Source organism: Cryobacterium sp. W22_MBD10_FK3 (genome assembly GCF_052113745.1).
Classification (GTDB): Bacteria; Actinomycetota; Actinomycetes; order Actinomycetales; family Microbacteriaceae; genus Cryobacterium.
Genome location: NZ_JBGQOH010000001.1, coordinates 453,792 through 510,578 on the forward strand (window position 1 = coordinate 453,792; position 56,787 = coordinate 510,578).

55 protein-coding genes and 1 riboswitch (1 of these 56 cut by a window edge) are annotated in these 56,787 nt (G+C 68.9%); of the genes, 10 read left to right on the forward strand and 45 right to left on the reverse strand.

Annotated features, from left to right (window positions below; all coding sequences use genetic code 11):
- The 5 genes from ACEN2M_RS02145 to ACEN2M_RS02165 all read right to left on the reverse strand — a co-directional run.
- Positions 1-406 carry the 5' portion of an ECF transporter S component gene (locus tag ACEN2M_RS02145; protein ID WP_441646459.1) on the reverse strand. It extends 248 nt beyond the left edge of the window, so only the first 406 of its 654 coding nucleotides appear in the window; its start codon is at positions 404-406; its stop codon lies off the left edge, out of view.
- A 32-nt stretch (positions 407-438) separates the two neighbouring features.
- A riboswitch (TPP riboswitch) is annotated at positions 439-547 on the reverse strand.
- 97 nt (positions 548-644) lie between these two features.
- Complete coding sequence (locus ACEN2M_RS02150) at positions 645-971, reverse strand: spore germination protein GerW family protein (RefSeq protein ID WP_441646460.1); 327 nt, start codon at positions 969-971, stop codon at positions 645-647.
- Positions 972-980: 9 nt separating this feature from the next.
- Positions 981-2,249, reverse strand: a complete 1,269-nt coding sequence (gene dinB, locus ACEN2M_RS02155) for a DNA polymerase IV (RefSeq protein ID WP_441646461.1) — start codon at positions 2,247-2,249, stop codon at positions 981-983.
- 72 nt (positions 2,250-2,321) lie between these two features.
- Complete coding sequence (locus tag ACEN2M_RS02160) at positions 2,322-2,951, reverse strand: hypothetical protein (RefSeq protein WP_441646462.1); 630 nt, start codon at positions 2,949-2,951, stop codon at positions 2,322-2,324.
- A gap of 28 nt (positions 2,952-2,979) precedes the next feature.
- Positions 2,980-3,999 carry an LLM class flavin-dependent oxidoreductase gene (locus ACEN2M_RS02165; RefSeq protein ID WP_441646463.1) on the reverse strand — a complete coding sequence of 340 codons (1,020 nt, stop codon included), beginning with the start codon at positions 3,997-3,999 and terminating at the stop codon, positions 2,980-2,982.
- Between the two features lie 174 nt (positions 4,000-4,173).
- On the opposite strand from ACEN2M_RS02165, the gene ACEN2M_RS02170 reads away from it, so the two are divergent.
- Positions 4,174-4,800, forward strand: a complete 627-nt coding sequence (locus ACEN2M_RS02170) for a TIGR03086 family metal-binding protein (protein WP_441646464.1) — start codon at positions 4,174-4,176, stop codon at positions 4,798-4,800.
- A gap of 132 nt (positions 4,801-4,932) precedes the next feature.
- Here the strand turns inward: ACEN2M_RS02170 and ACEN2M_RS02175 are convergent, their stop codons facing one another.
- The 11 genes from ACEN2M_RS02175 to ACEN2M_RS02225 all read right to left on the reverse strand — a co-directional run bounded on the left by ACEN2M_RS02175 (position 4,933) and on the right by ACEN2M_RS02225 (position 17,619).
- Positions 4,933-6,042 carry a VIT1/CCC1 transporter family protein gene (locus tag ACEN2M_RS02175; RefSeq protein ID WP_441646465.1) on the reverse strand — a complete coding sequence of 370 codons (1,110 nt, stop codon included), beginning with the start codon at positions 6,040-6,042 and terminating at the stop codon, positions 4,933-4,935.
- Complete coding sequence (locus ACEN2M_RS02180) at positions 6,039-6,320, reverse strand: hypothetical protein (protein WP_441646466.1); 282 nt, start codon at positions 6,318-6,320, stop codon at positions 6,039-6,041. Before ACEN2M_RS02180 ends, ACEN2M_RS02175 begins: the two co-directional genes overlap by 4 nt.
- 47 nt (positions 6,321-6,367) lie before the next feature.
- On the reverse strand, positions 6,368-7,891 hold the full coding sequence (gene gatB, locus ACEN2M_RS02185; RefSeq protein WP_441646467.1) for an Asp-tRNA(Asn)/Glu-tRNA(Gln) amidotransferase subunit GatB: 1,524 nt from the start codon (positions 7,889-7,891) through the stop codon (positions 6,368-6,370).
- Positions 7,891-9,438, reverse strand: a complete 1,548-nt coding sequence (gatA, locus tag ACEN2M_RS02190) for an Asp-tRNA(Asn)/Glu-tRNA(Gln) amidotransferase subunit GatA (protein WP_441646468.1) — start codon at positions 9,436-9,438, stop codon at positions 7,891-7,893. Before gatA ends, gatB begins: the two co-directional genes overlap by 1 nt.
- A gap of 5 nt (positions 9,439-9,443) precedes the next feature.
- Positions 9,444-9,740 (reverse strand): Asp-tRNA(Asn)/Glu-tRNA(Gln) amidotransferase subunit GatC, encoded by a 297-nt coding sequence (gene gatC, locus ACEN2M_RS02195; RefSeq protein WP_130178782.1) that lies wholly within the window; start codon positions 9,738-9,740, stop codon positions 9,444-9,446.
- A gap of 36 nt (positions 9,741-9,776) precedes the next feature.
- On the reverse strand, positions 9,777-11,129 hold the full coding sequence (locus ACEN2M_RS02200; protein WP_441646469.1) for an alpha/beta hydrolase: 1,353 nt from the start codon (positions 11,127-11,129) through the stop codon (positions 9,777-9,779).
- Between the two features lie 211 nt (positions 11,130-11,340).
- The gene (locus tag ACEN2M_RS02205; protein WP_441646470.1) at positions 11,341-11,571 is read right to left on the reverse strand and encodes a hypothetical protein; all 231 of its coding nucleotides are present in this window, start codon (positions 11,569-11,571) and stop codon (positions 11,341-11,343) included.
- A 215-nt stretch (positions 11,572-11,786) separates the two neighbouring features.
- Entirely contained in the window at positions 11,787-12,791 is a 1,005-nt protein-coding gene (locus ACEN2M_RS02210) for an NAD-dependent epimerase/dehydratase family protein (RefSeq protein ID WP_441646471.1), read from the reverse strand.
- 117 nt (positions 12,792-12,908) lie between these two features.
- Positions 12,909-15,230: an NAD-dependent DNA ligase LigA gene (ligA, locus tag ACEN2M_RS02215; RefSeq protein ID WP_441646472.1), complete on the reverse strand. Its 2,322-nt coding sequence runs from the start codon at positions 15,228-15,230 to the stop codon at positions 12,909-12,911.
- Positions 15,223-16,422 (reverse strand): tRNA 2-thiouridine(34) synthase MnmA, encoded by a 1,200-nt coding sequence (gene mnmA / locus ACEN2M_RS02220; RefSeq protein WP_441646473.1) that lies wholly within the window; start codon positions 16,420-16,422, stop codon positions 15,223-15,225. The genes ligA and mnmA overlap by 8 nt, the downstream gene beginning before the upstream one ends.
- Before the next feature lie 3 nt (positions 16,423-16,425).
- Complete coding sequence (locus ACEN2M_RS02225) at positions 16,426-17,619, reverse strand: cysteine desulfurase family protein (RefSeq protein ID WP_441646474.1); 1,194 nt, start codon at positions 17,617-17,619, stop codon at positions 16,426-16,428.
- A gap of 88 nt (positions 17,620-17,707) precedes the next feature.
- Between ACEN2M_RS02225 and glgX the strand changes: the two genes are divergently transcribed.
- Both glgX and ybaK read left to right on the forward strand, forming a co-directional pair.
- Positions 17,708-19,765, forward strand: coding sequence for a glycogen debranching protein GlgX (gene glgX, locus ACEN2M_RS02230; protein ID WP_441646475.1), 2,058 nt, complete (start codon positions 17,708-17,710; stop codon positions 19,763-19,765).
- Entirely contained in the window at positions 19,762-20,253 is a 492-nt protein-coding gene (gene ybaK, locus ACEN2M_RS02235; protein ID WP_441646476.1) for a Cys-tRNA(Pro) deacylase, read from the forward strand. The genes glgX and ybaK overlap by 4 nt, the downstream gene beginning before the upstream one ends.
- A 13-nt stretch (positions 20,254-20,266) precedes the next feature.
- Here the strand turns inward: ybaK and glgP are convergent, their stop codons facing one another.
- Positions 20,267-22,855, reverse strand: a complete 2,589-nt coding sequence (gene glgP / locus ACEN2M_RS02240; RefSeq protein WP_441646477.1) for an alpha-glucan family phosphorylase — start codon at positions 22,853-22,855, stop codon at positions 20,267-20,269.
- Positions 22,856-22,949: 94 nt separating this feature from the next.
- Between glgP and ACEN2M_RS02245 the strand changes: the two genes are divergently transcribed.
- A complete protein-coding gene (locus ACEN2M_RS02245; protein ID WP_441646478.1) occupies positions 22,950-25,028 on the forward strand; it encodes a maltotransferase domain-containing protein in 2,079 nt (692 codons plus the stop codon).
- Positions 25,025-27,241 carry a 1,4-alpha-glucan branching protein GlgB gene (gene glgB / locus ACEN2M_RS02250; RefSeq protein ID WP_441646479.1) on the forward strand — a complete coding sequence of 739 codons (2,217 nt, stop codon included), beginning with the start codon at positions 25,025-25,027 and terminating at the stop codon, positions 27,239-27,241. Before ACEN2M_RS02245 ends, glgB begins: the two co-directional genes overlap by 4 nt.
- A gap of 140 nt (positions 27,242-27,381) precedes the next feature.
- Here the strand turns inward: glgB and ACEN2M_RS02255 are convergent, their stop codons facing one another.
- Together ACEN2M_RS02255 and ACEN2M_RS02260 are read right to left on the reverse strand one after the other, a co-directional pair.
- Positions 27,382-28,347 (reverse strand): tetratricopeptide repeat protein, encoded by a 966-nt coding sequence (locus ACEN2M_RS02255; RefSeq protein WP_441646480.1) that lies wholly within the window; start codon positions 28,345-28,347, stop codon positions 27,382-27,384.
- Positions 28,344-30,152 (reverse strand): hypothetical protein, encoded by a 1,809-nt coding sequence (locus ACEN2M_RS02260; RefSeq protein WP_441646481.1) that lies wholly within the window; start codon positions 30,150-30,152, stop codon positions 28,344-28,346. The genes ACEN2M_RS02255 and ACEN2M_RS02260 overlap by 4 nt, the downstream gene beginning before the upstream one ends.
- 268 nt (positions 30,153-30,420) lie before the next feature.
- On the opposite strand from ACEN2M_RS02260, the gene ACEN2M_RS02265 reads away from it, so the two are divergent.
- On the forward strand, positions 30,421-32,034 hold the full coding sequence (locus ACEN2M_RS02265) for a hypothetical protein (protein ID WP_441646482.1): 1,614 nt from the start codon (positions 30,421-30,423) through the stop codon (positions 32,032-32,034).
- 36 nt (positions 32,035-32,070) lie between these two features.
- Positions 32,071-33,120: an AI-2E family transporter gene (locus ACEN2M_RS02270; protein WP_441646483.1), complete on the forward strand. Its 1,050-nt coding sequence runs from the start codon at positions 32,071-32,073 to the stop codon at positions 33,118-33,120.
- Between the two features lie 74 nt (positions 33,121-33,194).
- On the opposite strand, the gene ACEN2M_RS02275 is transcribed toward ACEN2M_RS02270, so the two are convergent.
- The 9 genes from ACEN2M_RS02275 to rpsB form a co-directional block, all read right to left on the reverse strand.
- Positions 33,195-33,923 carry an alpha/beta hydrolase gene (locus ACEN2M_RS02275; protein ID WP_441646484.1) on the reverse strand — a complete coding sequence of 243 codons (729 nt, stop codon included), beginning with the start codon at positions 33,921-33,923 and terminating at the stop codon, positions 33,195-33,197.
- 44 nt (positions 33,924-33,967) lie between these two features.
- On the reverse strand, positions 33,968-34,267 hold the full coding sequence (locus tag ACEN2M_RS02280) for a hypothetical protein (protein ID WP_441646485.1): 300 nt from the start codon (positions 34,265-34,267) through the stop codon (positions 33,968-33,970).
- A 54-nt stretch (positions 34,268-34,321) separates the two neighbouring features.
- Entirely contained in the window at positions 34,322-35,029 is a 708-nt protein-coding gene (locus tag ACEN2M_RS02285; RefSeq protein ID WP_441646486.1) for a lytic transglycosylase domain-containing protein, read from the reverse strand.
- 104 nt (positions 35,030-35,133) lie between these two features.
- Positions 35,134-35,682, reverse strand: a complete 549-nt coding sequence (locus tag ACEN2M_RS02290; RefSeq protein WP_441646487.1) for a DivIVA domain-containing protein — start codon at positions 35,680-35,682, stop codon at positions 35,134-35,136.
- Between the two features lie 46 nt (positions 35,683-35,728).
- Positions 35,729-36,709 carry a phosphatidate cytidylyltransferase gene (locus ACEN2M_RS02295; protein WP_441646488.1) on the reverse strand — a complete coding sequence of 327 codons (981 nt, stop codon included), beginning with the start codon at positions 36,707-36,709 and terminating at the stop codon, positions 35,729-35,731.
- A 13-nt stretch (positions 36,710-36,722) separates the two neighbouring features.
- Positions 36,723-37,277 carry a ribosome recycling factor gene (gene frr, locus ACEN2M_RS02300; protein WP_441646489.1) on the reverse strand — a complete coding sequence of 185 codons (555 nt, stop codon included), beginning with the start codon at positions 37,275-37,277 and terminating at the stop codon, positions 36,723-36,725.
- Positions 37,278-37,308: 31 nt separating this feature from the next.
- The gene (pyrH, locus tag ACEN2M_RS02305; RefSeq protein ID WP_088456458.1) at positions 37,309-38,025 is read right to left on the reverse strand and encodes a UMP kinase; all 717 of its coding nucleotides are present in this window, start codon (positions 38,023-38,025) and stop codon (positions 37,309-37,311) included.
- Between the two features lie 175 nt (positions 38,026-38,200).
- Positions 38,201-39,028, reverse strand: coding sequence for a translation elongation factor Ts (gene tsf, locus ACEN2M_RS02310; RefSeq protein ID WP_441646490.1), 828 nt, complete (start codon positions 39,026-39,028; stop codon positions 38,201-38,203).
- An 11-nt stretch (positions 39,029-39,039) separates the two neighbouring features.
- Complete coding sequence (rpsB, locus tag ACEN2M_RS02315; protein ID WP_441646491.1) at positions 39,040-39,972, reverse strand: 30S ribosomal protein S2; 933 nt, start codon at positions 39,970-39,972, stop codon at positions 39,040-39,042.
- A gap of 666 nt (positions 39,973-40,638) precedes the next feature.
- Here rpsB and ACEN2M_RS02320 point away from each other — a divergent pair.
- Complete coding sequence (locus ACEN2M_RS02320) at positions 40,639-41,106, forward strand: M23 family metallopeptidase (protein ID WP_441646492.1); 468 nt, start codon at positions 40,639-40,641, stop codon at positions 41,104-41,106.
- 118 nt (positions 41,107-41,224) lie between these two features.
- Here ACEN2M_RS02320 and ACEN2M_RS02325 read toward each other — a convergent pair whose 3' ends face one another.
- The 6 genes from ACEN2M_RS02325 to ACEN2M_RS02350 form a co-directional block, all read right to left on the reverse strand.
- The gene (locus ACEN2M_RS02325; RefSeq protein WP_441646493.1) at positions 41,225-42,160 is read right to left on the reverse strand and encodes a tyrosine recombinase XerC; all 936 of its coding nucleotides are present in this window, start codon (positions 42,158-42,160) and stop codon (positions 41,225-41,227) included.
- Positions 42,161-42,271: 111 nt separating this feature from the next.
- The gene (locus ACEN2M_RS02330; RefSeq protein WP_441646494.1) at positions 42,272-43,381 is read right to left on the reverse strand and encodes a phosphodiesterase; all 1,110 of its coding nucleotides are present in this window, start codon (positions 43,379-43,381) and stop codon (positions 42,272-42,274) included.
- Between the two features lie 184 nt (positions 43,382-43,565).
- The gene (locus ACEN2M_RS02335; RefSeq protein ID WP_441646495.1) at positions 43,566-44,900 is read right to left on the reverse strand and encodes a DNA-processing protein DprA; all 1,335 of its coding nucleotides are present in this window, start codon (positions 44,898-44,900) and stop codon (positions 43,566-43,568) included.
- On the reverse strand, positions 44,897-46,432 hold the full coding sequence (locus tag ACEN2M_RS02340; RefSeq protein ID WP_441646496.1) for a YifB family Mg chelatase-like AAA ATPase: 1,536 nt from the start codon (positions 46,430-46,432) through the stop codon (positions 44,897-44,899). The genes ACEN2M_RS02335 and ACEN2M_RS02340 overlap by 4 nt, the downstream gene beginning before the upstream one ends.
- Entirely contained in the window at positions 46,432-46,788 is a 357-nt protein-coding gene (locus ACEN2M_RS02345) for a YraN family protein (protein WP_441646497.1), read from the reverse strand. The genes ACEN2M_RS02340 and ACEN2M_RS02345 overlap by 1 nt, the downstream gene beginning before the upstream one ends.
- A 117-nt stretch (positions 46,789-46,905) precedes the next feature.
- Positions 46,906-47,430 (reverse strand): DUF1269 domain-containing protein, encoded by a 525-nt coding sequence (locus ACEN2M_RS02350; RefSeq protein WP_441646498.1) that lies wholly within the window; start codon positions 47,428-47,430, stop codon positions 46,906-46,908.
- Positions 47,431-47,557: 127 nt separating this feature from the next.
- Here ACEN2M_RS02350 and ACEN2M_RS02355 point away from each other — a divergent pair, with 127 nt between their 5' ends.
- Positions 47,558-48,001: a nitroreductase/quinone reductase family protein gene (locus ACEN2M_RS02355; RefSeq protein WP_441646499.1), complete on the forward strand. Its 444-nt coding sequence runs from the start codon at positions 47,558-47,560 to the stop codon at positions 47,999-48,001.
- 4 nt (positions 48,002-48,005) lie between these two features.
- On the opposite strand, the gene ACEN2M_RS02360 is transcribed toward ACEN2M_RS02355, so the two are convergent.
- The 11 genes from ACEN2M_RS02360 to rpsP form a co-directional block, all read right to left on the reverse strand.
- Positions 48,006-49,193, reverse strand: coding sequence for a dipeptidase (locus tag ACEN2M_RS02360; protein ID WP_441646500.1), 1,188 nt, complete (start codon positions 49,191-49,193; stop codon positions 48,006-48,008).
- Positions 49,194-49,230: 37 nt separating this feature from the next.
- Positions 49,231-49,554: a DUF2469 family protein gene (locus ACEN2M_RS02365; RefSeq protein ID WP_130176401.1), complete on the reverse strand. Its 324-nt coding sequence runs from the start codon at positions 49,552-49,554 to the stop codon at positions 49,231-49,233.
- A 25-nt stretch (positions 49,555-49,579) separates the two neighbouring features.
- The gene (locus ACEN2M_RS02370; protein ID WP_441646501.1) at positions 49,580-50,224 is read right to left on the reverse strand and encodes a ribonuclease HII; all 645 of its coding nucleotides are present in this window, start codon (positions 50,222-50,224) and stop codon (positions 49,580-49,582) included.
- A 31-nt stretch (positions 50,225-50,255) separates the two neighbouring features.
- Entirely contained in the window at positions 50,256-51,002 is a 747-nt protein-coding gene (gene lepB, locus ACEN2M_RS02375) for a signal peptidase I (RefSeq protein ID WP_441646502.1), read from the reverse strand.
- 110 nt (positions 51,003-51,112) lie between these two features.
- A complete protein-coding gene (gene rplS / locus ACEN2M_RS02380) occupies positions 51,113-51,457 on the reverse strand; it encodes a 50S ribosomal protein L19 (protein WP_441646503.1) in 345 nt (114 codons plus the stop codon).
- Between the two features lie 203 nt (positions 51,458-51,660).
- Entirely contained in the window at positions 51,661-52,218 is a 558-nt protein-coding gene (locus ACEN2M_RS02385; protein ID WP_441646504.1) for an MFS transporter, read from the reverse strand.
- A gap of 10 nt (positions 52,219-52,228) precedes the next feature.
- Entirely contained in the window at positions 52,229-53,008 is a 780-nt protein-coding gene (trmD, locus tag ACEN2M_RS02390; protein ID WP_441646505.1) for a tRNA (guanosine(37)-N1)-methyltransferase TrmD, read from the reverse strand.
- A 10-nt stretch (positions 53,009-53,018) separates the two neighbouring features.
- A complete protein-coding gene (locus ACEN2M_RS02395) occupies positions 53,019-53,885 on the reverse strand; it encodes a formate/nitrite transporter family protein (protein WP_441646506.1) in 867 nt (288 codons plus the stop codon).
- Positions 53,886-53,978: 93 nt separating this feature from the next.
- Positions 53,979-54,659: a ribosome maturation factor RimM gene (gene rimM / locus ACEN2M_RS02400; RefSeq protein WP_441646507.1), complete on the reverse strand. Its 681-nt coding sequence runs from the start codon at positions 54,657-54,659 to the stop codon at positions 53,979-53,981.
- Between the two features lie 21 nt (positions 54,660-54,680).
- A complete protein-coding gene (locus ACEN2M_RS02405; protein ID WP_066596208.1) occupies positions 54,681-54,917 on the reverse strand; it encodes an RNA-binding protein in 237 nt (78 codons plus the stop codon).
- Positions 54,918-54,919: 2 nt separating this feature from the next.
- Positions 54,920-55,336, reverse strand: a complete 417-nt coding sequence (gene rpsP / locus ACEN2M_RS02410; protein ID WP_441646508.1) for a 30S ribosomal protein S16 — start codon at positions 55,334-55,336, stop codon at positions 54,920-54,922.
- Between the two features lie 301 nt (positions 55,337-55,637).
- Here rpsP and ACEN2M_RS02415 point away from each other — a divergent pair, with 301 nt between their 5' ends.
- Positions 55,638-56,780, forward strand: coding sequence for a glutamate--cysteine ligase (locus ACEN2M_RS02415; protein ID WP_441646622.1), 1,143 nt, complete (start codon positions 55,638-55,640; stop codon positions 56,778-56,780).
- Positions 56,781-56,787 lie beyond the last annotated feature (7 nt).

Sequence of the window (56,787 nt, forward strand, 5' to 3'; positions counted from 1 at the left end):
GGGCGACGCCGAGGCGCCAATTGGCGTAGAAGAACAGCGCCAGCACGATCTCGGCGCCCAGGCCTTCGACCACACCCCAGATCAGCGTGGAGAAGCCCCACTGCGTGCCGATGAGCATCGACACCACCGCGGCGACGACCTCGGTGTAGACCGCGGCGCCGGGTTTGCGGATGATGAGCCCGCCGAGCACACCGGCGAACAGCCAGCCGCCGGCCAAGAGGCCCTCGAGCCCGGGGGTGAAGGCCAGCAGGGCGCTGAGCGGCGACCAGGCCAGGCCCCAGGCCCAGAAGATCACGCCGCTGGCGACGCCGATGACGCTGGCCACGACAATGTCGACGACCCGCCATTTCAACACCCGCGGTGTTCGCGACGTGGACGGAGCCAGAAGATGAGTTGATGCGTGCACTGATCGTGCCCTTTCCGTAGATGAATACAGGGCACGGGATTGAGAAGCCTCCCTGCGCTGGCATGATCCAGATCAGGTTCGACGGTCGAAGCTGAAGTAGCTTCCTCTCAGCCCGGTTCACCGGACTCCCGTGTTCAGCTTCGAGTATAGACCGCGGCTGGGCATGCCGGTGGGACGGGCGGCGTCACACCATCGCCCGTCACCCTCGGAGGTCGGCTGGGGCTACGGCCCCGCTCCGCTAGCGCTTGAGCGCGCGGATGATTCGGGCCACGGCCTTGCCGGCTACCCAGACGAAGGGGATGCCGACGGCCAGCAGCGAGATCACGTTCGGCTCGAAGCGGGCCGCTCCGCCGGACTTGACGTAGGCGCCGATCGGGATGGCCATGCCGCCCCCGCCGCCGCCGGCCGCCGCGGAGTCGTCGCCTTCGCCGCCGCCGCCGAAGCCGTACTGCACCAGGGCAACCGGAACGATGGTGACGCCCTCGATCTCTACGGGGTCTCCGTAGGCGGACCTGACGCCGATGGACCGAGCGTTTTCTGCAAGCTTCAAGGCGAGATTAGTCATGCTGCGAGGTTACTCCCCCACCTGCTTCGGTGTGCCGAACGGGTGCACATCCCGCTTCGGAGCGCTCCCTCCGCCCAGCTGCGACGCCGGCCGCACGATGCCGCGGCCGAACCTGGCGGTGACGGTGTCCACGGCGAGTTCGGCCTCCCGCCAGTCGTCGTCGTCGTCCCACAGCCCCATCCCGGCGCCGTCGCCGGTGCCCAGCTGCTCGGCCCGCACGCCGATCAGACGCACCCGGATCCCCCGGGCCGAGAGCACGTCGAAGCTGGCGGCGACCTCCTCGTAGATCCGCCGGCCCACATTGGTGGGCTCGGTCAGGGTGCGCGACCTGGTCACCGTGCTGAAGTCGGCGTAGCGCAGCTTGAGCACCACGGTGCGGGCCACCAGTCCGTTGCCGCGCAACTTGGCCGCCACCGCATCGGACTGGCGGAGCAGTTCGCTGCGCAACCGGGCGACATCCGTCACGTCGTGTTCGAAGGTCACCTCGTGCCCGATGCTCTTCTCCTCGCGCTCGAGGTTGATGCTGCGCGGATCGATGCCCCACGACAGATCGTGCAGCTTCTGCGCGGTGGCGCCCCCCACGGCGCGCTGCAGCAGCTCCAGGGGTGCGTGGGCGATGTCGCTCACCCGGCGCAGTCCCAGAGCGAGCAATGCCCCTTCGGTGGTGGCGCCCACTCCCCAGAGGGCGCCGACGGGCAGCGGATGCAGGAAGCCGATGGTGTCCTCCGCCGGAATCACGAGCAGTCCGTCTGGCTTGGCCCTGCCCGAGGCCAGTTTGGCCACGAACTTGGTCGACGCGGCCCCGACCGAGCAGGTGAGCCCGGTCTCGGCGAACACCCGCGCCCGGATCTTCTGGGCGATCTCCGCGGGCGAACCGTGCACCCTGCGGGCGCCGGTGACATCCAGGAACGCCTCGTCGATGCTCAACGGTTCGACCATCGGCGTCATGTCGGCGAAGATGCCCATCACCTGGCGGGAGACCTCCGCGTAGCGGCTCATGTGCGGTTCGAGAACGATGGCGGCCGGGCACCGGCGCAACGCGACGGCCATTGGCATGGCCGAGTTGACCCCGTATTTGCGCGCCACGTAGTTCGCCGCCGTCACCACCGAGCGCCCGGACCTGTGGCCGATGACGACGGGCAGGTGCACCAGTTCGGGGTGGTCGAGCAGCTCGACGGAGGCGAAGAACGCATCCATGTCGATGTGGAGCATGGTGGCGGTGGTGTCGTCGACGTCGGCGCCGGTGGTCTGCCGATCGCTGCCGTCTTGCCTACTCATGCCCAACCGCACCCTTCTGCTTCAACTCGAAGCTACCTTCGAGAGTACAGGGTGGATGCGGTCACTGGCCGGTTAGAAACCGAAGTCGCCGCCGAAATCGCCGCCGCCGCCGAAGTCGCCGAACCCGCCGGAATCGCCGCCGAAGTCTCCCCCGGAGTCTGCGCCGGACTCGGCGTTGGTTTCGGTGCCGGAATCGGTGCCGGAATCGGTGGCGGAGTCTCCGCCGGCGTCACCGGACGCATCCGCCCCACCGCCGAGGTCGGGCAGGAAGGCGCTCACCAACGCCGACCCGACCACGTAGCCGGCCACGGTGCCCAAGAGCGATGCGCCGAGCATGCTGCCGAAGCCGGGGCCCTGCCGTCCGCCGGCCTGATCGCCCCCGAACGCCCGGTCCAGCGTGCCCGGCTGGCGCAGCTCGGCCCGGGTGGCCGACTTCGCGAGAGTGGCCGGTTCGGCGTTGGCGGGACGTTCGCCCTCCATGGCGTTCTCGGTGAGCTGCTGGAACAACACGTCGCGTTGCTGGTCGGTGAGCTTGCTGAACGCTTCGGTGTGCACCTGCTCGATGGTCTCCGGCGGCGCCGTGCGCAACAGATACCGGTAGCGCTCCACGGCGATCTCGTCATCGGTGCGCTGCGGTCCGGCCGCGGGCCGCGGCTGCTCCGGCTGTTCTGGGCGGCCCAGCAGTCGATCGAGGAATCCCATGGCGCTCTCCTTCGGTTGGCTTTCCAGCCTAAACGGCACCAGCCCGCTCCGACAGGACCGCGGCCAGGGACTCCAGAGCATTCACAGGGTCAGCTCCGACCGGCATCAGGACGACACTCGTGGCGCCGGCGGCGTGCAGCTCGTCGATCCGCCGGCGGGCGTCGCCGCCGGTGCCCACCACGGCGAGCTGGTCGACCCACTGGTCGGGCAGCGCCTGGGCGAAGTCCGCCCGGCTGGCGCTGGCGGCGCGCAGGGCGGCGAAGTCCTCGGCGAACGAAAGCACCCTGATGTGCGGGGCCCAGTCCGGCTCGCCGATCCACTCCAGCGCCGGCCGCACGAGGGCGCGGGCGCTGGCGGGGTTCTCGTCGACGGCGGCCACGGCGTACGCGACCACGTGGCGGCTCCCGAGCTGCGGGCGGAGGTCTGGGAACCCGAACGTGTCGGCCGGTGCGTCACGTCCGGCGTCGAGCGCAGCGATGGCGACGGCGAGGTACTCGGGCGTAACGGGTTCGGCCAGCACCACCCCGTCGGCGCAAGCGCCGGCCAGGGCGAGGGACTTCGGTCCGCGCACGCCGGCCAGGACCGGCGGCACCGTGGCCGGGGCGCCGGCGAGGCTGACGGCATCCGCGTGGGCGTACCGGCCGGAGACGGTGGCGGTGTGCCCGCGCAGAAGGGCGCGCATCAGGTCGACGGTCTCGGCGAGCATGGCCAGCGGGCTGGCCGGCCAGCTCTGGGTCTGCCGCAGCCAACCGGGCATGCCGTGCCCGACCCCCACCCGCAGACGGCCGGGAAAGAGCTCGGCCAGAGTGCCGACCTCGAGCGTCGCGAAGGTGGGGTTCCTCGCTGCGGCCGGCAGGATGCCGATTCCCACAATGATGGTGGTGGTGGCCGCGAGCAGCACCGCGGCCTGCGCGATTCCGCCCCGGAAGAAGCAGTCCTCCACCACCCAGATCTCGTCGAAGCCGAGCTCCTCGGCGCGGCGGGCGTAGGGCAGTACGTGCGCGGCCGGGAGGTCTCGCGGGAGCATCACGGCGATCGAACCTGACATTGGAGCCTCGTTTCGGTATGGCCGGCGACACTGACCGGCCGGGTTCTACGTCGAACCTAGCGGCTCGGCGCAACGAGGAATGCGAACGGGCCCGGTGTGGTTGCATCCAGCATTGGCCCTTCCCTTCTGGGTGGATGCCGCACGACCCATCAACGAAGTGAGCCCACTGTGACTGTGAACACCACCGATACCGATACCGCCCCCACCGCCACCGCCGACGCCACAGCGGCCTCCGAGACCCCGGCGTTCGACTGGTACACCCTGCAGAAGCAGGCCCACCGCGAATTCGGCCGGCGCGTTGCCGCCGTCGGCGACTGGAACGCCCCGACCCCGGACAAGGAATGGACCGTGGGCGATCTGGTGCGTCACGTCGTGACGGAGCAGCAGTGGATCCCGCCGCTCTTGGCCGGCCTGACCCTGGACCAGGCCCGACGACGCGTCGAGCCGCTCGGGGACGACCTCGCTGCCGAGTGGAACACCTACTCGTCGATGGCCACCGCGGCCTGGCAGGCTGCCCCGTCGGATGCGTCGGTGCAGCTCTCCTACGACACCGTCACGGTCCTGGACTACCTGCGCGAGCAGGTCTCCGACGTGACGATTCACTCTTGGGACCTCGCCAGGGCGACCGCGGCAGACGAGGACCTCGACCAGGCGCTGGTCGAGGCGGTCTGGACGGTCTTCGAGCCGCAGCGGGACGCGCTGGAGGCAAGCGGCCTGTTCGATTCACCGGTTCCGATGCCCGACGACGCCCCGCTGCAGTCCCGGCTGCTCGCGCTCACCGGCCGCGACGACCGCCGCTGACCGGCGCCCGTCAGGCTCCAGCCCGGCTAACTGTTGCTCGTTCGGACAAATGTGCCCGGCACACCGGGCGCACTTGTCCGCAGCGGCACCAGTTGCGGCCGGGCGCGGCCGGGCAGGGCCGGGGCGCGGCCGCTACGCGACGGTGGTGCCGAAGAGCAGGCCGAGCAGGTAGGTGATCCCCGCGGCGCCGAACCCGATCACGAGCTGGCGCAGGGCCCGCTTCAGCGGCGGTCCGCCCGAGAGCAGCCCCACGACGGCGCCGGTGGCCAGCAGGGCCAGGCCCACGAGCACGGCGGCCACGACGATGGCCGCGACTCCCTGCATGCCGAACAGGTACGGCAACACGGGCAGCAGGGCCCCGGAGGCAAAGAAGCAGAAACTGGAGACCGCGGCCCCCATGCCGGTGCCGATGGCCTCGTGCTCGTCGATCTCGGGAGCGGCCGACGCCGTCAGCCGGCTCACGTCGAGCGCACCGGTGGCGACGGCAACGGTGCGCAGCACCTCGCGGGCGTGCACCTCCGCCTCCTCGACCGACATGCCCTGGGCCCGGTACACGAGGGTGAGCTCGTTGGCAGCCTCATCCAGGTGCGAGAGCACGCTGCGCGTCGCCGGGTTCGGCGTGGAGGCGTCGAGGAGTTCACGCTGGGAGCGCACCGACACGTACTCCCCCGCGCCCATCGACAGGGCGCCGGCCAGCAGTCCGGCCAGGCCGGTGAAGAGGATGGTGGCGGCGGGTACCCCGGTCGCCCCGATGCCGAGTACGAGCGCCAGGTTGCTCACCAGGCCGTCGTTGACCCCGAAGACCGCGGCCCTGAAGGTGCCGGACAGCCGTTGGCGGCCTCGCGCGGCCAGTCCGCGGACGACCTCCTCGTGGATGCGCTCGTCGGCGGCCATGGCGCTGGTCGCGTCGGCATCCCCGTCGTACGGCGACCGGGCCTCGGCGCGCTGAGCGAGCGCGAGCACAAAGACCGACCCGAATCGGCGGGCCAGCAGGCCGAGCACCCGGGTGCGCAGCGCACCCTTCCGGGGCGCTCCGACCCTGTCACCGAGCAGGGCACGCCAGTGCTCCTCGTGCCGGCCCTCGGCCTCGGCCAGGGCGAGCAGGATGTCGCGTTCCTCACCGCTGCGCCGTCCGGCCAGGTCACGGTAGACGGCGGCTTCCGCCTGCTCGTCGGCCAGATACCGCCGCCACCGACGGATGTCGGCTTCGGGCGGTCCGTTCTGGTCGGCCACGGCGATCATGACTCCGGTGCCGCCTCGAGCGAGCGCTGGGACACGCGGGCGGATTCGTGCGGGCCGCTGCCGTCCAGGCCGTAGAACGGTTCCTCGAAGTGCACCACCCAGATGGCTTCCTTGCCCACGACGGGCGCGTAGAGCGCCGAGCCGACGAGTTCGCCCGGAGCGGTGATCACCCCGATCGGGTCTTCCACCACCGAGTCGGGGTACCCGGTGCGGTCCAGCCGCACCACCACCTGCATCCCGACGCCGAGGGCGCCGGACGCGCCCGCTGATGCGGGCACGTCCGTCGAACCGGGAACGTCAGTCGGCCGGCGCTTCCACAGGGCCACTAGTCCGCCGACCCGGGCTCTGCGGTTCCGGCGCGTTCGAGTACCAGCTCGCGCACCCTGGCGGCATCCGCCTGGCCGCGCATGGCCTTCATGACAGCGCCGATGACAGCGCCGGCGGCCTGCACCTTGCCGTCGCGGATCTTGGCGAGCACGTCGGGCTGGCTGGCGAGAGCGTCGTCGATGGCCGCGATGAGCGCGCCATCGTCGCTGACGACGGCGAGTCCGCGGCTGGCGACGACCTCGCTGGGCGTGCCCTCGCCGGCGATGACGCCCTCGAGCACCTGGCGGGCCAGGCGGTCGGTGAGGGTGCCGTCGGTGATCAGCTCGATCAGCGCGGCGACCTGCGCCGGCGTCACGAGGGTGTCGGCCGAGATGCCGGCCGCGTTGGCGAGCCTGGCGACCTCGCCGGTCCACCACTTGCGGGCGGCCTGGGCGGGCGCGCCGGCGGCGATGGTGGCCTCCATGACATCGAGCAGGTCGGAGTTCACGACATCCTGGAACTCGAGGTTCACAAAGCCCCAGTCGGCCTGCAACCGCTTGCGGCGGGCCGCGGGCGGCTCGGGCAGCGTGGCACGCAGCTCTTCGACCCAGGCGCGGGACGGGGCGACGGGCACCAGGTCGGGCTCGGGGAAGTACCTGTAGTCGTCGGCGTCGCTCTTGGGCCGGCCGGCGGAGGTGACGCCGGTGTCTTCGTGCCAGTGCCGGGTCTCCTGGGTGATGGTGCCGCCGGCGGTCAGCAGCGCGGCCTGGCGCTGGATCTCATAGCGCACGGCGCGTTCGACGCTGCGCAGTGAGTTGACGTTCTTGGTCTCGGTGCGGGTGCCCAGGATGTTGGAGCCGCGCGGGCGAAGCGACACGTTCGCGTCGCAGCGCACGTTGCCCTCTTCCATCCGGGCGTTGGAGACGCCGAGCGCCTTGACGATCTCACGGATGGCGGCGACGTAGGTCTTGCCGATCTCGGGGGCGTCGGCCTCGGCGCCCTCGATCATCTGGGTGACGATCTCGACCAGCGGCACGCCGCCGCGGTTGTAGTCCACCAGCGAGTAGTCGGCGCCCTGGATGCGTCCGGCAGCGCCGCCCATGTGGGTGAGCTTGCCGGCGTCGTCCTCCATGTGCGCGCGCTCGATGTCGACCGTGACCTGACGGCCGCTCTCCAGCTCGATGGTGAGCTGACCGTTGAACGCGATCGGCTCGTCGTACTGCGAGGTCTGGAAGTTCTTCGCGGTGTCGGGGTAGAAGTAGTTCTTGCGGGCGAACCGGCTGGTCTCGGCGATCTCGCAGCCGAGCGCCAGGCCTAAGCGGATGGACGACTCGATGGCCTGGCGGTTCACCTGAGGCAGCCCGCCGGGCAGGCCCAGGCAGGTGGGGCAGGTGTTGGTGTTGGCGCCGGAGCCGAACTCGTTGGCGCAGCCGCAGAACATCTTGGTCTTGGTGTTGAGTTCGACGTGCACCTCGAAGCCGAGCACCGGCTCGAACAGTTCGAGGGCCTTGTCGTAGTCCATCAATTCGGCTTTCGCGGCCATCAGACGGCTCCCCCTTCGGTTGCGAACATTTCGGTGTGGGCCAGCGCGGGCGCCCGGCTGAGCAGGGTGTGCCCCCAGTGCGCCTCGAGCAGCTGTTCGACGGCGGCGCCGAAGGTGTACAGGCGGGCATCCATGCGGGCGGGCGCCATCACCTGCAGGCCGACCGGCAGGCCGTCCTCGGGCGCGAGGCCCATCGGCAGGCTCATGCCGGGGATGCCGGCGAGGTTGGCCGGGATGGTGGTGATGTCGTTGAGGTACATCGCCATCGGGTCGTGCATCTTCTCGCCGAACTTGAACGCCGTGGTGGGCGCGGTGGGCGAGACGAGCAGGTCGACCTTGTCGAACGCGGCGGCGAAGTCGCGCTGGATGAGAGTGCGCACCTTCTGCGCGCTGCCGTAGTACGCGTCGTAGTAGCCGGCGCTGAGGGCGTAGGTGCCCAGGATGATGCGGCGCTTGACCTCGTCGCCGAAGCCGGCGTCACGGGTGGCCGCCATGACGCGCTCGCTGGTGAGCGGGCCGTCTTCGGGGTTCACCCGGATGCCGAAGCGCACGGAGTCGAAGCGGGCCAGGTTGCTGGAGGCCTCGGCGGGCAGGATCAGGTAGTAGGCGGAGACCGCGTACTCGAAGTTCGGGGCGCTCACCTCGCTGACGATGGCGCCGGCCTGGCTGAGCAGGGCCAGGGTCTCTTCGAAGCGCTGCTTGACGCCGGGCTGGAAGCCCGCGCCGTTGAGCTCCTTGATCACGCCGACACGCACGCCCTTGAGGGCGCCGTCGTTCAGGCCGGCCTGAGCCGCGGCGGTCATCGACGGCCAGGCATCCGTGAGCGACGTGGAGTCGAGGGGGTCGTGCCCGCCGATCACGTCGTGCAGCAGCGCGGCGTCGAGCACCGTGCGGGTGACCGGGCCGACCTGGTCGAGCGAGGAGGCCAGCGCGATGGCGCCGTACCTGGAGACTCCGCCGTAGGTGGGCTTGACGCCGACCGAGCCGGTGACGGCGGCGGGCTGGCGGATGGATCCGCCGGTGTCGCTGCCGAGGGCCAACGGCGCCTCGAAGGCGGCGACGGCGGCCGCGGAGCCACCGCCGGAGCCACCGGGGATGCGGTCCAGGTCCCACGGGTTGTGGGTGGGGCCGTAGGCGGAGTGTTCGGTGGATGAACCCATCGCGAACTCGTCCATGTTGGTCTTGCCGAGCGGGATCAGGTCGGCGTCGCGGATGCGCCTGACGACGGTGGCGTCGTACGGCGGGATCCAGCCTTCGAGGATCTTCGATCCGGAGGTGGTGGGCATGTCGTGGGTGGCGAGCACGTCCTTGATGGCGATCGGCACGCCGGCCAGGGCCCCGAGCTTCTCGCCGGCGGCGCGGCGGGCATCCACCCGGGCGGCGGTGGCGAGGGCGGCGTCGCGGGCCACGTGCAGGAAGGCGTGCACGTCGGGGTCGACGGCGTCGATGTGGTCGAGGTGCGCGCGGGTGACGTCGACGGAGCTGACCGAGCCGTCGGCGAGGAGGCCGGCCAGGGCGGCGGCGGTCTGATTGATCAGGTTGGTCATTTCGGCTACTCCTCGTCCAGGATGGCGGGCACGCGGAATTTGTCGCCGGCACGGTCGGGGGCGCCGGAGAGGGCCTGGTCGACGGTGAGCGACGGCACGACCACGTCGTCGCGGAACACGTTGGTCAGCGGCATCGGGTGGCTGGTCGCCGGAACGTCGGGCGTGGCCACCTCGGCGACCTTGGCGACTGAGTCGACGATCTGGCCGAGCTCGACCGTGAGGCGATCGATTTCTGCCGAGCTGAGGTCGATCCGGGCGAGGTTGGCCAGATGGGCAACCTGCTCGGCCGTGATTTCAGACATGAAACTCCCAAGAAAATCGAAGTGGAAGCTCCAATTCTATTCGTCGCCGTCGGTTGCCAGATCCGCCTTGTCGGTGCCGATCAGCGCCATGTTGTGCAGGGACTCGCTTCCGGGGGTGAAATAGTCGTTGTGGCCGACGGATCCGTGCAGCCGGACACCGGTGACGGCGTCGGTCCCGCCGTGCACGCCGAGTTCCCTGGCGCCGTAGGAGGACGCACCGGGATCGCTGCCGAAGAACGCCGAGTTCACGGCAGGATCCCAGTCGGCTTTGCCGACGAAGATGTTTCCGCCGGCGACCTTGAGTTTGTCGGCAGACTGGATCTCGCTGCCCGGGGAGCCGACGACGACGAGGGCATCCACCTCCACCGACCCGTTGGCCAGGGCGATGAGAGCGACCGTCGAGCCGTAGGAATGCGCGAACGTGGTGATGAAGGGTTGGTCGCCTCCCCGGCTGGCGCGGATGCCCGCCCAGGAGGTTTCGAGGAAGGCGGCGCCGGCCTGGGCCCGGTCGCGGCCGCCGACGGAGAACAGGTCGGGCGCTTCGTAGCCGATCCAGGCGATGGTGGCGAGGGTCGGGGTTGAGCCGGCGGCGGCGTGGGCGGACAGGATGGCGCGCTGTTCGCGGTAGAGGTCGTCGGCCACCGTGGTCCAGTTCACCATCTGCGGCTCGACCTGGTAGTTCATCCCCGGCACGAGGTAGCCGATGAAATCAGCGGTGTCCGGGTTGCCCAGGGCGATGGCCGCCCGTCCGGATCCGGTGGTGTCGAGCAGGATCAGGCGACGTTTGGGCCCGTCCGCACTGCTCTGCAACGCCAGTGACACCTGGGCGAGCATGGCCACCTGGCGGGTGGCCAGGGCGCGTTCGGCATCCGAGAGGCGGCCGTCGAGCGCGCGGTCGGCCGCGGCGCGGGCATCCCGCAGGTAGCTCTCGTTGGCGCGGCTGCGCTCGGCCAACGGCACGCCGTCGAGGTTTCCGACCAGCCGCGGCGTCGCGGCGGCGAGGGAGGCCCGTTGGGTGGAGTCGAGCATGGTCCACCACGCCGACACCACGGTTGCTTCGGGCGGGGCAGCCAGCAGGGCGTCGATGTGAGTGGGGTATTCCGCTGCGAAGGCGGCCAAGTCCGCCGCGGCGAGATGGGACATGCCCACGAGCAGGCTCGATCCGGTCCTGGTGCGCAGGGCGGACCGGTCGATGTCGACGGCGCCGGCGGATTGAACCTCGGGCTGCGACCAGACCGGGGCTGCACCCACGTCGCCCTGGCGGTCCGAGACCCGGGCAGGCACGGTCTGGGTCTCGCTGACCAGCGAGTATTGGGGCACCGAAACGGGCCCGCCCACCCCGATCAGGGCGAGCGAGGCAGTAACCAGTGCAGCGGCCCCGAATAGCACGACGCGTCCAGTCCCCTCACGAACGAATTAATAGCTTGAAGACTCAGCGTCACTGGCAAGCCATACGCTCACAGCTTATCGAGCGCGACGGCTCCGGATGCCCCTCGTTCAGGGCTATCCGGGGGCATTTCGGTGTCATTTGTGCCTGGTGTTTCAGGCACGTTTCGGTTTCGGGTCGCTCGGTGGATCGCGGTTCGCAAAGTGTTGCGGCTCAGAGGATGACGCTGACGCCGATCAGGGCGGCGATGATCACGGCCACGCCGATCAGGAGGCCCGTGGCCCGGCCGATGCGGCGTCGGCTGACGGTGCCGGCACGGAATGCGGACCTGGACACCCGGTCCAGGTTGGGAAACAGGGCCTGGAAGGGCGGTTCGCGGGGCGCCAACGGCTCCGGGGCAGCGGGTTCCTCGGTGGGTCGGTCATCATCCTTGATGGGTGCCATGGCCCCATCGTAGTCACGGGGGCTCGGTCCCCCACGGGTGCGGTCGCGTCCCCGCGTCCTCGCGGGTGCAACTGTTCCCCGTTCGGACAATTGCACCCGGTGTGCCGGCACCATTTGTCCGCACCGGGAACAGTGAGGCGGCGGGTAGGCGCGGGGCGGATGCCGGGCAGGCGCGGGCAGGCGGCAGGCGGCAGGCGGCAGGCGCAGGCCAGGGGTCAGCGGCCGGCGAGCTCGGTCAGCAGGGCCAGCTCGTCGACGTCGGTGAGCCCGGCCCGGCGGGGGCCCTGCTGCACCCTGAGCCGCTCCCAGTACAGGGTGTCGGCGAGGGTGTCGGCCAGGGGTCGGGTGACCAGGCCCGCCGCGCGGGCGGCGCTGCTGTCGCGGGCGGTGAAGCCGGCGTAGTCAGGCACAGGTAACCAGAGCGGCAGCGACCGCGGTCCCGACCACGGCTCCACCCCGTGATCCAGCAGCCAGTTCGGGTCTGCGCCCACGATCGGCCCGGTGTGCCCGGCGACGCCGCGGGCCACGGCGAGGTGCTCGGCCAGCGACACGGTTTCCCCCGTCGTGTTGAACACCCCGGTGGTGCGGTCCTCGGCGGCGTCGACGATCCACTCGGCCAGGTCACGCACGTCGATCAGCTGGCTGAACAGCCCAGGAACCTCGGGCACCAGCACGCTTCCGTCGGCCGCGGCGGGCTCGCTGAAGCGCATCGGCCAGTAGCCGCTGCGGTCCGAGACGTCGCCGGGCCCGCCGATCAGTCCCGCCCGGGCGATCAGCGACCGCTCCGCGCCGAACCCGCCCTGCACCAAGTGTTCGCAGGCCACCTTCGCCTCGCCGTAGTTCTCCATCGAGCCGAGCACACCGTCGGCGAGGGCACCCAGCAGCGCGGCGTTCTCGTCCTGCCCCAAAGTGGCGGCGTCGGAGTACACGTTGCCGGACGACACGAAGGTGTACGAGCCGGCCCGCTCCCGCAGCGCGGCGACGGCCGAGGCCACCTGCCCGGGCTGCCGCGACACATCCACGACCACGTCCCAGTCTTCGACGGCCACCGCCGCATAGGCCCCGGGCCGGTCGCGGTCGCCACGCACCAACCGGATGCCGTCGGGCACGTCCCCGGATTCCCCGCGAGCCAGGCAGGTCACCTTATGGCCGTGGTGCATCGCCGCGGTCGCGATGGTGCTGCCGAGCCAGGCCGTGCCGCCGAGAATCAGGAATCGCATGGGGCCAGCTAACCCAACCCGCGGCGTCCTCGGCAAGCCAGTTCGCTCTGGGCACACCCGGCCGGCGAACGCGATCCGTCCCGCCGATCCCCGCCGTGATCGATGGTGGGTAGGCAGCTACTCGGTGTCGAGGCCGGGCGCGACTTCGGCCGCGGCATCGGCCGGCGCATCCGCGGTCGGCGCATCCGCCACCGGCGCGGCATCGGGCAGGCCGGCGGGCCCGTGCTCGAGCAGCAGCCGGAACTGGTCTGCGTCGATGATCCGCAGCCCGAGCGCCTCGGCCTTGGCCAGCTTGGAGCCGGCGCCGGGCCCGGCGGCCACGAAGTCGGTCTTCTTCGACACGCTGGAGGCGTTCTTGCCGCCGGCGGCGATGATCGCCTCGGAGGCGCCCTCGCGGGTGAAACCCTCGAGCGAGCCCGTGGCGACGACGGTGAGGCCGGTCAGCACTCCCCCGGCGGCCGCGGCGGCGCCTGGCCCGGGATGCCCGGGGGTGGCGAACTGCACGCCGGCGGCGGCCCAGCGCTCGACGATCTCACGGTGCCAGTCCACCTCGAACCAGTCGATGACGGCGTCGGCGATGATGCCGCCCACCCCGTCGACCTCGGCGAGTTCGTCGCGGGAGGCCGCCCTGATGGCATCCAGTGCCCCGAAGTGATTGGCCAGGGCCCGCGCGGCCACAGGTCCGACGTGCCGGATGTTGAGCGCGACCAGGATGCGCGCCAGCGGCTTGGTCTTGGCCAGGTCGATCTCCGCGATCAGCTTCACGGCGTTCGACGACGGCTGTGGTCCGTCCAGGCCGGCCTTCTTCTCGGCCGCCGTCGGGTTCCGGCGGAACGGGGAGCGCTGACGCACGGTGCCGTCCTCGTCCTCCCTGGGCAGACCGGTCTCGGCGTCCCGCACCACCACACTGATGGGCAGCAGGTCCGCGATGGTGAGCTCGAACAGGCCGGCCTCGGTGTCCAGCGGCGGGGTCTCCGGCACTGTCGGCTGGGTGAGCGCCGCCGCGGTGACCTCGCCGAGCACCTCGATGTCGAGGGCGCCGCGGGAGCCGATGTGCTCGACCCGGCCGCGCACCTGGGCGGGGCAGCTGCGCGCGTTGGGGCAGCGCAGGTCGATGTCGCCCTCCTTGGCCGCCTTGAGCGGGGTACCGCAGACCGGGCAGTCGGTTGGCATCACGAATTCATGTTCGGTGCCGTCGCGCAGCTCCACGACCGGGCCGAGCACCTCGGGAATGACGTCGCCGGCCTTCCGCAGCACCACGGTGTCGCCGATGAGCACGCCCTTGGCGCGCACGACGTCCTGGTTGTGCAGGGTGGCCTGGCGCACGACCGAGCCGGCGACCCGCACCGGTTCCATCACGGCGAACGGGGTGGCCCGGCCGGTGCGGCCGACGCTCACGACGATGTCGAGCAGCTTCGTGTTCACCTGTTCAGGCGGGTACTTGTAGGCGATCGCCCAGCGCGGCGCCCGGTTGGTGGCGCCGAGCTCGTCGTGCAGGGCGAGCTCGTCGACCTTGATGACGATGCCGTCGATCTCGTGCTCCACGCTGCCGCGGTGTTCACCGAAGTACTCGATGAACGCGGATGCCTCGCTCGCCTTCCCGACGACCGTGTAGTGGGTGCTGGTGGGCAGCCCCCAGCCGGCGAGCACGCCGTAGACGGCGGACTGGGAGTCCGCACCGGGCTGCTGCCAGGCGCCGATGCCGTGCACGAGCATCCGCAGCCGGCCGAGCCTGGCCTTCATCAGGGCGAGCTGGTCGGCGTTCTTGCTCTCGGCCTTCTGCCTGAGCGACCCGCTGGCGGCGTTCCGGGGGTTCGCGAACACCCGTTCACCGGCGGCGCTCTGCGCGGCGTTGAGCTCGCGGAAGGCCTCGACAGGGAAGAAGACCTCGCCACGCACCTCCATCAGCGGCGGATGCCCGGTTCCGGTCAGGCGCGCCGGAATACCGGGTACGAGGGCGATGTTCTCGGTGACGTCCTCGCCGACCACGCCGTCGCCGCGGGTGGCGGCCGAGACGAGCACACCGTTCTCGTAGCGGAGGTTGATGGCCAGGCCGTCGATCTTGAGCTCGCAGAGGTAGTGCACGGCCCGGCCGGCGTCCCGCTCGACCTTGGCCGCCCAGGCCTCGAACTCCGAGGTGGAGAACACGTTGTCGAGGCTGAGCATCCGTTCGGCGTGCTGCACGGGGTCGAACAGGGTGGTCTCGGCGCGGCCGCCCACGGTCTGGGTGGGACTGTCCTGGCTGGCCAGCTCGGGGAAGAGCCGTTCGAGTTCCTCCAGACGCTGAATCAGGTGGTCGTACTCGGCGTCGTCGACGATCACCTCGTTGCGCTCGTAGTAGGCGTCGCGGGCCTCGAGGATGCGGGTGGTGAGGCTCGCGGCCTCCTCCCCGGCGGCGGCCAGCGCGGCCGCGGGTGATGCTCCGGTGACGTCAGGCATTGATCGTCGCGGAGTCGGCGGTAACCGTGCCTGCAACGTCATCGCTCGCGTGGACCGGCACGGCACTGACGGTGCGGTCGATCGTGCACTGGCCGAGCACCCGGGTGCCCACGTAGACCACGGCGGTCTGGCCGGGGGCCACGCCGGTGAGCGGCTGGGTCGGCAGGATGCGGAGCTCGGTGTGGGCCTCAACCGGCGGGGTCGCGGTCGCATCGGCCGGCACGTTGATGACCTGGGCCACGGCGGGCTCGGGGTCGGCGTGCGCGCGGATCTGCACGTCGCAGGCGAATTCGATCTCGGGGTGTTCGGGCGCCAGGCCGGCCCAGGTGAACTTGGTGCCGGCGATCTCCTTGATCGCCAGGGCCTCCTTGGGCCCCACGACCACGGTGTTCGTCACGGGGCGCACCTCGAGCACGAAGCGCGGCTTACCGTCTGCGGCGGGGGTGCCGATCGAGAGGCCCTTGCGCTGGCCCACGGTGAACGCCACGGCGCCCTCGTGCTGGCCGAGCTTGTTGCCCTCGCGGTCCAGGATGTCGCCGGTCGCCGGCGCGACCCGCTCGCCGAGCCATCCGCGGGTGTCGCCGTCGGGGATGAAGCAGATGTCGTAGGAGTCGGGCTTGTTCGCCACCGAGAAGCCGCGTTCGGCGGCCTCTGCACGCACCTCGGCCTTGGACGGCGTGGCGCCAAGCGGGAACATCGAGTGCGCGAGCTGCTCCTTGGTGAGCACGCCGAGCACGTAGGACTGGTCCTTGGCCCAGGCGCTGGCCCTGTGCAGCTCCCGGTTGCCGTCGGCATCCGTCACGATGGAGGCGTAGTGGCCGGTGCAGACGGCGTCGAAGCCGAGCGCCAGGGCCTTCTCGAGCAGGGCGGCGAACTTGATCTTCTCGTTGCAGCGCATGCACGGGTTGGGGGTGCGGCCGGCGGCGTACTCGGCGATGAAATCGTCGACGACGTCGAGCTTGAACCGCTCGGAGAAATCCCAGACGTAGTAGGGGATGCCGATGATGTTCGCGGCCCGTTGGGCGTCCATCGAGTCCTCGACGGTGCAGCAGCCGCGGCTGCCGGTGCGGAGCGTGCCGGGCATGCGCGACAAGGCCAGGTGCACCCCGACCACCTCGTGCCCTGCCTCGACCGCGCGGGCTGCGGCCACGGCGGAATCCACCCCACCGCTCATTGCTGCCAGAATCTTCACTGGTTAAGTGTACGCACGCGGGGCCGAGTCGGCCATTCCCGCGCCGATCGCTTGCGACCAGGCCGCGGGTAGTGCCGTGAGCAGGGCCTCGACGTCGGCCGCGGTGGAGGTGCGGCCCAGCGTGATCCGCAGGGCGCTGCGGGCCTCGGCAGCGCTCCGGCCCATCGCGCGCAGCACGTGCGAGGGCTCGGGGATGCCGGCCTGGCAGGCGGATCCCGTGGACACCGACACCCCGGCGACGTCGAGCAGGAACAACAGCGAGTCGCCCTCGCAGCCGGGAAAGGTGAAGTGGGCGTTGCCGGGCAGCCGGCCGTCGGGGTGCGGGTCGCCGTTGAGCACGGCGGAGGGCACCGCGGCGCGCACGCCGGCGATCACGCTGTCGCGGAGCACCTGGAGGCGGGCGTTCTCGGCGCCGAGCCCGGCCGTCATGGCCCGGGCCGCGACGGCGAAGGACACCGCGGCCGCCACGTCCTGGGTGCCGCTGCGCACTTGGCGCTGTTGGCCGCCGCCGTGGATCAGCGGCACCACGGTGGCCGTGCGGGCGAGCACCAGGGCGCCGATCCCGACTGGACCGCCGATCTTGTGCGCCGAGACGCTCAGCGCCGACACTCCCGCAGCGTGCAGGGCGGCGAAATCGATCGGCACATGCCCGTAGGCGGAGATGGCGTCAACGTGCACGGGGATGCCGTGGGCCGCGGCGAGCGCCGCCACCTCCTTGATCGGCTGCAGCGTGCCCACCTCGTTGTTGGCGGCCAGCAGGGTGACCAGGGCCACGTCGAGGGGATCCTGCCGGATCGCGGCCTCGAGGGCGGCGAGGTCGATGCGGCCCAGCCCGTCCAGCGGGATCCACTGCACCCGGGCGCCCTCCTGCTGGGCGAGCCATTCGACGGTGTCGACGGTGGCGTGGTGTTCTCCCCCCGGCACGAGGATGCGGGTGCGGGGCGCTCGCGCCCAGTACAGCCCCTTGATCCCGAGGTTCACAGCTTCGGTGCCGCCGCCGGTGAAGACGATCTCGATGGGGTCGGAGTGCACACTCGCTGCGACCTGTTCGCGGGCCTCTTCGAGCATCCGCTTGGCGTTCTGGCCCTGGCTGTGGATGGACGCCGGGTTGCCGACGACGGCCATGGCCTCGACGTACGCCGTGATGGCGGCCGGCAGCATGGGCGCTGTCGCCGCGTGGTCGAGATACACCGACATGGTTCATCTCCTGGTGGTTTCGTGGCCGACGTTCACCGTCGTCCGGGCTGGTCAGACCGCACCGTCCTTACTGATTACTCTAGATCTCATGACTCCAGCTGACTCCCTCCGCAATCTGGGCGTCCGCGCTACGAGCAACGGCGGAGAACTCCGCATCTGGTCGGAGCACGCGGAGTCGATCGAGCTGTGCATCTTCGACCACACCGACCCCAACTGGATCGTGCGCACGGTGCCCATGGTTCGCGACGCCCACAACGTCTGGGTCGGCCGCAGCCGTACCCTCACCGCCGGGCGCCGGTACGGCATCCGGGTGTCCGGCCCCGCCGGCCCCACACACTCGTTCCACCCCGAGAAGACCCTGATCGACCCGTACGCGCGGGGGCTGGCCCGGGTGGGCCCCGATCAGTGGCAGTCCACCATGGTCGACGGCGGTTTCGACTGGGCCGGATCGGTCAAGCCGAACACCCCGATGGACCACACGGTCGTCTACGAGGCGCACGTGCGGGGCCTGAGCAAGCTGAACCCCTCGATGCCGGTGGAACTCCGCGGCACCTACGCCGGGCTGGCCCACGAGAGCACCATCGCGTACCTCAAGAACCTCGGGGTGACGGCTGTCGAGCTGCTGCCCGTGCAGTCCTTCGTCTCGGAGCAGCGCCTGATCAAGCAGGGCCTCTCGAACTACTGGGGCTACAACACATTCAACTTCTTCACCCCGCACGCCGACTACGCCACCCAGGCCTCCCAGTCCGAGGGACCGGAAGCAGTGCTCCGGGAATTCAAGGGCATGGTCAAGCTGCTGCACGAGGCCGGCCTCGAGGTCATCCTCGACGTGGTCTACAACCACACCGCCGAGGAGGGCCCGGCCGGCCCGGTGACGAGCCTGCGCGGCATCGACAACGCCACCTACTACCGGCAGAACGCCAAGGGCCACTACATCGACGTGACCGGATGCGGCAACACCGTCGACTTCGGCCACGAGGTTCCGCGGCGCCTGGTACTGGACTCCCTGCGTTACTGGGCGGAGGAGGTGCAGATCGACGGTTTCAGGTTCGACCTGGCCGCCACCCTCGGCCGCGACGAGAATGTGCACTACACCCCGGAGCATCCGCTGCTCACGGCCATCCGCGACGACCCGGCCCTGGCCGGGGTGAAGCTGATCGCCGAACCCTGGGACGTGGGCATGGGCGGCTGGCAGACCGGGAATTTCCCGACCGGCTGGTCGGAGTGGAACGACCGCTACCGCGACCGGATGCGGTCCTTCTGGCTCACCGACGTTGCCGCTGTGCGGAACAACTCCACCTCCGACAGCGGGATCGGCCGGTTCGCCTCCCGTCTGGCCGGGTCGGCGAACACCTTCTCGCTCGAGCGCGGTCCGCTCGCGTCGCTGAACTTCATCACCGCCCACGACGGCTTCACCATGGCCGACCTCACCGCGTACAACGTCAAGCACAACGTCGGCAACGGCGAGGCGAACCGGGACGGCACCGATGGCAACAACTCGTTCAACCACGGCGTCGAGGGCCCCACCCGCGACGTGACGGTGCTGCGCACCCGCCGCCGCGCGATGCGCAACCTGCTGGGCACCCTGCTGCTCTCCGCCGGGGTGCCGATGCTCACCGCCGGCGATGAGTTCGGGCGCAGCCAGCGCGGCAACAACAACGCCTACTGCCACGACAGCGAGCTCACCTGGCTGGACTGGGACTTCGACGACTGGCAGCAGGACCTGCACAGGGTCACCAGGCAGCTGCTCGCCCTGCGCCGCCAGAACCCCGCCCTGCGGCCGGTGCGGTTCGGCCGACCAGGGTTCACCACCCCGAGCGCCAGCCAGATGGACTGGTACAACGCCGCCGGGCAGTCGATGTCGGAGACCGACTGGAACTCGCCGCAGGAACGCACCCTGCAGTACCTCGCCGCGAGCACCCCCGAGCATGAGGCCTTCAACCGCATCCTGCTCATCGTGCACGGCCTGGAGACCCCCGTCGACGTGACGCTCCCGCTGCACACCGGGGTGTCCGGCTACACGGTGCTCTGGGACTCCAGCCACGACGACATCCGTGAGGTGCAGAGCTCGTACATGCCGGGCGCCCGGCTCACCATGGGCGGAACGTCGATGCTGCTGCTGCGGGCCGAGGACGCGCCGGCATGAGCAAACCGGATGCCGGCGGTACCCCCGCCACCCTCGCCCTGCAGCGCGCCGGCATCCGTTTCACCGCCCACTCCTACCCGCATGACGCCGCGGTGACCGGCTTCGGGCTGGAAGCGGCCGAGAAGCTCGGGCTCGATCCCGATCGGGTGTTCAAGACCCTGCTCGCCGAGGCCGATGGAATTCTCGTCGTGGCGATCGTGCCGGTGTCGGGCCAGCTCGACCTCAAGGCCCTCGCCGCGGCGGTCGGCGCGAAGAAGGCCGTGATGGCCGACCCCAAGCTCGCCGAACGCAAGACCGGTTACGTGCTCGGTGGGATCAGCCCGATCGGCCAGAAGGCCCCTCACCGCACGGTGCTCGACGAGACCGCCGAGCTCTACGACACCGTCTTCGTCTCCGGCGGCCGCCGCGGCTTCGACCTCGAGCTCTCCCCCGCCGACCTCCTCAGCGCCACCGGCGGCACCGTCTCAGCGATCGCCAGGGACCGATGACCGCCCCGACCGGTCAGTTCGCGACGGCGACCAGCCCCATCTCGGCCGGGCTGATCAGCAGGTCGTTCCTGGGCACGACGCGCACCGTGTAGCCGAAGCCACCGGCCCGGTCCAGTTCCACGGTGCCGGTGAACAGCGTCGGCGAGCCGGGCACCGGAATGTCCGTGGCATCCTGACTCTTCAGGTCGTTGATCGGCTCGAGGTCCTGGGTGCTCACGTCGGTGAGGTCGTCACCACCGGCGCTCTTGCCGTAGACCACCTGCACCGTCACGTCCTCCGGCGCCAGGCCGTTCAACTGCACGTGCGCCCGCAGGCGCAACTCGTCGCCGACCTGCGGCACCGCGGCCACGCCGCCGGATTCCACGTGCGTCACCGCCACGCCCGGCCAGGCGCCGACGATGGTGGCCTTCCAGGCGGCGAGTTCCCTGGCCGCCCGGTAGTTGTTCGCGGACAGGCGTGCCTCCGACGCTCCCGCAGGCCGGTACAGCCTCTGCACGTACTCACGCACCATCCGGCCGGCGTTCAGCTCGGGTGAGAGAGCAGCCAGGGTCTGGCGGATGTTGGCCACCCAGCGTTCGGGTACGCCGTCGGAGTTGCGCTCGTAGAACGGCGGCGCCACCTGGTGCTCGATGAGCTCGTACAGCGCCTCGGCCTCGAGCCTGTCCCGCTCGGCGGAGTTCGTGCTGGCGTCGGCGGACGGGATCGCCCAGCCGTTCTGGCCGTCGAAGTACTCCGGCCACCAGCCGTCCAGGATCGACAGGTTCAGCGCGCCGTTCAACGCGGCCTTCATGCCAGAGGTACCGCAGGCCTCGAGCGGGCGCAGCGGGTTGTTCAGCCACACGTCGGTGCCCGGGTACATCAGCTGCGCCATGCCGATGTTGTAGTCGGGCAGGAAGGCGATCTTGGTGCGCAGCTCGGGATCCGCGGCGAACTGCACGATCTTCTGGATCAGCCGCTTGCCCTCCTCGTCCGCGGGGTGCGACTTGCCGGCGATCACGATCTGCACCGGGTGCTCCGGATGCAGCAGCAGGGCGCGGAGCCGCTCGGGGTCGTGCAGCATCAGGGTCAGCCGCTTGTAGGTGGGCACCCGCCTGGCGAAGCCGATGGTGAGCACGGTGGGGTCGAAGACCTGGTTGATCCAGGCCGGAACGATGCCGCCGGGGTTCTGCACCAGCCAGGCCGCTCCGATCCGGCGGCGGGCGTCCTCGACGAACTGGCGGCGCATGTCGGCGCGCACCTCCCAGAGGTCCTGGTCGCTCACCGCGGGTGAGGCCCAGTCGGCGGTGGAGGTGTCGCTGGTGCCCAGCCGGTTCTCGGCGAGGGCCTTCAGGGCCGGGTCGGTCCAGGTGGGCGCGTGCACCCCGTTGGTGATCGAGGTGATCGGCACCTCGCTGGCATCGAAGCCCGGCCAGAGTCCGCTGAACATACGCCGGCTCACCTCGCCGTGCAGTTTGGAGACACCGTTGGCGTGCTGGCCGAGCCTGAGCCCCATGATGGCCATGTTGAAGACGTCAGGCGACCCACCCGGGTAGCTTTCTGCGCCCAGGCCCAGCAGGTCGTCGACGGCCACGCCCGGCAACAGGTCGGTTTCGAAGTAGCGGCGCACCAGGCCGGTCTCGAACCTGTCGATGCCGGCGGCGACGGGCGTGTGGGTGGTGAAGACGGTGCCGGCGCGGGCCACCTGAAGCGCCTCGGCAAAGCTCAGGCCCTCGCCGATCAGGCTGGAGATGCGTTCGAGGCCGAGGAATCCGGCGTGTCCCTCGTTGGTGTGGAACACCTCGGGCTCCGCGCGCCCGTTGAGGTTGCTCCACAGCCGCACGGCGCGGGCGCCGCCGATGCCGAGCAGCAGTTCCTGCAGCAGTCGGTGTTCGCCGCCGCCGCCGTAGAGCCTGTCGGTCACCTGACGCAGCTCGTCGGTGTTCTCCGGGATATCGGTGTCGAGCATCAGCAGGCGGATGCGCCCCACCTTGGCCTCCCAGACCCTGGCGTGCAGGGTGCGGTCGTCGGGAAGCGCCAGCGACACCTGCACCGGCGAGCCGTCCGCGCGGCGCAGTACCGACAGCGGCAGCCCGTCGGGGTCGAGCAGCGGGTAGCTCTCCAGCTGCCAGCCGTCGGTGGAGATCGCCTGGCTGAAGTAGCCGGCCTTGTAGAACAGGCCCACGCCCACGAGCGGCACGCCCAGGTCCGAGGCACTCTTGAGATGATCGCCGGCCAGGATGCCCAGGCCGCCGGAGTACTGCGGCAGGGCGGCGGCAATGCCGAACTCGGGCGAGAAATACGCGATCGCGGCCGGTTTCTCCCCCTCGAGCCCCTGGTACCAGCGCGGCTGCTCCAGGTACGCCCGCAGGTCGTCACGCACCACATTGACGCCGGACACGTAGTCGTGGTCCTGGGCGAGTTCCTGCAACCGGGCCGGGTCGACGGCGCCGAGCAGGGCGACGGGGTCGCCGCCGATGCTCCGCCAGAGCTCGGGCGCGATGTGCTCGAAGAGCTGCCTGGTGGGCTGGTGCCACGACCAGCGCAGGTTCCCCGCCAACTCATCGAGAGCGGCGAGCGACTCGGGCAGGACTGCACGGACTGTAAATTTGCGGATGGCCTTCACGAACCTCACTTTAGGGGCGGCACGTGTGCATCGGGTAACGCTCGTGCGCGCGTGTGGCCACCGTTTCCGCCCCCGTTCGCGCTACGGTCGTTGTGTGGCTAAGACAGCAAAACGAACCGGTACCGCCCCTTCGACACCGAGCACCGCGGATGTGCCGACCAAAGTCGGTCGAATCCCGGTCCTCGACCTTTCCCCGCAGCTCAACGACAATCTCTGGCCGGCCAAGGCTTTCGCCGGCGAGGTCGTGCCGTTCGGGGCCACGGCGTTCAGAGAGGGGCACGACGCCATCGGCGTGATGCTGCACCTCACCGCGCCTGACGGCACCGAGACCCGGCATCCGATGCACCCCGGCGCCCCCGGCACCGACAGGTACGAGACCGCGGTGCGCCTCGACCTGCAGGGCTCGTACACGTACAGGGTGCGCGCCTACGCGGATGACTACGCCACCTGGGTGCACAACGCCGCCATCAAGATCCCGGCCGGCATCGACGTGGAACTGATGTTCCTGATCGGGGCGACCCTGCTGGCCTCCGCGGGCAAAGACCTGAAGCGCCCCACGGTTGAACGCCGGTTGTTCGCCGCCGCCGCGAAGACCCTCGCCAACAAGCGCCTCCCGCTGGCCGACCGCACCCGGGTCGTCACCGACAAGGGCCTGGCCGCTGCCGCACGTGTGCGCCCCCTCGCCAGCCTCGACTCGTTCTCCGCCGAGCGCACGGTGCGGGTCGAACGCACCCGGGCAGGCGTCGGCTCCTGGTACGAGTTCTTCCCCCGCTCCGAGGGTGCCGTTCGACGCGAAGACGGCAGCTGGCAGAGCGGCACCTTCCGCACCGCCGCCGCGCGCCTGCCCGGCGTCGCCGCGATGGGCTTCGACGTGCTCTACCTGCCGCCGATCCACCCGATCGGCCGGTCGTTCCGCAAGGGCCCCAACAACACCCTCGACGCCGGTGCGAACGACCCGGGCTCACCGTGGGCGATCGGCTCTGCAGACGGCGGCCACGACGCCATCCACCCGGAGCTCGGCACCATCGACGACTTCAGCTTCTTCCTCGACGCCGCCCGCAGCGAGGGTATCGAGGTCGCCATCGACCTGGCCCTGCAGGCCTCGCCGGACCACCCCTGGGTCACCGAACACCCCGAGTGGTTCACCACCCTGCCCGACGGCACCATCGCGTACGCCGAGAACCCGCCGAAGAAGTACCAGGACATCTACCCGATCAACTTCGACAACGACCCCGCCGGCATCCGCGCCGAGGTGCTGCGCCTGGTGCGGTACTGGATCAATGTGGGCGTGAACATCTTCAGGGTCGACAACCCGCACACCAAGCCGCTGGACTTCTGGGAGTGGCTGATCGGCACGATCAACAAGGAATCCCCCGATGTGGTCTTCCTGGCCGAGGCGTTCACCAGGCCGGCGCTGCTGCAGGGCCTGGCCAAGGTCGGCTTCCAGCAGTCGTACACCTACTTCACCTGGCGCAACACGAAGGAAGAGCTGGAGGAGTTCTTCGACGGCCTGGCCCACGAGACCGCCGACTTCCTGCGGCCCAACCTGTTCGTGAACACCCCGGACATCCTCTCCGAATACCTGCAGTTCGGAGGTCCCGCCGCGTTCAAGATCCGCGCGGCACTCGCCGCCACGGCGGCGCCCACCTGGGGCCTCTACGCCGGTTTCGAGCTCTACGAGAGCGTCGCCCGCCCCGGTGCCGAAGAGAACATCGACAACGAGAAGTACGAGCTGCGGCCCCGTGACTTCGCCAAGGCCGAGGCCCTGGGCAAGTCGCTGTCACCGTTCCTCGGTCTGCTCGGCCGCATCCGGGCGGCGCACCCGGCCCTCCGCCAGCTGCGCAACCTCGACATCCACTCCAGTGACGACGACTCGATCCTCGTCTACAGCAAGTACCTGGCCGGCGAGTTCACCGACGACGGCCGCGCCGACGCCCTGATCATCGTGGCCAACGTCGACCCGCATTCCGTGCGCGAGACCGTGGTGCACCTGGATGTCACCAGGTTCGGGTTCCCCCTCGGCGCGCACTTCGAGGTCGAGGACCTCGTCACCGGCTCGGTGTGGACCTGGTCGGCCGACAACTTCGTGCGCCTGGACGCGTTCACCGAACCGGTGCACATCCTGCATGTGCGCATCCCGCAGGCACCAAACCAGAACGGACTGGCCGAATGAAACACGCCACCGGCCGCCCGGCCGACGAACTGCCCACCTTCTCCGCGCACATCCTGGAGACGGTCTCGGTCGGTTCGTACTACAACCCGCACGAGGTGCTCGGCCAGCACCTGCTCAACCTGCCGCAGATCGAAGACCCGCTCACCGTCATCCGGGCGTTGCGTCCGCTGGCCGTGGAGGTTGTCGCCGTGCTCGCCACCGGCGCCCGCGTCGAACTCGCCCACCTGGGCTACGGCATCTGGCAGGGCGTGAGCACGATCGGCCCGCACGACTACGAGATCGAAGCGCACTACGAGAACGGTCCGGCCTGGGTCAGCGACGATCCGTACCGCTACCTGCCCACGCTGGGCGAACTCGACCTGCACCTGATCGGCGAGGGCCGGCACGAACGGCTCTGGGACGTTCTCGGCGCCCACGTGCGCACCTTCACCGGGGTGACCAAGCCCGTGAGCGGTACCTCCTTCGCGGTCTGGGCGCCGCACGCCAGGGCCGTGCGCGTGATCGGCGACTTCAACAGCTGGTCCGGCATTCTGCACTCGATGCGCAACATGGGCAGCACCGGCGTCTGGGAGCTGTTCGTGCCCGGCCTGGCCGCCGGTTCCAACTACAAGTTCGAAATCCTCACCCAGGCCGGCGAGTGGGTGCAGAAGGCCGACCCGATGGCCCGCTACACCGAGGTGCCGCCGCTGACAGCCTCGGTCGTCGGCGAGACCGCCTACACCTGGCAGGACTCCGCCTGGCTGGCCGAGCGCAGCGCCACCGACCCGCACAACCGGGCCATGAGCATCTACGAGATGCACGTGGGCTCGTGGCGGCCCGGCCTGGGCTACCGGGCGCTGGCCGACGAGCTGATCGGCTATCTCGAGGAGCTCGCGTACACGCACGTCGAGTTCATGCCGCTCTCCGAGCATCCGTTCGGCGGCTCGTGGGGCTACCAGGTCACCGGCTACTACGCCCCCACCAGCCGGTTCGGTCACCCCGACGACCTGCGCTACCTGATCGACCGGCTGCACCAGGCCGGCATCGGCGTGATCATGGACTGGGTGCCAGGGCACTTCCCCAAGGACGACTTCGCGTTGGCCCGCTTCGACGGGCAGGCCCTGTACGAGCACCCGGACCCGCGCCGCGGCGAGCAGATGGACTGGGGCACCTACGTGTTCGACTTCGGTCAGATGCAGGTGCGTAACTTCCTCGTCGCCAACGCCCTGTACTGGCTCGAGGAGTTCCACATCGACGCCCTGCGCGTGGACGCGGTGGCCTCGATGCTGTACCTGGACTACTCGCGGAAAGACGGCGAGTGGGAACCGAACAAGTTCGGCGGCCGGGAGAACCTCGAGGCAATCAGCCTGCTGCAGGAGATCACCGCGACGGCCTACAAGCGCAACCCCGGCACGATCATGATCGCCGAGGAGTCCACGAACTGGGGCGGCGTCACGGCGGCCACCTCCGGCGGTGGCCTGGGCTTCGGGCTCAAGTGGAACATGGGCTGGATGCACGACTCGCTCGAGTACATGAGCGAAGACCCGATGTACCGCGGCTACCGCCACAACGAGATCACCTTCTCGTTCGTCTACGCCTTCAGCGAGAACTTCCTGTTGCCGATCAGCCACGACGAGGTCGTGCACGGCAAGGGCTCCCTGATCGGCAAGATGCCGGGCGACCCCTGGCAGCAGCTGGCCAACGTGCGGGTCTACCTGGCCTTCATGTGGGCGCACCCGGGCAAGCAGCTTCTGTTCATGGGCTCCGAGTTCGGCCAGCGTTCCGAGTGGAGTGAAGAGCGCGGCCTGGACTGGTGGATGCTCGACCAGCCCGGACACCGCGGACTGTTCAACCTCGTCGGCCAGCTCAACCGGGTGTACCGGGATACGCCGAGCCTCTGGGCCCGCGACAACGAGCCCGGCGGGTTCGAGCTGCTCGACGGCGGCGCCGCGGCGGAGAACGTGGTGACCTTCGTGCGCTGGGACAACGACGGCACGCCGGTGGCCTGCCTGTTCAACTTCTCCGGCGGGCCGCACACCGGCTACCGGGTGGGGCTGCCCCAGGCGGGCGTCTGGGAGGAGATTCTCAACACGGATGCCGAGAACTTCGGCGGCTCCGGGGTGGGCAACCTCGGCGAGGTGACGGCGTTCGCCGAACCGTGGGCCGGCCGGCCGGCATCCGCCACCCTCACCCTGCCGCCGCTCGGCGCGCTCTGGCTGCGCCTGCGCCGCTAGCTGCACACGAAAGCGCCCGGGTCGCCTCAGTCGCCTGAGGCAGCCACACGGGCGCTTTCGCTTGCGAGCTGCTCGGTACAGCAGTGCCGTCAGTACAGCAGTGCCGTCAGTACAGCAGTGCCGTCAGTACAGCAGTGCCGTCAGTACAGCAGTGCCGTCAGGCGCTTGCGGGCGGGCGGAACACGCGGGTCGTCGGTGCCGACGACCTCGAACAGCTCGAGCAGGCGCTGCCGCACCAGGTTCTTGCCCGCGGCATCCTGGCCGGGGAACAGGCCGAGCAGTCTGTCGAAGGCGTCCTCGATGTGTCCTCCGGACAGGTCCAGGTCGGCGACCAGGAGCTGCGCGTCGAGGTTCGCCGGGTCGTCGGCGGCCGCCGAACGCACCTCGGCGATGGTCTTGCCCTGCAGGCGGCCGAGCAGGCTCACCTGGGCCAGGCCTGCCGCCGCCATGGCGTCACGGGGGTCACGCGCCAGGGCGAGCTTGTAGATGTCGATGGCGGCGGCATAGTCCCCGCGTTCGATGGCGTCATAGGCTTCGCGGTGGTGCGGCGGAAGTTCGGGTTCCACCGGCTCGGCCGGCGAATCGTTCGGGCTCTCGGCGGCCTCGGCCACCCCGGTCACGCCGTGCTGGGCAGCCAGTTCCAGAACCCGCTCGAGCACCTCTCGGATCTGCACGACGGGAAGCACGCCGTCGAAGAGCTGCACAGGCTGAGCGTTGATCACCGCGGCGAGGGTGGGCACCGACGTGGCCTGGAAGGCCTGGGCGAGCTGCGGGTTGGTGTCGATGTCAACGGTGGCGAGCACGAAGCGGCCGTTGTACTCCCGGATCAGGTTCTCGATCACCGGGGTGAGTTGCGTGGCCGGTTCGCTCCAGGTGGCCCAGAGGTCCACGATGACAGGCACGATCTTGGACAGTTCCAGCAACTCGGCGAAGTTGGTGTCGGTACCTTCCAGCACCAGATTGGGCACCGGAACCACACCGGCCACAGCGCCACCTGGCGCGGACCCGGTGCTCACGCCGGGCGCGGCCGCCGGGGGCCGGTTCACCAGCGACGACAGGTCGACGGCGCCGCGTAGGTTGGAGCCGGCTGGGGGGACAACGGTCATGGAAGCTCCACGGATTTGATCAGTCCCTGGCTAAAGCCAAGGAGAACGATTTTGTCGGTTGAATTCGCGGCGGGAACATGGAACAGAAGCTGCTCGCCGTAGGTGCTCTCGATACCCTTGGTGGTCTCCGCGATGCCGGAGAGCGCCTTGCTCGGGCCCTCCTTCGGGGTGATGTTGGCCCCGGACACGACGGGGGTCACCGTGGTGATCTCGTTGACGCTCACGGCCACGATACTGCCGGAGTCGTTCGTGGCAAGGGCGACGATCTCGCCACTTCCGACGGCGTTGGTGAACGCCATCGTGCCGGTGTCCTCAAGCTCCGTCAGCTGGCGTTCCTTGTACTCCAAACCCAGTTGGGTGCGCGCGGTGTCGCCCTTGGCTTCGAAGAGCGGGAACGAGGGGCTCGCCTCGCCGTTGAGCAGAATGTCGGCGTAGGCCGGCCCGACGGCGTTGGGCGCCATCGACATGAATTTGTTGTCCGGGGCGATCAGGGGTGCTCCGACGGTGGCCGGGGCCACGCTGGGCACCTTGGCGGATGCCTCGAGCTGCATGGCGTACTCGACCAGGTAGTTCTCCCGCGGAGATTCCTGCTTGAGTATGAGCGCCATCGTGGGCACCGACGTCTCATCGGCCGATTGCAGCACGGTCATGACCACGCGCGGCCAGGTATCGGTCTGTTGCGGGAGCGTCAGCGTCAGCGGGGAATCCGGCAGCGCCACGGTGGCCGCGAAGGACGCGTCGGCGGTGCGCACCTTGTAGTTGGCCAGGCGCTGCTCGAGCGCGGGGCCCGTGAACCGGGTGGCGAGGCTGTCGGCGTCCATGTTCGCGTCGGCATCGGCCGTCAGCGTGACGATGTCGCCGACGATGCGTTCCAGTTGCGGCACGGTGACCGCGGGCTGCGGCACTTCGTCGGCCACGGGCGCCTCGGTGTCTTCGGGAGTGGGTGACGGTGTCACCGTGGCGGTGCCCGTGACCTCCGGCGCCGCGGCGGGCCAGAACTCGGGTGAACATCCGCTGAGTACCAGGCCCGAGACCAGCACCAGGGGGACGGCGATCATGGACCGGCCGATCGTCCGGCGCGGACCGGTGATCTCGCTGGCCTTGATGGTCTTGGGCCGCGGCACCCGCGGGAGCCTGGGCATGCGCGGCCCGCGCGGCACATTGCGCCGCGGGCGACGGGACCGACGGAAGTGCAACAGGCCCAACAGGTAGACCACGAAGCCGATCAGCGCCATGAGCGCTCCGCCGACGATCAGCGGGCCGGCCCACGGGGTCGCGTTGTTCGTCGGCCAGGCGATGGTGATGTCGGTGGGCGCAGGGGCGGTGCCGTCTGAGGCCACCAGCACGGAGATTCCCTCAGGCGCGCTGATCGTTGTCGTCACCGATCCTTCGCCCGAGAACTCCTCGAGCCACAGGTCGCTGCCGGCGGGGTCGGTGGGCAACGGTGCCGCATCGGTTTCCTCCGCCGGAACAACGTCGGTTCCCGCCGCCGTGGTCACGGCGAGGTCCCGGCTGTCGGCGTCGAAGCTCACCGCTGAGTACTCGTCGCCCCCGATCCACGCCTGGATGTCGGCGGTGCGCCCGTAAGCGACGAAGACGCTGTCGGAGCCGGAGACCGTGATGGTCTGGCTGCCGGGAAGAGCGCTCAAGGCACTGCCGTCGATGACCGCGTACGCCGCTCCATCCTCGACAGTCGCGCTCAGGCTCGTGGAAGCAGGCTCAAGAAAAACCGTTCGCTGCGCGATGCCGAAAGCGATCATCATCGCGGCGAGAACGAATGCCAGAATGGCGAAGACGAAACGCACGTAAAACCCTCCTGTGTTGCTTGCCGATGGCTGCAATCAAGACGCCTGCCACCGCTTGTCGGGGCCGGGAAGCAACAGACACGGACGTTCTACGATAGTGGACGCTCCTGAGAGGTGCCTAATAGCCCTCGAGGAGGGGGAATCGGCGCGCTGACGGCCCGCCCTCCCCTGAAGGCGGGCTGGGGCGCGCCTCGTTCGGGCACTAAAATTGCACGGGCTGCTCCGTCGACCAAGACTCGGGGACAAGCCCCATTTATGAGGAGACAACGTGGCGACCGACGAGGCTGACTTCACCCAGGTATTCCGTGGCTACGACAAAGACGAGGTCGACAAGGCCATCCAGGGCCTCCGCCGTGATCTCATCCAGGCGAACGCGCAGAGCACTGAATCGGCCAAGGAAGTCAAGCGTCTCGGCGCCAGGATCGACGACCTCAACGCCGAGATCGAAGAGGTCGGCAGCCCCACCTTCTCGGGGCTGGGCACCAAGCTCGAAAACACGTTGCGCGTTGCCGAAGAGCAGTCCACCCGGGTGATCGCCCAGGCCGACATCGACGCCGAGAAGCTGCGTGCCTCGGCGTCCGCCGAGATCGACGCGCTCAAACGCCAGGCCTCCGAACACGCGGAGCGCACGGTGTCCGACGCCACGGTCAAGGCCGGCCGTCTTCTCACCGACGCCCAAACCGAGGCCGACGACCTGCTCGGCCGGGCCGCGCAGACCCATGAACAGCTCACCCAGGATGCCCTGCACGAGGCCGCCGCCATCCGCGGCGCCGTGGCCACGGAGGCCGCAGAGCTCCGGGCCACGGTCAAGCGTGAGGTTGCCGCCATCCGTTCGGAGGCCGAACGGGAGGCCGCCGAGGTGCGGGTCGTCGCCCAGCGCGAAGCCACCGAGGCGCGGGAGATCGCCGCGGGACTGACCCGCGAAACCGAGTTGACGCGCGCCGAGGTGGCTCACGAGCTGGACCAGCAGCGCGCCGACCTGGCCCGCGAGACCGAGCAGGCCCGCATCGACCTCGCGAGCGAGACCGAGCAGGACCGCATCGACCTCGCTCGCGAAACCGAGCAGGCCCGCATCGACCTGGCCCACGAGACCGAGCAGGCCCGCTCCGACCTGTCCGTGGAGATCGAGCAGGGCCGCACCGACCTGGCGCGGGAGATCGACCAGGGCCGCGCGGACCTCGCCATCGAGGGTGAGCAGGCGCACACCGACCTGGATCGCGAACTGGACCGGGACCGCGCGATTGTGACCCGTGACCTCGACAAGGCGCACGCCGACCTCGCCGCCGAGGTCGAGCAGGCCAGGGCCGACCTCGCACGGGAGCTCGAGCAGACCAAGGCTGACTTCGACGCGGACAGCGAGCAGGCCAGAATCGACCTGGACAACCACCTCACCGCCACGCGCAAGCGGGGCGAGCACGAGGCGGCCAAGTTGCGCCGCGAGATCGACCAGATCCGGGCCGACCTCGAGGTGGAGCTCAAGGCCCGCAGGGACGAGGCCGAGCAGGACCACCTGGCCCGGCATCAGGCCGCCGTCGCCCAAACCCAGCGTTACCTCGACGACTCCTCGGCCCAACTCGCCGACACGAATGCCCGCACCGTGGAGCTGCGTGCGGTGAACGAGAAGCTGGATGCCGGCGCCCGCGCCGAAGCGAAGGCCGCCAAGGCCAAGGCCGACGACGACGCCGAGCGCATCGTCCGTGACGCCGAGGACCGCGCAGCCGCCCTCGTCGCGGACGCGGAGACACGCACCCGCGAACTCGTCACCGACGCCGAAGACCGACTGGCGCAGATTAGGATTGAGCGCGACTCAGTCGCCGGTTACTTCGAGAGCCTGCGCAGCGTCCTGACCCAGGCGGAGAAAGTGAACGCCGACCAGGAGTAGTCAGTTCAGCGGCCCGGACAAGCAAGTGGAGACCCAGTGAAAATTCAAAACGCCTTCCGTCTGGGCCTGGTCGGCACCCTCGGCGTGGGTCTGGGCCTGTTGATCATCAACTCGGTCATCTCGCTGTCGACCATCATCACCTACGTCGGTGCCGCCCTCTTCCTGGCCCTCGGCCTCGACCCCGCCGTGTCCTGGCTGGAGAAGAAGAAGTTCCCGCGCTGGGCCGCCATCCTCACAGTGCTCGTCACTGTGCTGGGAGTGCTCACCGGTGTGGTGTTCGCGATCGTGCCCATCGTCGCCGACCAGGTCGCCAACCTGTCCGACCGCATCCCCGCCCTGGTGAGGTCGGTGAACACGGCGACGTTCCTCGTCGACGTGCAGAAGCAATTCCCCGCCCTGGACGTGCAGGCCATTGTGAAGTCGGTGACCGACTATCTCGGCGGCAACCTCACCGAGATCACCGGCACCATCGTCGCCTCCGGATTCGCCCTGGTCTCCGGGCTGTTCGGCGGACTGATCATCCTGATTCTCACCCTGTACTTCACGGCGTCGCTGAACACCATGAAGCGGGCCACCTACCAGCTGGTTCCGGCGTCCAAGCGGGAACGCTTCGCGGACCTGAGCGAGCAGATCACCACGGCCGTCGGCCGCTTCATCGTGGGCCAGGGCGCCCTCGCCGCCTGCAACGGCATTCTCAGCTTCATCTTCCTGTCGATCATCGGCGCCCCGTTCCCGGCCCTGCTGGCGCTGATCGCGTTCCTGTTCTCGCTGATCCCGCTGGTGGGAACCATCACGGGGTCGGTCATCATCGTCGCCACCTGCACGATTCCCGGCATCGGGAGTTCCTGGCTCACCGTGCTCGTCGCCGGCATCTACTACCTGATCTACATGCAGGTGGAGGCGTACGTGCTCAGCCCGAACATCATGAACCGCGCCGTTGCCGTTCCTGGTGCGGTCGTCGTCGTGGCCGCCCTGGCCGGCGGGTCACTGCTCGGTATCCTCGGCGCCCTCATCGCGATCCCGGTCGCGGCGTCGGTCATCATGATCATCAAGCAGGTCGTGATCCCCCGCCAGAACGAGCTCTAGGCGGTCAGGAGCCGCCCAGCCCGACCGGCACGCCTATCGGACCGCCGGCGTGCGGCCGGGCGCCCAGCGGCTGGCTAGAGCTCGCCCAGCCATTCCTCAGGGAGCGGACCGGCCGACGGGTTGACAACGCCGACGATCTCGTTGAGCACGCGACGGGTCTGATTCTCCCCCACCCACAGGTGTTTCGCCCCGTCCACCGCGATCAACCGGGCCTCCGGCACGCTCGCGAACCGGGTGCGGGCCTCGTCTGGACGCAGGTAGTCGTCGTGCTCCGGCACCAGAACCACGAGCTCACGTTCGTTGCCCGCCCACGCCGCCAGTTCAGCATCCGTGGCCCGGTGGAGCGGCGGAGAGAGCAGGATCGCGCCGCGGATGGGGTAGTCCAGACCGTACTTGATCGCGAGCTCGGTGCCGAACGACCAGCCGACCAACCAGGGCTCGGGCAGTCCGCGCTCGGCGACGAAGGCCATCGCGGCGGCCACGTCGGCCCGTTCCGCGTCGCCGTGCCCGAAGCTGCCCTCGCTGGTGCCCCTGGGCGACGTCGTGCCGCGGGTGTTGAACCGCAGCACGGCCAGGTCGGCCAGCTCAGGCAGGCGGCCGGCCGCCTTCCGCAGAATGTGCGAATCCATGAAACCGCCGTGGGTGGGCAGCGGATGCAGGGTGACCAGGGTCGCCACGGCGGGCCGGTTCAGTGGCGTGGCCAGTTCGCCCACCAGGGTGAGCCCGTCGTCGGTGTGCAGTTCGATGTGTTCGCGGGTGGCGGGCAGGTCGATCCCGCCGCGGATCTGGACTGGTGCGGCCATGGTGGTGCTCCTCATCGGGGTGGGCGCCTGCGCCAACGGTTCGGCTACTTGATCTTCCAGCAATGCAGATGCCAGTGCCGCCGGGCGGCGAGGTCGGCAGCATCACCGGTGACGCCGTCACCGCGCCAGGTCACCATGTGACCGACGCCGGGAGCGATCTCGAGCCGGCAGCCTGGGCACAGGTAGGTCTTGGCCGCCTGGGCGGCACTGATGGGCTGCACATGCCAGAGCCCATCGCGTTTCACTTCGGTGCGCCGCCAGCCTGCCAGCATCCGAGACAGGTCGTCGGACTCGTCTTCTCCGGTGCCGGATCTGCGGCCCTTCGGGCGGTTGCTGCGCGGCATGGTGCAAGTCTAACCCTGGGGCGACCGGCCTACCGGGGCCAGTGGGTGGGGTGGCTAGTACCAGCCGACGTCGCCGGAATGGGCCCAGGCGCCGCACGGGGTGCCGTAGCGGCCGCTGATGTAGCCCAGGCCCCACTCGATCTGGGTGCCGGCGTTGGTCTCCCAGTCGGAGCCGGCGGTGGCCATCTTCGAGCCGGGCAGCGCCTGCGGGATACCGTACGCGCCACTGGGGTTGGCGGCGTTGACGCGCCAGCCGGATTCCTTGTTCCAGAGCGACACCAGGCAGCTGTACTGGTCTTCGCCCCAGCCGCGGGACGCAACGGCGCCGTAGGCGTAGGCCTGCGCCGATCCAGGGTCGGGCACGGCGGCGGGCGCCGCTTTGGCGGATTCGGACGACGAGGATGACGCCACCTCGACCGGAACCGGAGCGGGCTCAGGTTCGGGTACGGTCACGGAGAATCCGTCGATCACGACGGTGTTGGCCACGGTGCTGGCCACGAGCAGGGACTGGGCGGCTTCGCCCTGATACCGGTCTGAGGCGGCGCCGGGCACCTGGAAGTACGGTGACGCCGTCGCACCAGAGTAGGGGTCGACGACGGTGACGAGCACGAAAGCGGCCGCGGCGGTGAACGCGAAGAGCGACAGCGCCACGTGACTGCGGGACCGCGGGCGGTGCATGCTCCGCTGGGTCGGCTTGGCGGCGACGTGCACGGCGACTGCGCCGAAGGGTGCACGAAGCGGACGGTTGGCCGGTGCGCTCACCGGCGATACGCCTGAATCAGGCGCGGAAATGTTGAGATGTCTACCCACGATGTTTCGACCCTAACCCACTTCGTGTGTAACAGCCAGGTAACGACACGCAGATGTCACCGAACGGCGAGCATCACGTCGACGACACTGTCGAGAACCAGGTCGACCTGGGCCTCGCGATAACCGCCCCGTTGCGGCCGGAAAACCGCTGTGCGCACGTCATCGACAGTGACTTGGCGGCCATCCTGGAAGTAGGACACCAGCTTGGTCGCGAGGCGGTCCACCTCTGACCTGTTGTAGCCGGTGCTGAGGAAGCTGGTGCGAGAGAATCGGTGCCCGTCAGGTCGGCCGAGTCGGTTGATGAGCACCTGGGCGGTCTGCCGTGCCTCGTCCAGCCACGCCTCCGGTCCGGCGTCGCTGGTGGCGCGCTCGCGTTCCCTGGCCGCGAAGGCATCCTCGAGACGCTCCATCGCCGCATCCACGTGGGTGGGTGAGTAGCCGCCCTTCTGCATCGCGAAGGCGGTGTGCCGGATATCGGCCGCCGTGAGCGGGTCGGTCTCCTCGGCGGCGTCGTAGGCTTGCCGGGTGGAATCGAGGAACTCCTCGACCTGCTTGAGGTTGTAGCCGAGCATCTTCTTGCTGGTTCGCGGAAACGTAGTGCTCACAGGCTCATTCTGCCCCACCGGACGCCGAGTGTCGAAAGCGGCCAAGTCAGGCAAAGATCAGGTAGAGCGCGTATGCCGCAGCGGCCGACGGCAGGATCGAGTCGAGGCGGTCCAGGAACCCGCCGTGGCCGGGCAACCAGGAGCTCATGTCCTTGATGCCGAGGTCACGCTTGATCAGCGACTCCGCGAGGTCTCCGAACGTCGCCGTGATCAGGATCACGACGCCGAAGATCGGGCCGAACCACCACGGTTCGCCCAGCATGAAAACGGCGAGCAGGATACCGACGAGGATGCAGACGATGGCGGCGCCGGCGAAACCTTCCCAGGTCTTCTTGGGGCTGATCGACGGCACCATCCGGTGCTTGCCGAACGAGAGGCCGGCAGCGTACGCGGCGGTGTCCGCGGAGATCACCAGAAGAAGGAACGCCAGCGTCCACCACTGGCCGCCGTCCTGGGTGACCAGCAGCACGGCGAAGCTGGAGAGGAAGACCACGTACACCTGGATCAGGAAGCCGCCGCCGATATCGCCGAGGACGACCCTGGCCGGGGCCCGGTGCCGCGGGAAGGCGAGCATGGCAACCCGCCAGAACGTGATGAAGACGATGCCGCCCAGCGTGGCGAGCCACTGTCCGCCCGCGTCCCAGTAGAACGCCGCGGGCACCACGGCCACCGCCGACAGCAGCACCGGGATCCTGGGCACCTTGCGGCCGCCTCGGCGGAGTGCTTCGGCGAGTTCGAAGGCTGTGAAGCCGACGATTACGAAGGCGACGATCATGAACAGCTCTTTGATGAAGATCAGGCTCACGAGCATCGAACCGCCCAAGACCAACCCGATCAGGGTCGCCAGGATCAGGTTGCGCCCGGTGCGGGCCTCGATGCGTTCGTTCGTCGCATCAAGCTGCGCCTTGGTGGCCTGCACCTGACGCTCGATGTCAGCCCTGGTGGACTGCACCTGCGCCCGGAACTCGGCTCGGCCGGCGCCGCGACCCCGGTGGGGTGGCTGGGTGGGCCCTGGATCATCCGTCATGCGCTGGCCTCCCCTAGATGGCGAGGAGTTCGGCTTCCTTGCGCTTGAGAGCGTCGTCGATCGCGTCGATGTGCGTCTTGGTGATCTGCTCGAGTTCCTTCTCGGCGCGGGCCACGTCGTCGTCTCCGACCTCGCTCTTCAGCGCGTCGAGTTCGTCCTTGGCCTTGCGGCGCAGGTTGCGCACCGACACCTTGGAGTCCTCGCCCTTGGTCTTGACGATCTTGACGTATTCCTTGCGGCGATCGTTGGTGAGCTCGGGCAGCGAGGCCCGGATGACGATGCCGTCGTTGCCGAGGTTGGCGCCGAGGTTCGGGGTGTCCCGGATGGCGTTCTCGATGTCGCGCAGGGCGCTCTTGTCGTACGGCGTGATCAGGAGCGTGCGGGCTTCCTGGTTCTGCAGCGAGGCGAGCTGGCCGAGCGGTGTCGGCGTGCCGTAGTAGTCGACCAGGATCTTCTGGAACATCTGGGGGTTCGCACGGCCCGTTCGCACGGTGGCGAAGTCTTCCTTCGCGGCCTCGACGGCCTTATCCATGCGCTGGGTGGTGTCGGTCAGGACATCCGTAATCACGGTGACTCCTTCTTCGGTGGCTTCAATAATCCTAGTTGGAGACGAGGGTTCCCAGTTCAGCGCCGAGGATGGCGGCGGTCACGTTGCCGTGCGGAGCCATCCCGAACACCCGCATGGGCATGCTGTTGTCCATGCACAGGCTGAACGCGGTCGAGTCGACGACCTTGAGGCCGCGCTGGAGCGCGTCCTGGTAGGTGATGCTGTGGATCTTGTGTGCGTCGGGGTTGGTGCGCGGGTCGTCGGAGTAGACCCCGTCGACGCCGTTCTTGGCGACCAGGACAACCTCGGCACCGATCTCGAGGGCGCGCTGGGCGGCCACGGTGTCGGTGGAGAAATAGGGCAGGCCGGCGCCGGCGCCGAAGATGACGACGCGGCCCTTCTCGAGGTGCCGTTCGGCGCGGCGCGGAATGTAGGGCTCGGCGACCTGGGTCATGGCGATGGCGGACTGCACGCGGGTTTCGGCGCCGGCCTGCTCCAGGAAGTCCTGCAGGGCCAGGGCGTTCATCACGGTGCCCAGCATGCCCATGTAGTCGGCCCGGCCGCGGTCCATGCCGCGCTGGGAGAGCTCCGCGCCGCGGAAGAAGTTGCCGCCGCCGACGACGATGGCGATCTCTACGCTCTTGGCGGCTTCGGCGATCTCGCGGGCCAGGCTGCTGATGACGTCGGGGTTGACGCCGAGGCTTCCCGCCCCGAACGCTTCGCCGGACAGTTTGAGGAGGACCCTGCGCTTCGTACCCGTGTCTGACATGCCCGTGAGCGTCCTTCCGTTGGAACCAATGAATCTAAAACTACCGGTTGAGCACCGGTGGGCTGTAATGCGGGGCCCGGCGGAAACCTGCCGGGCAGAGAAGAAGGAGACCGGATTGCCTGGGCAACCGATCTCCTCCTTGTCTGTTACTGCTGTTCTCTTACCGCGGTGCTGACTACGCGCCGACCTTGAACCGGGCGAAGCCGGTAACGGTCAGGCCGGCGTCGGAGAGAACCTTCGCGACGGACAACTTGTTGTCCTTCGCGTAGTCCTGCTCGAGCAGGGCGACCTGCTTGAAGTACGCGTGGATGCGTCCTTCAACGATCTTCGGCAGCGCGGCGGCCGGCTTGCCTTCGTTCTCGCTGATCTCGGTGACGATGCGACGCTCGGCCTCGACGGCTTCCGCGGGGACGTCTTCGCGAGCCAGGTACTCCGGGTTCGCGAACGAGATGTGCTGAGCGATGCTGCGAGCGGTCGCGGCATCCTCACCGGTGTAGCCCAGGACAACACCGACCTGCGGGGGCAGGTCCTTGCTGGTCTTGTGCAGGTAGATCTCGAAGTTGTCACCGGTGACGGCTGCGACACGGCGAAGTTCGAACTTCTCACCGATGATCGCGGCTTCGCCGTTGATGAGATCTCCGACGGTCTGGCCATCTGCCGGAGCGGCAAGCGCCTCGGCGACGTTGGTGGCGCCGGCAGCGGAGACCGCGTCCAGAACCTTCTCGGAGAGAGCGCCGAACTTCTCGCCCTTGGCGACGAAGTCGGTCTCGCAGGCGAGCTCGAGCAGGTAAGCGGTGTTGCCGATCACCTTGGCGGCCACGAGGCCCTCAGAGGTGGAACGGTCGGCGCGCTTGGCGTTGCCCTTTGCACCCTTGAGACGCAGGATCTCAACCGCGCGCTCGATGTCGCCATCGGCTTCGACGAGTGCGTTCTTGGTGTCGACCATGCCGGTGCCGAGGCGCTCGCGCAGGATCTTGACGGATTCGAGGTTGAAGTTTGCCATACCTGTTGTCCTTACTTGGTGTCGGCTACGGGAGCGTCGGCTGCAACCTCTTCGGTTGCGGCTTCGGCCGCTGCGGGCTCTGCTGCTTCGGCGGCGGGCGCCTCGTCTGCAACCGGCTCGGCGTCGACGGTGGCGTCGGCGACCTTCTCGGTGTCAGCGGAGGACTGCTCGGGCGTGGTCTCGGCCGGAGCGGCGAGCAGCTCGGCTTCCCACGCGGCGAGGGGCTCGACTTCGGCGCCCTCTTCCGGCTTCTGGTGACGCTGGATGAGGCCCTCGGCTGCGGCGTCCGCGATGATACGGGTGAGCAGGCCAACGGAGCGGATGGCGTCGTCGTTGCCCGGGATCGGGTACTGAACGTCGTCGGGGTCGCAGTTGGTGTCGAGGATCGCGATGACGGGGATGCCGAGCTTGCGCGCCTCGTCGATGGCGAGGTGCTCCTTGTTGGTGTCGACAACCCAGAGCGCGGACGGCGTCTTGGTCAGGTTGCGGATTCCGCCGAGGCTCTTGTGCAGCTTGACGAGCTCGCGCTTCTTGATGAGCATTTCCTTCTTCGTGAAACCGCTCTTGGCGGTGTCTTCGAAGTCGAGCTCTTCGAGCTCTTTCATGCGGGCCAGACGCTTGGAGACGGTCTGGAAGTTGGTGAGGAGGCCACCGAGCCAGCGCTGGTTGACGTAGGGCTGGCCGACACGCGTCGCCTGCTCCGAAATCGATTCCTGCGCCTGCTTCTTGGTGCCGACGAAAAGGATGGTGCCGCCGTGGGCGACGGTCTCCTTGACGAAGTCATAGGCCTTGTCAACGAACCCGAGCGACTGCTGCAGGTCGATGATGTAGATGCCGGAACGCTCGGTGAAGATGAAGCGCTTCATCTTCGGGTTCCAACGGCGGGTCTGGTGCCCGAAGTGCACGCCGCTGTCGAGCAGCTGGCGAATGGTTACGACGGCCATGAGCCGTACTCCTTATCCGACGTTTCTGCACAGCAGAAAACGCCCATCGGTTTGTGTCGTGATCGGATGATCACTACTCCTGGTGCCCGGCGCACATCCCGCCCGTCTTCTTGCGAAGTCGGGACCGAGTGGGTGTGTTGGCCGAATGGGCACGCGTAGTCAGCGCGCAAAGCGCTGCTCAGAGAACTCTAGCACCCGGCCGCCCCCTGCTGCTGACCAGCACCACCGGGGTGGGGCGCTCCCCCACAGGCGGTGCGGCCGGCGGTTCTCCACATCCTCGGTTCGCCGGCACCGCACCCGGCCGATTCGGCCGAGGGTGATGCCATGACCCGTTCATCTCACCCCGCACGACACCGGCATTCCGGCCGCTCACCGCGGCGCACGCCGCAACGTCGCACCGCTCCCGGTCGATTCCGGGTCGCCGCCCTATCGACGTGTGCCGCACTGGCCGTGCTTGTCGCCGGGTCCACGAGCGTCACAGGGTCCCCGGCGCTGATCCCGGCGTCGCATGCGTCCGCTGCGGAGTCGATGGTCCCCGCGGTGTCGGCAGTCTCGGCGGTGTCGGCAGTCTCGGCGTTGTCGGCAGTCTCGGCGGTGTCGGGGGCCTCCGCGGTCCCACTCCCCGGGGCCTCGGGAGCCACGGCAGCCTCGGCGGCGACCGAGGATGTGCCTGAGCCTGCACAGGAGGCCGTGCAGTCCGCCTGGAGTTGGCCGGTCGGCCCACCGCGGGACCTGGTGCGCCCGTTCGAGGCGCCCGCCAGCCGGTACGGGGCCGGACACCGCGGCATCGATCTCGTGGCCGCGGAGGGCCACCCGGTGCGCTCCCCCGCCGACGGCGTGGTGACCTTCGTCGGCACCGTGGTAGACAGACCGGTGCTGTCGATCCAACACGGCAACGACCTGGTCTCCAGTTTCGAGCCTGTCACCGCAACGGTGAGCGAGGGCGAGCGGGTGCGGGCCGGACAGGTGATCGGGATCGTGGCGGCGGGTGCGCACTGCACGGGTCGATGTGTGCACTTCGGTGTGCGCCGCCACGGCCAGTACGTCTCTCCGACGCTTTTTCTCGGCGGCCTGGCGCGCGCCGTGCTGCTGCCACTGCCCCCGACCGGACCGGTGCCGCGGCCGGGGCGGTGAGATCCGGCCAGGCTGCGCGGTCAGACCCGGCCAGGCTGCGCGCTGAGGTCCTCGAGGCTTCGGGTCAGCGGTGCGGGGTAGGTCCGCGTTGCGGGGTAGGGCAGCGCGGACGACCGGGTCAGGCGCGGGGGTGCGCGAGTCGGTAACTCTGCTGCAGCCGCTCCGCAGAGACGTGGGTGTAGATCTGCGTCGTGCCGAGGCTGGCGTGGCCGAGCATTTCCTGCACCGCGCGCAGATCGGCGCCACCGTCGAGCAGGTGCGTGGCCGCGGTATGGCGCAGGGCGTGCGGACCGGCCGGACCGGTGCCTGGCATCGACTCGAGCAGGGCTGCGACCAGGCGGTACACGGCGCGCACCCCGAGGCGTTGCCGGTGGCTGCCCAGGAACAGGGCCGAACCGGACGGCTTCGTTCCTGACCGGGTCGCGCCAGGGTCCGCAGCGGCCAGCGCCGGACGAGCAGCCTGCAGGTACCGCACGATGGCGGTCTGCGCCGGCACCCCGAACGGCACGACACGTTCATTGTCTCCCTTGCCGGTGACCCGCACGGTCAAACGCGACAGGTCGACGTCCCCCACGTCGAGCCCCACGAGCTCCGAAACCCGCAGCGCGGAGGCGTACAGCAGCTCGATGATGGCCAGGTTGCGCACTGCGCCGGGATCACCGGTGCTCGCGGCGACCTCGAGCTTGTCCAACAGATCCTGCATCTGGGTGCGGTTGATCACCCTCGGCAGAGTTCGCCCGGGTTTCGGGGAGCGCAGCCGCACGGCGGGATCGCTGGGCAGCACGCCGTCCCGGGTGAGCCACGCAGTGAACCCCCGCGCCGACGCGGAGCGCCTGGCGATGGTCGCCCGCGCCAGGCCCGCCTGGGTGCCCTCCCACAGCCAGTCGCGCAGCAGCTCCAGGGTCAAGCCGTCGACGGTGCCGACAGCCCGCTCCTCGGCAAAGGTCGCCAACCCGCACAGGTCCGCGCAGTACGCGCGCACCGTGTTCACCGAAAAGCCGCGTTCGGTCGCGAGATAGCGGGCGAAGCCGTCTATCGCCGGGTCGAGGTGCATGCCTCCAGCATCCCCCGACCCGGATGGGATAGCGGCAGCGACTCGGGAAACTGCCCCATTCGCCCGCGCATCTCCGGAGGTCTCCTGCGGCGTGGTGTCTCCCCGGCGCCGCTATCGGGCCGGTTGCGGGGCGTGCCGGGAAAACGCCTTCAGCCGGTCCGCGGGGCTGAGCGCCTCCATCCGGTCGACGTAGGCCGGGTCGAACCGGGTGACGATGTCGAAGGTGCCCAGGGGAACGTTCGAGTGCACCACCTGGTCGGCGTAGACATGCACGAGGTTGATCGACTGGCCGCCGCCCAGCCCGGTCAGCTGACGCGGTGGCGCCGCCGCGTCGATCGTGTAGCAGGTGGCCGCCGCGACCGACACTGGAATCCCGGCGAACAGTCCCGTCGTGGCGTAATGCAGGTGGCCGCCCAGGATTGCGCGCACGTCGCTGCCCGCGAGCACCTCGGCGAGCGCCGCCTGCTCCTGCAGCTCCAGAATCGTCATCAACGGCAGGGCCGTGGGCAGCGGTGGGTGATGCAGGGCCAGTACCGACCCGTGCTCGGCCGGCCGGCTCAGTACGTCGCGCAGCCAGCCAAGCTGGTCGGCCGTCACCTCACCGTGGTGATAGCCGGGCACGCTGGTGTCCAGGGAGATCACCCGCAGTCCGTTCACGTCGACAACCCCGTCGACGGGTGCGTCGTGGCCGGCACTGCGCAACAGTTCGGTGCGGAACGCCGTGCGCTCGTCGTGGTTGCCCATCACCCAGACCAGCGCGGCGCCCATCCGTTCTGCGGACGCCTCGACGATGTCGCGCACCCGGCGGTAGGCATCGGGCTCGCCGCGGTCGGCGATGTCACCGGTGAAGAGCAGGGCGTCGATGGCCAGACCGGAGGCCTCCAGCTGCGCCATCGCGCGATGCACGGTGCTGTCGGTGTCCACCGCGTCGTACAGCAGCCGCCCGGAGCCGTCTGCACTCGTGCCGAGGAAGTGGGTGTCGCTGAGGTGGGCGATGAGGTGGGAGGCCGGCGGGTACTGGCCCATCTGCACGTTAGGGCCCGGCGCGGTTGCGCTCTGCATGGCTGCGCTCTGCATGGCTGCGCTCTGCGCGGTCGGGCTCTGCACGGTGAGGCTCTGCGCGGTGAGGCTCTGCGCGGCTCTGCTCTGCGCGGCTCTGCTCTGCACGTTGGGCCCCGGCTGAGCTGCGTCCGGTGCCTCGGTCGGTGTTGTTCCCGTCATGCTTGACCCCTCACGATCGCAGATGCTGGCGACGCGTCTGATCTACTGCGCCGTCACGAATCACCCTAAGCGCACCCACCGACCGAACCCAGTAGGCCCGAGTGCCCAACTGGTGCCGCTGCGGACAAGTGCGCCCGGTGTGCCGGCACCAATTGTCCGCACGGGACACAGTTGGGCCGGCGCCTCAGGTGACCCGCACCCAGCCGGTGGCACGTTCCCGCGCCGCCCCCTCAAGGTCCAGGGTGCCGAGAACGCCGAGCACCGCCGTGGTCGACAGTCCGGACCGCCGGGCGATGTCGGCTGGAACCCGAGGCGCCCGCACGCTGAGCGCGTCGAACACCCGCACCTGGTCGCTCGTGCGTTCCCGAGTCCCCTGCCTGCCATCCGTGCCGTCCACGCCGGTGAGGTCGAGTTCCAGGTCGACCCCGACGCCCATCAATTCGGCCATTTCAGCGGCCGTGGTCACACAAATGGCGTCGTAGTCCCGCAGCAGCCGGTGGCAACCGGCCGAGGTGGGCGAGGTCACCGGTCCGGGCACCGCGCCCAACGGACGGCCCAAAGCCGCGGCGTGCCCGGCGGTGTTGAGCGAGCCGGAGCGCCAGCCCGCTTCGAGCACCACGGTGGCACCGGTGGTCGCCGCGATCAGGCGGTTCCGCTGTAGAAACCGCCACTTAGTGGGCGGCGCGCCACAGGGCAGCTCCGAGAGCACCGCGCCAGCCTCCACGATGCGGGTGAGCAGGGCGTCATGCCCGCTGGGGTAGAACCTGTCGACTCCCCCGGCCAGGAACGCGACTGTCGTCCCGTTGCTGGCCAGCGCCGAGCGATGAACCATGCCATCGATGCCATACGCTGCGCCGGAAACGACGGCCAGGCCCCTGTCGACGAGGCCGGCCGCGGCCTCCAGCGCCACGTGTTCGCCGTACCCGGTGGCAGCACGCGCGCCGACGAGTGCGATCGAATGGCGAAGCGCCGCGAGGGCGTCCGTTCGGCCCCGCCACCACAGGGCGAGGGGGGCGTGCCGTTCCAGGTCACCGACACCGACCGGCCAGAGCGGGTCGCTCGGGAGGAGCAGGGCCGTCCCGGTGCGCCGGGCCTGCTGGAGCGACCGGATCACCTCGGTGGACGACAACCGTGGCCGCCATCGGGAGAGCGCCTGCTCCAGCTCCGGGCGGAGCCCCGCAGGGTCCCCCGCCGCATACTCGTTGACGGTGTCCGTAAGCGTGCCGGCCAGCCGGTCCGGTGGCCACGCCTCGACCACCGAGCGGAGGGCCGCTGCCGCTCCGAGCAGGCCCACTACGGCGCCGGCCACCCCGTCGCCGGGTTCGGCGATGGTGGTCCAGGCCGCCCGGGCGAAAACCTCCTCCGGCGCCGACACCCTCGTATCGTGCTGGGTATCGGTGAGCTGGGCGTCGAGGGGCACCGCATCCGCGGGCTGCACCCCACCCGGTGCTGCGGCTGGCGAGCGCACACCGGCGGTGAGTTCGGTCACCACCGCCTCGTCGAGTCCGAACAGTGTCATGACGCCATTCCTTTCCGCAGGTAGAGTGCCTGCCCCACTTCGTCTGGTCCAGGTCTGGCCACGCCGGTCAGGTCCGCGACGGACCAGGCCACCCGCAGGATCCTGTCGTAGCCGCGCATGGTGATGCCTCCCCGTTCCAGGGCGCGGTCCAGCATGGCCGTCACCGGTGCCCCCAGCCGCATCTCGGGGCTCCGCAGCCAGGGCCCGGACACCTGCGAGTTCAGCGTCCACGGCGTGCCGGCCAGACGCTCCGCGGCGGTCTGACGCGCGCCCACCACGTTGTTTCTGGCCGCCGCGCTGGACAGCCGCCCGCCGTCGGCGGCGATGCGCAATTGCGCGGCGGTCACCCTGCTCACGGTGAGTTGGATGTCGATACGGTCCAGCAGCGGGCCGGAGATGCGTGCCAGGTAGCGGCGTCGGGAGTTCGGCGGGCAGGTGCACTCCTGATCCCCCGCGCCATACTGACCGCACGGGCACGGGTTCGCGGCGAGCACCAACTGGAACCTGGCGGGGAAATGCGCGACGGCGTTCGCCCGGTGGATGCTGATCCGACCCGATTCCAGGGGCTGCCGCAGGGCGTCCAGCACGGCGCCGGCGAACTCCGGTGCCTCATCGAGGAAGAGCACCCCGTGGGACGCCCGCGCCGCTGCCCCTGGCCGGATCTGTCCGCTGCCACCACCGACCATCGCCGCTGCAGTGATGGTGTGGTGCGGCGCCTCCAACGGTGGTCTGGTGACCAGGGAGCGCACCACCGCGCGGCCACTCAGCGACCGCAGTGAGCTCACTTCCAGCGATTCGGCGGGGCTCAGGTCGGGCAGCAGTCCGGGCAACCTGGCCGCGAGCATGGTCTTGCCCGCACCGGGCGGGCCGAGCATGAAGAGATGGTGTCCGCCGGCCGCGGCCACCTGCAGGGCGAGGATGGCCTCGTCGTTGCCGACCACGTCGAGCAGGTCGAGGTTGTCGTCGACCGGGTCGTCCTCCACCGGGGCGCAGAGCACCTCCACCTCCTGGTGCTCCAGCCTGGCGCCGTGCCAGATCAGCGCCTCGCGCAGCGACGCCACCCCCACCACGCGGATCCCCGGCACCAGGGCAGCCTCCTCGGCGTTGCCGGCCGGCACCATCACCGTGCGGTGCCCCAACCGTACTGCGGCGATCACCGCGGGCAGCATGCCGGGTGTGGGGCGCAGTCGCCCGTCCAGGGCCAGCTCGCCGATGTGCACGACGGCGCCCACCGACGCGGCGGGCACGACGTTGTCCGCGGCCAGGCAGGCCAGGGCGATGGCGAGGTCGAAGCCCGAACCGTGCTTGCGGAGGGCCGCGGGCGAAAGGTTCACGGTGAGCCTGTGCCCGTTCAACGCGCAACCCGAGTTCTTGGCCGCGGCGCGCACCCGTTCGGCGGCCTCGGCCAGGGCCGCATCCGGCAGCCCGATCAGCCGCATCCCCGGCAGCTGGCTCGAGATGTCGGCTTCCACCTCAACGAGCGATCCAGCCAGGCCGATCAGGGCCACGGAGTGGGTGCGGGCCAGGCTCATCAGAACACGCCTTCGAGGTGCTCCACCACGGGCACACGGCCGGGGCGTGCGATCACGGCGACGGCGTCGATCCGGATGTTCTTGGCCCGCGGCTCGAATTGTGCGCACCAGGCGCCGGCCAGCCGGCGTAGCCGGGCCAGCTTGGCCACCGTGATGGCTTCGAACGGATGCCCATAGCCGGTTCCGGAGCGGGTCTTCACCTCGACGAACACGATGTCGCCGTCCTTTGCCACGATCAGGTCGATCTCGCCCTGCGCGCAACGCCAGTTGCGTGCCACCACGACGTAACCGGCCCCCGCCAGGAACGCCGCTGCGCAATCTTCACCGAGCCGGCCCAATTCGTCTTTGCGTGCCACGAGCACCTCCGCGACCAGCGTGCGGGGACCCGCTTCGGTAGGGCCGGCGGTGCACGAGCCTGTGCAGACATACGAGGGCCCGCTCCCTGTGGAGGAGCGGGCCCTCGCGGGTATCGGCTACACCGTGTCGGTGCGCTCCGTCGCCTGCATCTCCTTCGACGCTTGGCTGAGTTCCTTGTCGAGCTCCTTGGCGTCGACCTTGAGCTCCTTCTGGATGTGCTTCTGCGCGACGAGGCCGGCCTTGTTGAACTCTTCGTCCAGGCGGTCCTTGCCCACCACGATGAGCGCGGCCTCACCGGAATCGAGCATCTCGCCGAGTTCCTTGATGTCACCTCGGTCCAGGCTCCGCCAGAAGTGGCCGACGACGCTGCCGGCCGCACCCCCGACGATGGCGCTGCCGATGATGGCCGGCGGGAAGAGCAAACCGACGACGGCGCCGGCGGCCACACCGGTCCAGCCGACGTGCTTGCTGGTCTTGCGGTGCACCTGCACCGAGCCGTCGGCCTCCTTGATGGCAACGGCGGCGTCGTACGTTCCGATCACCTTGCTGGAATGCAGCTCACGCACAACCTCGAGGTCGGACTCGGCTGTGGCCGTGTTGGGGTACACGCCGAGATAGAGGAAGACGGATTCGTCGGACATGGAAGCTCCTTAGATTCTGGGCGTACGGGGATGAAGCGCTGTCGCAGGGGACGGTATCCATCCCCCGTACGGGTGTCAACCAGCGGCGGCGATACGGGGCGCAAGGCCACAGGCCTAGGCTGATCCGGTGATCTCCAACCGCCTGACCGACCTGTCCATGCGAGCGATGAACGCCGTGCACCGGTCGCTGCAGATGCTCTCCCGCGGCCGGCTCGGCTGGAAGATCGGGCCGATGCCCGTGGTGGAGCTGCACACCATCGGGCGCACAAGCGGCCAGCGGCGCTCCACGATGCTCACCGCCCCGATCCACGAGGCGAACCGGGTGGTGCTGATCGCGTCGAAGGGCGGCGACGACCGCCACCCGTTCTGGTACCTCAACCTGGTCGACCAGCCCGATGTCGAGCTCACCGAGAACGGAATCACCCGGCCGATGCGGGCCCGCACGGCCAGCGAGGCCGAGAAGGCGGCGCTGTGGCCCGCGATCGTGCGGGCGTATTCGGGGTATGCCGGCTACCAGCGAAGGACCGCCCGGAACATCCCTGTGGTCATCTGCGAACCGCGCACGCCCTAGGGCATCAGCGGGTCAGCCGCGTGAGCGCCGAGTCGTCGCCGGCGAACGCGGCATCCGTGGCGCGCAGCACGCGCAGTACGTTGGCGCCGGCCAACGCGGCCAACTCGGCGGCACTCCAGCCGCGCCGGGCCAGTTCGACCAACAGCGCCGGGTATCCGTCGACGCCGTCGAGCTCGTCGGGAAAGTCGTCGGTGCCGTCGAAGTCCCCGCCCAGGCCGATGTGACGGATGCCGGCCACGGCGCGGGCATGCTCCACGTGGTCGGCCACCTGCGCCACGGTCACCCGGGGAGCCGGCGTGCTTTTGTCGCCGCCGAACCAGACGGCGTACTCCGCCGAGACGAACTGGGGCACGAACGTGACCATCAGCACGCCGTCGTTCGCGGCCAGACGGCTGAGCACATCGTCGGGCACGTTGCGAGGATGCGCCGTGACGCCGGAGCAGGAGCTGTGGCTGAAAATCACCGGGGCACTGCTCACGTCCAGCGCCGCGTGCGCTGTCGCGGGCGAGACGTGCGAGAGGTCCACCAGCATGCCGAGCCGGTTGAGTTCCCGAACGTACTCCACGCCGCGGGGGCTCAAGCCGTTGTGAACTGGTTCGTCCGTGCCGGAATCGGCCCAGTCGGTGTTGTGCACGTGAGTCAGGGTGAGGTAGCGCACACCGAGCCTGGCCAGCATCCGCAGCACGGCAGGCGAGTCGTTGATGGAGTGCGCTCCCTCCGCTCCCAGCAACGAGGCGATGCGTCCGCTCGCGCGGGCGTTCTCCACATCGGCTGCGCTCGTGGCGATCACGAAGGTCTCCGGGTACCTGGCGGCGAGCCTGTAGACCCAGTCGATCTGTTCCAGGGTGCCCTGCACGGCGTCGGCGCCCGCGAGGGTGTCCTCGACGAAGACCGACCAGAATTGGGCACCCACCCGGCCGGCGCGCAGTCTGTTGATATCGGTGTCGGTGCTGAGCGCGCCGTCGAGACCTTCGACGGAGTAGTCCCGGTTTTCGCGGCACTCCCACGCCCAGTCGTTGTGGCCGTCGATGAGCGGAGCCAGATCCAGGGCCGCGTCGACGGTTGCCTGAGCGGTGTCGACCGAATGCGGCGTGGCGCGGTGGCGGGCCGCGGTGCCGGTCGATGCATCGTCCGTACGGGGGGCTCCGGCGCGGGCGGCAGCGGAACGGGACGAGTTCTTGCGAGCGGTCATCCGCACACGCTAGCAGCCGGGCGGCCGCAGGAACGGGCTACTCGTCGAGCGCGAGTTCCTTGGGCAGTTCGAACTCCTTCGACGCGAGCTCCTCCACGTTGACGTCTTTGAAGGTGAGCACCCGCACCGACTTCACGAACCGGTCGGACCTGTACACGTCCCAGACCCAGACATCCTTCATCGTCAGTTCGAAGTAGAAGTCGTGTTCGGTGTCACGACGCACGAGTTCAACCTCGTTTGCGAGATAGAAGCGGCGCTCGGTCTCGACGACGTACTGGAACTGCCCCACAACGTCTCGATACTCGCGGTATAGGGCCAACTCGACCTCGCGGTCGTAGTCCTCGAACTCTTCTTCTTCCATGGTGAGACAATCTTACGCGCAGAAGCTAGGCGGGGATTTTGAGCCAGCTGAGTCGGTGGTGTTCGCTGGGCCCGAGCGCACCGATGGCGCTCATGTGCGCGGCGCTGCCGTAACCCTTGTTGCCCGTCCAGCCGTAGCCGGGCGTGGTCAGGTCGGCCGCGATCATCAGTCTGTCGCGGTGCACCTTGGCGATCACGGATGCGGCGGAGACCGACGCGCAGTCCTGGTCCGCCTTGATGCGCGTCACGACCGAGAGCGGGGTGGTGAGGGCCTTGTTGAGCCAGTCGTCGTTGCCATCCAGGAGCACCACTCCGCCGGCGATATCGACGCCGGCGGCGTGCAGCTGCCCGAGTGCGCGCTTACCGGCCAGACCGAGCGCGGCGATGATGCCAACGGTGTCGACCTCGAGGGCCGAGGCCAGCCCCACGGCACTGTGCCGCACCCACGCGGCCGCGAGCGGGGCCAGCAGTTCCCGGCGCGGTTCGCTCAGCAACTTCGAGTCTCGTAGCCCAGCCGGGAAGGCTCCGACATCGCTCGTCACCACCGCGACTCCCACGGCGACGGGACCGGCGAGGGCACCGCGGCCGACCTCGTCGCAGCCGATCACGCAGCTGGCGCCGGCGGCGAGCATGGCGAGCTCCACCTCGAGGGTCGGTTCGACCACCGCCATCATCATGAGCGTGCCGCGGGGTGGATCAGATTCATTCGTCGGCCTCTTCGACCCCGCGGAACACCTCGGGGTAGTCGCCCAGCCAACTCCACCGGTCCAACGGCCAGCTGATCACCAGGGCACGGCCGACGACGTTGTCCATCGGCACGAAGCCCTTGCCGGGCGCGTTCGGGTGGTAGCGGGAGTCGAGCGAGTCGTAGCGGTTGTCGCCCATCACCCAGAGCGAATTCTCCGGAACGGTGACGTCGAACGCGTCCTTGGACACACTCGACTGGCCAGGGGGCAGCAGTGCGTACGGTTCGCTGAGCGGGATGTCGTTGACGCTCATCTGGCCCAGCGTGTTGCAGCAGACCACGTGGTCGCCGGGCAGGCCGATGATGCGCTTGATGAGGTGGTCGTTGCTGTCCGGGGCGGACAGCCCCACCACGGCCATGGTCCAGTCGAGTGCCGCGACGATCGGGTTCTGTTCGAGCGGCGCCTGAGGCGGCAGCCATCCACCCGGATCGCGGAACACGACGACGTCACCGCGGGAGACGGGCAGCAGGCCCGGTTCGAGCTGGTTGACGATGATCCGGTCGTTGACCAGCAGGGTGTTCTCCATCGACCCGGACGGGATGTAGAACGAGCGCACCAGGAACGTTTTGATCAGGAACGAGATGAGCAGTGCCACCACGAAAATGATGAGAAGGTCGCGAATGAAGATCGCGACGCCGCGCTTCTTGCGCGACGAATCTGATTCCAGGCGATGCGATCGCGAGGGCAGAGTGTTGTCTGTCATTTAACCGCCTGAGCTCCTCGCCCAGTTTAGCGGGGAGGAGCTCAGGGGGAAATCCAGCGGGCTGCGAAAACGCTCAGGCTGTTGGTCTGGCGAGTCGCGGCTGCCGGTTCTTAGTCGCGCTTTTCCTTGATCTTGGCCTTCTTGCCGCGGAGCCCGCGGAGGTAGTACAGCTTCGCGCGACGCACGTCACCACGGGTGATGACCTCGATGTGGTCGATGACCGGGGAGTGCACCGGGAAGGTACGCTCGACGCCGACCTGGAAGCTGACCTTACGGACGCAGAACGTCTCGCGAACGCCTTCGCCGGAGCGGCCGATGACGACGCCCTGGTAGACCTGAACACGCGAACGCGCGCCTTCAACGATGTTGACGTGGACCTTGACGGTGTCGCCGGCGCGGAACTCCGGGATGTCTGAACGCAGCGATGCCGCGTCCACCTGGTCGAGAATATGCATGTTATTCGCTCTCTGTACCCGCCACAGGTCGAGGACGTTTTAGTGGCGCCCCGCCCACTCACCGAAGGTGAGTTGGTGGCGACCAATTGAGTGTGTGCGTGCCGATATGAATGCAGCTCCCCTGTGGCAGAGACATGCCGCGGCACAAACGCTTATTCTGCCACTAAACAGCACCCGGCACCAAACCCCGGTGCGCGCACGACCTAGTTGTCGGCCGGCTTTTCTTGGATGATGATCACCGACGGGTCGGCCGGCGTCGGATGCGCCGGGTCTTGCCTGGCCGAATCCGGGCGGCCCGATGGCCGGTCGGTCATGGTGGGGAACGGGCTCGGGCCGGACGGGACCGTGCCGAACCTGGCGGTCTCGTCGATGTAGACCATGGCCTCGCGCACGCGCTTGCGCGCGGCATCGAAAAGCTCCCAGAGCGCGAACCAGAAGGCGCCGAGGCCCACCAGGACAACGAGCACCGACAGCCAGGGTGCCGTGACCGAGTACACGCCCATGAGCACGATCAGAGCGTGCCAGAGGGTGAGCACGCCCACATCGGCCCAGGAGACGGCCTTGTCGACGCGCACCTCCTTGCGGGCGAAGAAGAGCAGGCTCACCACGAGCAACCCGAACCCGATGGTCACCGCCCCGAAGGTGGCGCCGAGCACCTGCCAGGCCGTGCTGCCGAAAACCGAGGCGGCGACCATGAGCCAGAGCGGAAGCGCGCCAACGGCCACGAACTGCCAGTAGTAGAAGACCCTGCGGAGAATCACAGTCCCCAGATTACCCGCGAGCGGCGCGTCGAGCCTTGGAGTTCGCTGGAGGCAGAAGCTCGGCGTCGGCGTTGTCGAACGGCAAGAGGTCGGGGCGCACCGCTCGGGTGCGATCGATCTGCTGCTGATGACGCCAGGCGGCGATCGCGCCGTGGTTGCCGCTGAGCAGCACCGGCGGCACATCCAGCCCGCGCCAGCTGGCGGGCTTGGTGTAGCTCGGGTACTCCAGCAGGCCGTCCTCGTGCGATTCCTCCACGAGGCTCTCCGGGTTGCCGACGACGCCGGGAATGAGCCGCCCGATCGCCTCGATCATGGCCATCACGGCCACCTCTCCCCCGTTCAGCACGTAGTCGCCGAGACTGACCAGGCGCACCCGCCCGCGGCCCGCGAAGTGATCGACCACGCGCTGGTCGATACCTTCGTAGCGGCCGCAGCCGAAGACCAGGTGCGGCTCCTGGGCGAGCTCTCGCGCCATCGCCTGGGTGAACTGTTCACCCGCCGGCGACGGGAAGATCAGCACCGGGCCCGCATCCGTGTCGGTGCCGGTGTTGGCGCCGGTGTCGGCCGGAAGAATGCTGTCCAGCGCCTCGCCCCAGGGTTCGGGCTTCATCACCATGCCGGCGCCACCGCCGTATGGGGTGTCGTCGACGGTGTTGTGCCTGTCGTGGGTGAAGTCGCGCAGGTTGTGCACGGCAAGGTCGATCAGGCCGGCCTGCCGCGCCCGGCCGAGGAGGGAGATGTCCAGCACACCGAAGAACTCCGGAAAAATACTGATGATGTCGATGCGCATAGGGGCAATTCTACGAGTGGGTGGCAGCGAGTTCCGGCGCGCTGGGAGCGTCCGCGGCGGCGGCATTGTCGGGCAGGGCGGCCGCGCGGTTGATCCGGTTGCGGTGGGAGAAGTACAGCGGCAGGGCCGTGAACAGCACGGCGCCCATGAAGTTGCCGATCAGGACGGGGCCGGTGTTCCAGCCCCACCAGTCGCCGAAGCTGATGTCGGCGCCCAGCAGCATGCCGGCCGGGATCACGAACATGTTCACCACGGCGTGCTCGAGCCCCAGGCCGAAGAAGGTGAGCACGGGCAGCCACATGCCCAGGATCTTGCCCGCGGCCGACTTCGATGTGTAGAACATGATGGTGCCCAGAGCCACCATCCAGTTGCAAAGCATGGCCTTGACGATGGCCACCAGGATGCCGCCGGCGCCGACGGCTTCGTACGGGAGCACCTTGTGCTCGGCCATGTGGATGATCGCCTGGATCATCGGGTCGGTCGTGTCAGTGCCGAGGTAGGTGATGACGCCCACGTACAGCAGTGCGAACAGGCCCGCGCCCACGATGTGCGCCGGGATCACGATGGCAAAGTTCTTGAGCCCCTTCGCGAGGGTGGTGCGGCCCTCGAGGATGGCCAATGGGATGAGGGCGAAGCTGCCCGTCACAAGTTCCAGGCCGAGCATCAGGATGACGCAGAATCCGACGGGGAAGAGAATTGCCCCCACGATCGGCAGCCCGGTCTGGGCGGCTGCGGTGAGGGCCAGCGACGTTGCCGCGCCGAGGATCGCCCCGGACAGGCCACCGCGCAGGAACATCTGGCGGGCGGTCAAGTTGGACTTGACGACCCCGGAGTGAACGAGTTCATCAATCAGGTGATCCGGATTCACGTAGGTCATGCGACGGTACTCCTCTTGAGCGGCCGCGATATCAACGAACGTGAAGTAGGTGTGGCGCGGCGCGCCTCTCCCCGTGAACTGGGTCAGGGGCGGTTATGCGCCCTGACCGTCTGGAGTCGGCGTCGCTGCCGGTTCTTCGGAGGTTTCGGGATCCGCCACCGGTTCATCGGTGTCGGAATCGGTGTCAGCGTCGGCTGGGGCCGGTTCGTCGGCGTCCGGCTCGTCCGGAAGCTCTTCGAGCAAGCCGGGCGGCGGGGTGATCGTGATGACGCCGGCCTTGACGTCGACGCTGGGAACGATCGCCTTCACGAAGGGGATCATCACCTCGCCGTTGGCGGTCTTCACGATCAGGAGGTCCTGGGCGGGCAGGTGCTCGAGGCGAGTCAGCGTACCGATCTGTACGCCGTCGCGGACGATGGCGAGGCCCACCAGCTGGTGGTCGTACCAGGCGTCTTCTTCGTCGGTCTGCTCGGCGGAGTCCTGGTCGATCCAGAGGATCGCCTTGGCCAGGGTCTCCGCGGCTTCGCGGTCGGGCACGCCCTTGAAAAACCCGACGGCGTGCTGGTTGTACCAGCGCAGCTCGACGAGTTCGATGGTCTTGCCGTGCCAGGGTGAGCTGGTCGGCACCTGGAGGGTGAACACGGCGCCCGGGACGAAACGTCGTCCCGGGTCATCCGTGAACAGCTCCAGCTTGATGGCGCCCTTGAGGCCGTGGGCCTTGGTGAGGCGCCCCACCCGCAGTTGGGTGGCCCGGATCGTGCTGTCGTCGCTCATGAGGGGCTAGTCACTACCCGATCAGAAGTCGGTGTCGACAACGTCGACCCGTACGCGCTTGCCATCGGCCAGAGCGGCCACGAGAGTGCGCAGCGCCTTGGCGGTGCGACCGGCGCGGCCGATCACCCGACCGAGGTCCTCGGGGTTCACACGAACCTCGAGCACCTCGCCACGGGGTGAGTTCTGGGCTACAACGTGCACGTCGTCCGGGTGATCAACGATTCCCTTGACGAGGTGCTCAAGCGCGGGAGCGAGCAAAATTACGCCTTGTCCTCTTCGGTTGCCTCTGCGGCAACTTCTTCGGTCTCGACCTTGGCCGCAGGCTTGTCGGCCTTGGGCTTGAGAACCGGCTTCTTCTTCTCGTCGGCGACGAAGGCAGCCTTCGGCTCCTTGATCTTGACGGTGGAGACGGCGTTCTTGTCACCCTTGAAGATGCCCCAGTCGCCGGTCAGCTTGAGGAGTGCCGCAACCTGCTCGGTCGGCTGGGCGCCGACGGAGAGCCAGTACTGGGCACGCTCGGACTTGACCTCGATGACCGAAGGCTCCTGCGTGGGGTGGTAGATGCCGATCTCTTCGATGACACGACCATCGCGCTTGGTGCGCGAGTCGGCGACAACGATGCGGTAGTACGGCGCACGAATCTTGCCCATGCGCTTCAGACGGATTTTGACAGCCACAATTCTCCTGTGATTTAGATGTTTGGCGAACTGACAGCCGTGAGCGTGGGGGCACACTCGGCACAAGCTCAATAAGGTTCGTGTTACGCCGGATTAGAGGGTCGGGCGCAACGGAACTCGACTAATCATTGTGTCAGACATCGACCACTTTGTGATAATCGAACTCTGAGATCCCGGATGTCGTCATGACGCCGTGTAGCGCGGCGCACGCCGGCCCGGCCGTTTAGCTGTCAGGATTGGGCCACATCGCCCCGCACCTGGGGCTCGAATCGCGAAGGACAGCACCGTGGCAATCGACACCGTGGCAATCGAATTCGCTCGCTCTGAGCGCTCGACGGTCGGCATCGAGTGGGAACTCGCCCTGGTCGACCGCGAGACCGGTGACCTCGTCTCGATCGCTGACGAGGTCCTCGACGCCCTCAGGGGCCCCGATGGCTCCCCGCACCCGCACATCACCGGGGAACTCCTCCTGAACACCGTTGAACTCGTTTCCGGGGTGCACCACACCGTGGCCGGCGCCGTCGCCGACGTCGCCGGGCAGGTGGCCGAGGTGCGCGCCATCACCGATCCCCGAGGCATCGACCCGATCTGCAGCGGCTCGCACCCGTTCGGCCAGTGGTTCGACCAGCAGGTCACCGACAAGGAGCGCTACCACAAGCTCATCGACCGCACCCAGTGGTGGGGTCGCAACATGATGATCTGGGGCATCCACGTGCATGTGGGCATCGAGGACCGCGACAAGGTGATCCCGATCCTCAACGGCATGCTCAGCTTCGTGCCGCACCTGCAGGCACTGAGCGCGTCCAGCCCGTTCTGGGCCGGGGTCAACACTGGCTACGCCTCCAACCGCGCCCAGATGTTCCAACAGCTGCCGACCGCCGGGCTGCCCTGGCGGCTCGAAGACTGGGCCGGGTGGGAGGCGTACGTCAACGACCTCACCGTCACCGGGATCATCGAGGACGCCACCGAGGTGCGCTGGGACATCCGTCCGTCACCGCGGTGGGGCACGATCGAGGTGCGCGCCTGTGACGGCGTGTCGACCGTGGAGGAGCTCGGCGCGATCGCCGCACTCATTCAGTGCCTGGTCGAGTGGATGTCGACGGAGATCGACGCTGGTCGCCCGGTTCCGACCATGCAGCCGTGGTTCGTTCGCGAGAACAAGTGGCGCGCGGCCCGCTACGGCCTGGCCGCAGAGATCATCGTGAACTCGACGGGCACCGAGCGAATGGTGACCGACGAGGTGCGCCGCTTGGTCGAGGTGCTCTCCCCCACCGCCGTGCGGCTGGGCTGCCTGCCTGAGTTGCTGCAGTTGAACCTGATCCTCGACCACGGCGCCAGCTACCAGCGCCAGCTGGCCGTTGCGGCTCTGAACGACGGCCAGCTGCCTGCCGTCGTCGCGTCTCTCGCCCGCGAACTCCGTGAGGGCCTGCTGCCGCCCGCCTAGACCGAGT

Bases quoted from the DNA above. Each gene is read 5' to 3' on its own strand.
- ACEN2M_RS02255 (WP_441646480.1), bottom strand. From the start codon at position 28,347: ATGACCGTTGTCCCCCCAGCCGGCTCCAACCTACGCGGCGCCGTCGAC.
- ACEN2M_RS02160 (WP_441646462.1), bottom strand. From the start codon at position 2,951: ATGGGATTCCTCGATCGACTGCTGGGCCGCCCAGAACAGCCGGAGCAG.
- ACEN2M_RS02365 (WP_130176401.1), bottom strand. From the start codon at position 49,554: ATGGAAGAAGAAGAGTTCGAGGACTACGACCGCGAGGTCGAGTTGGCC.
- ACEN2M_RS02280 (WP_441646485.1), bottom strand. From the start codon at position 34,267: ATGCCGCGCAGCAACCGCCCGAAGGGCCGCAGATCCGGCACCGGAGAA.
- rimM (WP_441646507.1), bottom strand. From the start codon at position 54,659: ATGAGCGACGACAGCACGATCCGGGCCACCCAACTGCGGGTGGGGCGC.
- glgX (WP_441646475.1), top strand. From the start codon at position 17,708: ATGACTCCAGCTGACTCCCTCCGCAATCTGGGCGTCCGCGCTACGAGC.
- lepB (WP_441646502.1), bottom strand. From the start codon at position 51,002: ATGACAGACAACACTCTGCCCTCGCGATCGCATCGCCTGGAATCAGAT.
- ACEN2M_RS02330 (WP_441646494.1), bottom strand. From the start codon at position 43,381: ATGACGGGAACAACACCGACCGAGGCACCGGACGCAGCTCAGCCGGGG.
- ACEN2M_RS02150 (WP_441646460.1), bottom strand. From the start codon at position 971: ATGACTAATCTCGCCTTGAAGCTTGCAGAAAACGCTCGGTCCATCGGC.
- glgB (WP_441646479.1), top strand. From the start codon at position 25,025: ATGAAACACGCCACCGGCCGCCCGGCCGACGAACTGCCCACCTTCTCC.
- ACEN2M_RS02350 (WP_441646498.1), bottom strand. From the start codon at position 47,430: ATGTCCGACGAATCCGTCTTCCTCTATCTCGGCGTGTACCCCAACACG.
- gatB (WP_441646467.1), bottom strand. From the start codon at position 7,891: ATGGCCGCGAAAGCCGAATTGATGGACTACGACAAGGCCCTCGAACTG.
- pyrH (WP_088456458.1), bottom strand. From the start codon at position 38,025: ATGTCAGACACGGGTACGAAGCGCAGGGTCCTCCTCAAACTGTCCGGC.
- ACEN2M_RS02175 (WP_441646465.1), bottom strand. From the start codon at position 6,042: ATGATCGCCGTGGCCGACCAGAACGGACCGCCCGAAGCCGACATCCGT.
- ACEN2M_RS02335 (WP_441646495.1), bottom strand. From the start codon at position 44,900: ATGACACTGTTCGGACTCGACGAGGCGGTGGTGACCGAACTCACCGCC.
- ybaK (WP_441646476.1), top strand. From the start codon at position 19,762: ATGAGCAAACCGGATGCCGGCGGTACCCCCGCCACCCTCGCCCTGCAG.
- ACEN2M_RS02275 (WP_441646484.1), bottom strand. From the start codon at position 33,923: ATGGCCGCACCAGTCCAGATCCGCGGCGGGATCGACCTGCCCGCCACC.
- ACEN2M_RS02360 (WP_441646500.1), bottom strand. From the start codon at position 49,193: ATGACCGCTCGCAAGAACTCGTCCCGTTCCGCTGCCGCCCGCGCCGGA.
- ACEN2M_RS02370 (WP_441646501.1), bottom strand. From the start codon at position 50,224: ATGGCGGTGGTCGAACCGACCCTCGAGGTGGAGCTCGCCATGCTCGCC.
- ACEN2M_RS02165 (WP_441646463.1), bottom strand. From the start codon at position 3,999: ATGTCAGGTTCGATCGCCGTGATGCTCCCGCGAGACCTCCCGGCCGCG.
- tsf (WP_441646490.1), bottom strand. From the start codon at position 39,028: ATGGCAAACTTCAACCTCGAATCCGTCAAGATCCTGCGCGAGCGCCTC.
- ACEN2M_RS02225 (WP_441646474.1), bottom strand. From the start codon at position 17,619: ATGTCGGTGTATCTCGACCACGCGGCGACAGCGCCCATGCTGCCGGCC.
- dinB (WP_441646461.1), bottom strand. From the start codon at position 2,249: ATGAGTAGGCAAGACGGCAGCGATCGGCAGACCACCGGCGCCGACGTC.
- ACEN2M_RS02340 (WP_441646496.1), bottom strand. From the start codon at position 46,432: ATGAGCCTGGCCCGCACCCACTCCGTGGCCCTGATCGGCCTGGCTGGA.
- ACEN2M_RS02325 (WP_441646493.1), bottom strand. From the start codon at position 42,160: ATGCACCTCGACCCGGCGATAGACGGCTTCGCCCGCTATCTCGCGACC.
- rpsB (WP_441646491.1), bottom strand. From the start codon at position 39,972: ATGGCCGTCGTAACCATTCGCCAGCTGCTCGACAGCGGCGTGCACTTC.
- gatA (WP_441646468.1), bottom strand. From the start codon at position 9,438: ATGACCAACCTGATCAATCAGACCGCCGCCGCCCTGGCCGGCCTCCTC.
- trmD (WP_441646505.1), bottom strand. From the start codon at position 53,008: ATGCGCATCGACATCATCAGTATTTTTCCGGAGTTCTTCGGTGTGCTG.
- ACEN2M_RS02395 (WP_441646506.1), bottom strand. From the start codon at position 53,885: ATGACCTACGTGAATCCGGATCACCTGATTGATGAACTCGTTCACTCC.
- gatC (WP_130178782.1), bottom strand. From the start codon at position 9,740: ATGTCTGAAATCACGGCCGAGCAGGTTGCCCATCTGGCCAACCTCGCC.
- ligA (WP_441646472.1), bottom strand. From the start codon at position 15,230: ATGCCTGACGTCACCGGAGCATCACCCGCGGCCGCGCTGGCCGCCGCC.
- ACEN2M_RS02295 (WP_441646488.1), bottom strand. From the start codon at position 36,709: ATGACGGATGATCCAGGGCCCACCCAGCCACCCCACCGGGGTCGCGGC.
- rplS (WP_441646503.1), bottom strand. From the start codon at position 51,457: ATGCATATTCTCGACCAGGTGGACGCGGCATCGCTGCGTTCAGACATC.
- ACEN2M_RS02210 (WP_441646471.1), bottom strand. From the start codon at position 12,791: ATGCGATTCCTGATTCTCGGCGGCACGGCCTGGCTCGGCAGCACCATC.
- ACEN2M_RS02205 (WP_441646470.1), bottom strand. From the start codon at position 11,571: ATGGCACCCATCAAGGATGATGACCGACCCACCGAGGAACCCGCTGCC.